This window comes from Roseateles puraquae, from assembly GCF_002205845.1.
Classification (GTDB): domain Bacteria; phylum Pseudomonadota; class Gammaproteobacteria; order Burkholderiales; family Burkholderiaceae_C; genus Pelomonas; species Pelomonas puraquae.
The window spans coordinates 556,862-610,160 of record NZ_NISI01000002.1; the positions used below are offsets into that span (position 1 = coordinate 556,862).

The 53,299-nt window shown below is 67.3% G+C and carries 56 protein-coding genes and 1 tRNA gene (2 of these 57 cut by a window edge); 20 read left to right on the forward strand and 37 right to left on the reverse strand.

The genetic code is table 11. The features are described from left to right. On the forward strand, positions 1-337 hold the 3' portion of the coding sequence (locus tag CDO81_RS09585) for a Csu type fimbrial protein (protein WP_241516932.1). Its footprint begins 158 nt before the window's first position; 337 of the gene's 495 nt are visible here — the last part of the coding sequence; its start codon lies beyond the left edge, outside the window; the stop codon is at positions 335-337. 5 nt (positions 338-342) lie between these two features. On the opposite strand, the gene lnt is transcribed toward CDO81_RS09585, so the two are convergent. From lnt to CDO81_RS09605, 4 genes are all read right to left on the reverse strand, one after another. Then, the gene (gene lnt / locus CDO81_RS09590) at positions 343-2,781 is read right to left on the reverse strand and encodes an apolipoprotein N-acyltransferase (RefSeq protein WP_241516934.1); all 2,439 of its coding nucleotides are present in this window, start codon (positions 2,779-2,781) and stop codon (positions 343-345) included. Next, positions 2,778-3,434 carry a hypothetical protein gene (locus CDO81_RS09595; RefSeq protein WP_088482949.1) on the reverse strand — a complete coding sequence of 219 codons (657 nt, stop codon included), beginning with the start codon at positions 3,432-3,434 and terminating at the stop codon, positions 2,778-2,780. The genes lnt and CDO81_RS09595 overlap by 4 nt, the downstream gene beginning before the upstream one ends. Before the next feature lie 12 nt (positions 3,435-3,446). Then, the gene (locus CDO81_RS09600; protein ID WP_088482950.1) at positions 3,447-4,550 is read right to left on the reverse strand and encodes an SGNH/GDSL hydrolase family protein; all 1,104 of its coding nucleotides are present in this window, start codon (positions 4,548-4,550) and stop codon (positions 3,447-3,449) included. Positions 4,551-4,713: 163 nt separating this feature from the next. Further along, positions 4,714-6,342, reverse strand: coding sequence for a TonB family protein (locus CDO81_RS09605; RefSeq protein WP_088482951.1), 1,629 nt, complete (start codon positions 6,340-6,342; stop codon positions 4,714-4,716). 183 nt (positions 6,343-6,525) lie between these two features. Here CDO81_RS09605 and CDO81_RS09610 point away from each other — a divergent pair, with 183 nt between their 5' ends. Continuing rightward, on the forward strand, positions 6,526-6,801 hold the full coding sequence (locus CDO81_RS09610) for a hypothetical protein (RefSeq protein WP_088482952.1): 276 nt from the start codon (positions 6,526-6,528) through the stop codon (positions 6,799-6,801). Between the two features lie 24 nt (positions 6,802-6,825). On the opposite strand, the gene CDO81_RS09615 is transcribed toward CDO81_RS09610, so the two are convergent. Beyond that, the gene (locus CDO81_RS09615; RefSeq protein WP_088482953.1) at positions 6,826-7,758 is read right to left on the reverse strand and encodes an NAD(P)-dependent oxidoreductase; all 933 of its coding nucleotides are present in this window, start codon (positions 7,756-7,758) and stop codon (positions 6,826-6,828) included. Positions 7,759-7,858: 100 nt separating this feature from the next. Between CDO81_RS09615 and CDO81_RS09620 the strand changes: the two genes are divergently transcribed. Continuing rightward, positions 7,859-9,925, forward strand: coding sequence for a M13 family metallopeptidase (locus tag CDO81_RS09620; protein WP_088482954.1), 2,067 nt, complete (start codon positions 7,859-7,861; stop codon positions 9,923-9,925). A gap of 66 nt (positions 9,926-9,991) precedes the next feature. Here CDO81_RS09620 and CDO81_RS09625 read toward each other — a convergent pair whose 3' ends face one another. From CDO81_RS09625 to CDO81_RS09640, 4 genes are all read right to left on the reverse strand, one after another. Beyond that, on the reverse strand, positions 9,992-10,273 hold the full coding sequence (locus CDO81_RS09625; protein ID WP_088482955.1) for a helix-turn-helix domain-containing protein: 282 nt from the start codon (positions 10,271-10,273) through the stop codon (positions 9,992-9,994). Next, positions 10,270-10,599 carry a type II toxin-antitoxin system RelE/ParE family toxin gene (locus tag CDO81_RS09630; RefSeq protein ID WP_088482956.1) on the reverse strand — a complete coding sequence of 110 codons (330 nt, stop codon included), beginning with the start codon at positions 10,597-10,599 and terminating at the stop codon, positions 10,270-10,272. Before CDO81_RS09630 ends, CDO81_RS09625 begins: the two co-directional genes overlap by 4 nt. Positions 10,600-10,750: 151 nt before the next feature. Further along, positions 10,751-11,914: a GGDEF domain-containing protein gene (locus CDO81_RS09635; protein WP_088482957.1), complete on the reverse strand. Its 1,164-nt coding sequence runs from the start codon at positions 11,912-11,914 to the stop codon at positions 10,751-10,753. Next, complete coding sequence (locus CDO81_RS09640) at positions 11,911-13,101, reverse strand: GGDEF domain-containing protein (protein WP_088482958.1); 1,191 nt, start codon at positions 13,099-13,101, stop codon at positions 11,911-11,913. The genes CDO81_RS09635 and CDO81_RS09640 overlap by 4 nt, the downstream gene beginning before the upstream one ends. 42 nt (positions 13,102-13,143) lie before the next feature. Here CDO81_RS09640 and CDO81_RS09645 point away from each other — a divergent pair, with 42 nt between their 5' ends. Continuing rightward, the gene (locus CDO81_RS09645) at positions 13,144-13,884 is read left to right on the forward strand and encodes an SDR family oxidoreductase (protein ID WP_088482959.1); all 741 of its coding nucleotides are present in this window, start codon (positions 13,144-13,146) and stop codon (positions 13,882-13,884) included. A 10-nt stretch (positions 13,885-13,894) separates the two neighbouring features. Here CDO81_RS09645 and CDO81_RS09650 read toward each other — a convergent pair whose 3' ends face one another. Continuing rightward, complete coding sequence (locus tag CDO81_RS09650) at positions 13,895-14,764, reverse strand: septal ring lytic transglycosylase RlpA family protein (protein ID WP_241516935.1); 870 nt, start codon at positions 14,762-14,764, stop codon at positions 13,895-13,897. 49 nt (positions 14,765-14,813) lie between these two features. Between CDO81_RS09650 and CDO81_RS09655 the strand changes: the two genes are divergently transcribed. After that, on the forward strand, positions 14,814-15,512 hold the full coding sequence (locus CDO81_RS09655) for a fumarylacetoacetate hydrolase family protein (RefSeq protein WP_088482961.1): 699 nt from the start codon (positions 14,814-14,816) through the stop codon (positions 15,510-15,512). Further along, positions 15,512-16,381 carry a carboxylating nicotinate-nucleotide diphosphorylase gene (nadC, locus tag CDO81_RS09660; protein WP_088482962.1) on the forward strand — a complete coding sequence of 290 codons (870 nt, stop codon included), beginning with the start codon at positions 15,512-15,514 and terminating at the stop codon, positions 16,379-16,381. Before CDO81_RS09655 ends, nadC begins: the two co-directional genes overlap by 1 nt. A gap of 10 nt (positions 16,382-16,391) precedes the next feature. Here the strand turns inward: nadC and CDO81_RS09665 are convergent, their stop codons facing one another. From CDO81_RS09665 to CDO81_RS09675, 3 genes are all read right to left on the reverse strand, one after another. After that, on the reverse strand, positions 16,392-17,273 hold the full coding sequence (locus CDO81_RS09665) for an alpha/beta fold hydrolase (RefSeq protein WP_088482963.1): 882 nt from the start codon (positions 17,271-17,273) through the stop codon (positions 16,392-16,394). 247 nt (positions 17,274-17,520) lie between these two features. Then, on the reverse strand, positions 17,521-18,264 hold the full coding sequence (locus CDO81_RS09670; RefSeq protein ID WP_088482964.1) for a proteasome-type protease: 744 nt from the start codon (positions 18,262-18,264) through the stop codon (positions 17,521-17,523). Continuing rightward, positions 18,261-19,292, reverse strand: a complete 1,032-nt coding sequence (locus tag CDO81_RS09675) for an NAD-dependent epimerase/dehydratase family protein (protein WP_088483052.1) — start codon at positions 19,290-19,292, stop codon at positions 18,261-18,263. Before CDO81_RS09675 ends, CDO81_RS09670 begins: the two co-directional genes overlap by 4 nt. A 95-nt stretch (positions 19,293-19,387) precedes the next feature. Between CDO81_RS09675 and CDO81_RS09680 the strand changes: the two genes are divergently transcribed. Beyond that, entirely contained in the window at positions 19,388-20,281 is an 894-nt protein-coding gene (locus CDO81_RS09680; protein WP_088482965.1) for a LysR family transcriptional regulator, read from the forward strand. A gap of 51 nt (positions 20,282-20,332) precedes the next feature. On the opposite strand, the gene CDO81_RS09685 is transcribed toward CDO81_RS09680, so the two are convergent. Both CDO81_RS09685 and CDO81_RS09690 read right to left on the reverse strand, forming a co-directional pair. After that, entirely contained in the window at positions 20,333-22,066 is a 1,734-nt protein-coding gene (locus CDO81_RS09685; RefSeq protein WP_158218220.1) for an autotransporter outer membrane beta-barrel domain-containing protein, read from the reverse strand. A 276-nt stretch (positions 22,067-22,342) separates the two neighbouring features. Then, positions 22,343-22,418, reverse strand: a tRNA-Arg gene (locus tag CDO81_RS09690). A 165-nt stretch (positions 22,419-22,583) separates the two neighbouring features. On the opposite strand from CDO81_RS09690, the gene CDO81_RS09695 reads away from it, so the two are divergent. Continuing rightward, entirely contained in the window at positions 22,584-23,123 is a 540-nt protein-coding gene (locus CDO81_RS09695; protein ID WP_088482967.1) for a c-type cytochrome, read from the forward strand. Positions 23,124-23,192: 69 nt separating this feature from the next. Here the strand turns inward: CDO81_RS09695 and CDO81_RS09700 are convergent, their stop codons facing one another. The 7 genes from CDO81_RS09700 to CDO81_RS09730 form a co-directional block, all read right to left on the reverse strand. Continuing rightward, positions 23,193-24,377, reverse strand: coding sequence for a hypothetical protein (locus tag CDO81_RS09700; RefSeq protein WP_088482968.1), 1,185 nt, complete (start codon positions 24,375-24,377; stop codon positions 23,193-23,195). Continuing rightward, on the reverse strand, positions 24,347-26,059 hold the full coding sequence (locus CDO81_RS09705) for a choice-of-anchor X domain-containing protein (RefSeq protein WP_088482969.1): 1,713 nt from the start codon (positions 26,057-26,059) through the stop codon (positions 24,347-24,349). The genes CDO81_RS09700 and CDO81_RS09705 overlap by 31 nt, the downstream gene beginning before the upstream one ends. A gap of 8 nt (positions 26,060-26,067) precedes the next feature. Next, positions 26,068-27,594 (reverse strand): esterase/lipase family protein, encoded by a 1,527-nt coding sequence (locus CDO81_RS09710; protein WP_088482970.1) that lies wholly within the window; start codon positions 27,592-27,594, stop codon positions 26,068-26,070. A 50-nt stretch (positions 27,595-27,644) separates the two neighbouring features. Beyond that, positions 27,645-28,535: a PEP-CTERM sorting domain-containing protein gene (locus CDO81_RS09715; RefSeq protein WP_088482971.1), complete on the reverse strand. Its 891-nt coding sequence runs from the start codon at positions 28,533-28,535 to the stop codon at positions 27,645-27,647. 184 nt (positions 28,536-28,719) lie between these two features. Then, complete coding sequence (locus CDO81_RS09720) at positions 28,720-29,244, reverse strand: DUF2946 family protein (protein ID WP_088482972.1); 525 nt, start codon at positions 29,242-29,244, stop codon at positions 28,720-28,722. Continuing rightward, entirely contained in the window at positions 29,244-30,209 is a 966-nt protein-coding gene (locus tag CDO81_RS09725) for a YheT family hydrolase (protein WP_088482973.1), read from the reverse strand. The genes CDO81_RS09720 and CDO81_RS09725 overlap by 1 nt, the downstream gene beginning before the upstream one ends. Before the next feature lie 14 nt (positions 30,210-30,223). Next, positions 30,224-30,679 carry a YybH family protein gene (locus CDO81_RS09730; protein ID WP_088482974.1) on the reverse strand — a complete coding sequence of 152 codons (456 nt, stop codon included), beginning with the start codon at positions 30,677-30,679 and terminating at the stop codon, positions 30,224-30,226. 94 nt (positions 30,680-30,773) lie between these two features. Here CDO81_RS09730 and CDO81_RS09735 point away from each other — a divergent pair, with 94 nt between their 5' ends. Next, a complete protein-coding gene (locus CDO81_RS09735; RefSeq protein ID WP_088482975.1) occupies positions 30,774-32,738 on the forward strand; it encodes a PKD domain-containing protein in 1,965 nt (654 codons plus the stop codon). 37 nt (positions 32,739-32,775) lie between these two features. Here the strand turns inward: CDO81_RS09735 and CDO81_RS09740 are convergent, their stop codons facing one another. The 7 genes from CDO81_RS09740 to CDO81_RS28025 all read right to left on the reverse strand — a co-directional run bounded on the left by CDO81_RS09740 (position 32,776) and on the right by CDO81_RS28025 (position 37,520). Further along, complete coding sequence (locus tag CDO81_RS09740) at positions 32,776-32,991, reverse strand: zinc-finger domain-containing protein (RefSeq protein ID WP_088482976.1); 216 nt, start codon at positions 32,989-32,991, stop codon at positions 32,776-32,778. Positions 32,992-33,001: 10 nt separating this feature from the next. Further along, positions 33,002-33,934: a branched-chain amino acid transaminase gene (locus CDO81_RS09745; RefSeq protein WP_088482977.1), complete on the reverse strand. Its 933-nt coding sequence runs from the start codon at positions 33,932-33,934 to the stop codon at positions 33,002-33,004. A gap of 36 nt (positions 33,935-33,970) precedes the next feature. Further along, complete coding sequence (locus CDO81_RS09750; protein WP_088482978.1) at positions 33,971-34,357, reverse strand: hypothetical protein; 387 nt, start codon at positions 34,355-34,357, stop codon at positions 33,971-33,973. Between the two features lie 149 nt (positions 34,358-34,506). Further along, complete coding sequence (locus tag CDO81_RS09755) at positions 34,507-34,917, reverse strand: VOC family protein (protein ID WP_088482979.1); 411 nt, start codon at positions 34,915-34,917, stop codon at positions 34,507-34,509. A gap of 1 nt (position 34,918) precedes the next feature. After that, positions 34,919-35,350: a hypothetical protein gene (locus tag CDO81_RS09760; protein WP_088482980.1), complete on the reverse strand. Its 432-nt coding sequence runs from the start codon at positions 35,348-35,350 to the stop codon at positions 34,919-34,921. An 87-nt stretch (positions 35,351-35,437) separates the two neighbouring features. Continuing rightward, positions 35,438-36,802: a DNA repair protein RadA gene (gene radA, locus CDO81_RS09765; protein ID WP_088482981.1), complete on the reverse strand. Its 1,365-nt coding sequence runs from the start codon at positions 36,800-36,802 to the stop codon at positions 35,438-35,440. Between the two features lie 13 nt (positions 36,803-36,815). After that, entirely contained in the window at positions 36,816-37,520 is a 705-nt protein-coding gene (locus tag CDO81_RS28025; protein WP_158218221.1) for a hypothetical protein, read from the reverse strand. A gap of 98 nt (positions 37,521-37,618) precedes the next feature. Here CDO81_RS28025 and CDO81_RS09775 point away from each other — a divergent pair, with 98 nt between their 5' ends. The 7 genes from CDO81_RS09775 to CDO81_RS29265 all read left to right on the forward strand — a co-directional run bounded on the left by CDO81_RS09775 (position 37,619) and on the right by CDO81_RS29265 (position 44,908). Beyond that, positions 37,619-38,248 carry a LysE family transporter gene (locus CDO81_RS09775; RefSeq protein ID WP_088482982.1) on the forward strand — a complete coding sequence of 210 codons (630 nt, stop codon included), beginning with the start codon at positions 37,619-37,621 and terminating at the stop codon, positions 38,246-38,248. Beyond that, positions 38,248-38,532, forward strand: a complete 285-nt coding sequence (locus CDO81_RS09780; protein ID WP_088482983.1) for a DMT family transporter — start codon at positions 38,248-38,250, stop codon at positions 38,530-38,532. The genes CDO81_RS09775 and CDO81_RS09780 overlap by 1 nt, the downstream gene beginning before the upstream one ends. Positions 38,533-38,646: 114 nt before the next feature. Then, positions 38,647-39,909 (forward strand): site-specific integrase, encoded by a 1,263-nt coding sequence (locus CDO81_RS09785; protein WP_144397183.1) that lies wholly within the window; start codon positions 38,647-38,649, stop codon positions 39,907-39,909. Next, on the forward strand, positions 39,899-41,569 hold the full coding sequence (locus CDO81_RS27545; RefSeq protein WP_144397184.1) for a site-specific integrase: 1,671 nt from the start codon (positions 39,899-39,901) through the stop codon (positions 41,567-41,569). The genes CDO81_RS09785 and CDO81_RS27545 overlap by 11 nt, the downstream gene beginning before the upstream one ends. Next, positions 41,533-43,617: a hypothetical protein gene (locus tag CDO81_RS27550; protein WP_158218222.1), complete on the forward strand. Its 2,085-nt coding sequence runs from the start codon at positions 41,533-41,535 to the stop codon at positions 43,615-43,617. The genes CDO81_RS27545 and CDO81_RS27550 overlap by 37 nt, the downstream gene beginning before the upstream one ends. After that, a complete protein-coding gene (locus CDO81_RS28030; RefSeq protein WP_158218223.1) occupies positions 43,601-44,032 on the forward strand; it encodes a hypothetical protein in 432 nt (143 codons plus the stop codon). The genes CDO81_RS27550 and CDO81_RS28030 overlap by 17 nt, the downstream gene beginning before the upstream one ends. Positions 44,033-44,500: 468 nt before the next feature. Next, positions 44,501-44,908 carry an ATP-binding protein gene (locus CDO81_RS29265; RefSeq protein ID WP_088483053.1) on the forward strand — a complete coding sequence of 136 codons (408 nt, stop codon included), beginning with the start codon at positions 44,501-44,503 and terminating at the stop codon, positions 44,906-44,908. 78 nt (positions 44,909-44,986) lie between these two features. On the opposite strand, the gene CDO81_RS27555 is transcribed toward CDO81_RS29265, so the two are convergent. From CDO81_RS27555 to CDO81_RS09805, 3 genes are read right to left on the reverse strand one after another with little or no spacing between them, the layout of a single operon-like run. Continuing rightward, a complete protein-coding gene (locus CDO81_RS27555; protein WP_144397186.1) occupies positions 44,987-45,370 on the reverse strand; it encodes a hypothetical protein in 384 nt (127 codons plus the stop codon). Positions 45,371-45,375: 5 nt separating this feature from the next. Further along, positions 45,376-45,780 (reverse strand): hypothetical protein, encoded by a 405-nt coding sequence (locus CDO81_RS09800; RefSeq protein WP_144397187.1) that lies wholly within the window; start codon positions 45,778-45,780, stop codon positions 45,376-45,378. Then, entirely contained in the window at positions 45,777-46,286 is a 510-nt protein-coding gene (locus CDO81_RS09805) for a hypothetical protein (protein ID WP_088482987.1), read from the reverse strand. Before CDO81_RS09805 ends, CDO81_RS09800 begins: the two co-directional genes overlap by 4 nt. A gap of 135 nt (positions 46,287-46,421) precedes the next feature. On the opposite strand from CDO81_RS09805, the gene CDO81_RS09810 reads away from it, so the two are divergent. Beyond that, complete coding sequence (locus tag CDO81_RS09810) at positions 46,422-46,799, forward strand: helix-turn-helix domain-containing protein (protein ID WP_088482988.1); 378 nt, start codon at positions 46,422-46,424, stop codon at positions 46,797-46,799. A gap of 7 nt (positions 46,800-46,806) precedes the next feature. Then, complete coding sequence (locus CDO81_RS09815) at positions 46,807-47,106, forward strand: BPSL0761 family protein (RefSeq protein WP_088482989.1); 300 nt, start codon at positions 46,807-46,809, stop codon at positions 47,104-47,106. A gap of 18 nt (positions 47,107-47,124) precedes the next feature. Here the strand turns inward: CDO81_RS09815 and CDO81_RS09820 are convergent, their stop codons facing one another. Further along, positions 47,125-47,418 (reverse strand): helix-turn-helix domain-containing protein, encoded by a 294-nt coding sequence (locus CDO81_RS09820; RefSeq protein WP_088482990.1) that lies wholly within the window; start codon positions 47,416-47,418, stop codon positions 47,125-47,127. Positions 47,419-47,656: 238 nt separating this feature from the next. Then, positions 47,657-48,349, reverse strand: a complete 693-nt coding sequence (locus tag CDO81_RS09825; protein WP_144397188.1) for a hypothetical protein — start codon at positions 48,347-48,349, stop codon at positions 47,657-47,659. Between the two features lie 714 nt (positions 48,350-49,063). On the opposite strand from CDO81_RS09825, the gene CDO81_RS29105 reads away from it, so the two are divergent. Further along, entirely contained in the window at positions 49,064-50,620 is a 1,557-nt protein-coding gene (locus CDO81_RS29105) for a methyl-accepting chemotaxis protein (protein WP_088482992.1), read from the forward strand. Positions 50,621-51,079: 459 nt separating this feature from the next. Here CDO81_RS29105 and CDO81_RS09835 read toward each other — a convergent pair whose 3' ends face one another. Next, the gene (locus CDO81_RS09835) at positions 51,080-51,313 is read right to left on the reverse strand and encodes a hypothetical protein (protein WP_088482993.1); all 234 of its coding nucleotides are present in this window, start codon (positions 51,311-51,313) and stop codon (positions 51,080-51,082) included. 138 nt (positions 51,314-51,451) lie between these two features. Then, positions 51,452-51,580, reverse strand: coding sequence for a hypothetical protein (locus CDO81_RS29110; RefSeq protein ID WP_277596089.1), 129 nt, complete (start codon positions 51,578-51,580; stop codon positions 51,452-51,454). Positions 51,581-52,296: 716 nt separating this feature from the next. Between CDO81_RS29110 and CDO81_RS09845 the strand changes: the two genes are divergently transcribed. Continuing rightward, positions 52,297-53,022, forward strand: coding sequence for an SOS response-associated peptidase (locus tag CDO81_RS09845; RefSeq protein WP_088482995.1), 726 nt, complete (start codon positions 52,297-52,299; stop codon positions 53,020-53,022). A gap of 256 nt (positions 53,023-53,278) precedes the next feature. Here the strand turns inward: CDO81_RS09845 and CDO81_RS09850 are convergent, their stop codons facing one another. Next, a protein-coding gene (locus CDO81_RS09850) for a nickel/cobalt efflux protein RcnA (protein ID WP_088482996.1) crosses the window boundary here: on the reverse strand, positions 53,279-53,299 show its end. Its footprint extends 1,068 nt past the window's final position; only the last 21 of its 1,089 coding nucleotides appear in the window; the start codon falls outside the window, past its right edge; the stop codon is at positions 53,279-53,281.

Consider the following 53,299-nt stretch of genomic DNA (forward strand, 5'->3'; position numbering starts at 1 on the left):
CGGCAGCGTGAAAGTGAGCTGCGGCGGCGTGGCCGGGCTGCTCATCCCGTTCAACATCGCCCTGAGTGCCGGCAGCAGCGCCAGCTATGCCGGCCGGCGCCTGCGCAGCGGTGGCAACTCACTCGCGTACAACCTCTATACCGATGCGTCCTACGCCACGCTGTGGGGCGATGGCAGCAGCGCAACCCAGGTCGTGAGCTCAAGCGTGACCCTCGACGTCCTGGGGCTCTCTCCGGCGCAGAGTTTTGTCGTCTATGGCCGCATTCCGGGCCGGCAGACCGCGGCGGTGCCCGGCAGCTACAGCGACACCATCAGCGTCACGCTCACCTATTACTGAGCGACTCAACCCCAGGCGCGCCAGGCCAGCCAGGCGGGCAGGCCCAGGTAGAGCAGCGCATGCGCCGTGGTGTCGAGCGCCGGGCGCAGCGAGGCGGTGGCGGCCGGGCTGATGCAGGCCGTGGCCAGGGCGGCGGCTTCCACGGCCAGGCGCAGCACCACGGCGCACACCGCGACGCCCGCAATCCACGCGGCCCACCACAGGCCAAAGGCCCGCAGATAGGCCGCAAGGCCAAAGCTGTAGAACTCGCCCAGCGGGCTGCCGTAGGCGATGTTCTGGTGCAGCAGGAAGGCCGGCAGGGCCAGCAGCAGCGGCAGCAACAGACCCTGCACGGCGGGGTGGTCCCGCCAGGACCGGGGGCGCCGGGCCAGGCTGTGCAGGTAGGCCCAGAGACGGGTCGGGCCCGTGTCGACCGGCACCTGCAGTGCGCTGGCCAGCGCCCACGGGTCGTGCAGCATCAGGCCCTGGGGCCAGGCCTTGCCGTCTTGCAGCTGCAGCGTGGCGCCCGTGCCCGGCAGGGGCAGCCGCCAGGGGCGCAGGCTGGCGATGTCGGCCGCGGCGATCTGCAGCTGGTGGGGCCCGCGGCGCAGGGTCAGCTGCCCGTTCTGCAGCTGCACCTCCGCCCGGCTGGCCAGCAGCAGCCAGGCCGCAGCGGCCTCGGGCAGCAGGCACAGCGCGGCGAAGGCGCGCAGCAGCGCCAGGGTGTTGCCGGTCAGGCTGCCGCCGCCCCAGAGCCAGTCGGCGGCCAGCACCAGGGCGCCCGCGCGTGACAGCAGGCGCAGTCCGGCGGTGACGGCGCGGACGGTAGGCGTCGTCACCAGCACCCGGGTCGGCAGTGGCAGGGCTGTTGCAGGGCTGGCGCGGCGCACGCGGCCCACCAGCGCGACCACGACCCAGCCGCTGAGCAGCAGCGCCGCCGCACGGCCGACCCAGTCGCCCCAGCGCACCATCAGCGTCGGTGCCGGATCGCGTGCGGGCAGCTCGCCGATCACCAGGGTGCGCTCGCCCATGCGCGAGGTGGCCAGCAACGCGCCGCGTGCGTCGATCACCGCGCTCAGCCCGTTGGTCGTGACGCGGAATTGCGGCAGGCCCGTCTCGATGCTGCGAAAGGCCGCGACCGCCTGGTGCAGCGCTGCGCCCTGCGGGTGGGCGGTGAACCATTCGTCGTTGGACATCGTCAGGATGAGCTGCGCACCGAGCCGTGCGCCGTCGATGGCCAGGCGCGGGTCGGTGTCGTCCAGGCAGATCAGCGGCAGCACCGGCACCTCGCGGCCACCGCGCAGGCGCAGTGCCAGCACCCGGGCGCCATCGCCCGCGCGCCAGTGGCCCGCGCCGGGCAGGGCGGCCCGCACGGCCGGGGTGTCCAGCCAGGCGGGCAAGGCCTCGGTGAAGGGGAATAGCCGCGTCTTGCGGTAGCGAGCCACGCGGGGCTCGCCGGGCTGCACGAGGGCCGCGGCGTTGTATTCGCCGTCACCGTCGCGGTCGTAGGTGCCGAAGATGAAGGGCACGCCGGCCGCGTCGACGATGGTGCGGATCTCGGCATCCAGCGCTGCGCCGGCCTCGCTCTTGGGATGGCCGAAGGTGGTGGGGTAGACCGTCTCCGACCACAGCACCGCATCGGCGCCGCGGCGCTCGATGGCGTCGTAGCTCATCGCGAAGTGGGTGTCCAACACCTCGCGCACCACGGCAGCCGCGCCGTCCTCGCGGCGGCGGCGCTCGTAGTCGGTGATGTTGGCCTGCACCAGGCCCAGGCGGACCGGGGTGGCGCCGTCGAGATCGGGCGGCGTGTGCAGACGCCAGGCGCCGTAGGCGGCCGTCAGCAACGGGAGCAGGGCCGCCACGGCCAGGGCGGGCAGCCGTGCGCGCGCGCCTTGCGGGCGACGCGAGAGGGCCTGGCTCAGCGCTTCGTTGGCGAGCAGCAGCAGCGCGGTCAGGCCGGTCGCGCCGACGAGCTCCGCGGCCTGGCGCAGCCAGGGCGCGGGGTACAGGCCGTGGCCCAGGGTGTCGCCCAGGCCGTGCGGCGCCAGCCATTCAGTCGCCACCCAGGCGGCCGTGGCGAGCAGGGCCGACAGGGCCGGTCCATGCGCGCGCCGCGCGAGGTGGCGCACCAGCGCGAAGCTGAGGAACTGTGGCTGCAGCAAGGGCGCTGCCAGCAGCAGCCCGGCGAGGCCCAGCCCCGTGCCGATCTGCGTGTACTGGCCGAGCGCCGCGCCGAACCAGTAGAAGACCGCCAGCGTGAACCCGACCGACATCGCCCAGGCCGCCAGCAGCGCCCGGCCGAGGCTGCCCGCGCTGTCGAGCCCGCGCAGCCACGGCACCAGGGCCACCAAGCCCAGCCACCAGCCCGGCCCGCCTTGGGCATACAGGCCGCACAGCGCGGCGCTGGCCATGACACCGAGCCACCGGCTGTGCGCCAGCCGGGTCAGCAGAGCGCGGGGGCTCAACGCGGGCCGTCCACCGGGGCCGGCACCACGATGCGGCGCACCGTGAGGCCGGCGGGCGCCAACTCGGGCGTCACGATGCGGTCGGCCGGCACCGCCACGCGGCGGCCGTTGACCACGATCGTCTGCACATCCGGCGAGAACATCAGCATCGGCTCGATGCGCTGGCCGTCGTCGGTGGCCTGGTAGTGGCGCACATAGCCCGCCGGCAGCGGGAAGTCCTCCGGCACGGCCAGCCCGACCATCGGCGGGCGGGTGCCGGGTGGCTGGAAGGCGCCCAGGCCGGTGCGCACGCCAGCGGCGTGCAGGCGTTGGATCACTTCAGACATGGTCGGGCGCTCACCGGGGTTCACGTAATCGGCGAGATCAGGCGTGAGGTCGCCGTTCGGGTCACGCAGCCGGGGGATCTGCCGCGGCGCCGAAGCGGCCGAGGCCGGGGCAGCCGCAGTCTCGGCCTTGGTGGGTGAAACCGCGGGTGCCGCCTCGGGCAGCGGCAGTGCCGCCACGGGTGTCGCGATGGCGGCGACGGCGGGCGCCGGCTCGGCCGCTGGCCACCACCAGGCCAGGCCCGCGGCCACGCCGGCCAGCACGAGGGCCAGCGTCCAGGGCGAGGGGCCCCAGTGCGTGCTCCGGTGCGAGTCCAGGCGTGGCTTCATGCGGCGCTTGCCTCAGGGTGCCGCCGGGTTGGACGTGGAGATCGCCCAGCCCATGCGCTCATGCCCGTACTGATTCCAGATCGGGCTCTTGCCGTTCGTGAACGAGGTGTAGCGCGCCGCGCCCGAGCCGGTGGTGCCGCCGAACAGGCCGGCCGACACCGTGCCGCCGCTGTAGGTGGGGTGGGTGTCGTCGGACTGGATGTAGTCGTAGCTGCTGCTGGCCGACACGAACTTGGCGTTGGCGTCCCGGATGGTGCTCTTGAGCGTGCCGGTGATGCGCGCCACGTAGCTGGCCTCGCTCTCGCCGGCTACGAAGCGCAGGCCGTCGGAGTCGATGACGCCGTCACCGTTGCTGTCGTAGTCAGCCCCCATGTACTGGGCAAAGTTGTCGGCACAGACAAAGCCCTTCTGGCGCGCGTATTCGCACATCCAGTAGTTCATCTGCGCGAGCTTGGGCAGGAAGCGGTCCCGCAGGTTGACCGTGGCGCCGGTGGTGGCGTCCTTGCAGCTGCTCTGCACGTTGTCGGCGTTGTAGCCGGGGTAATGCAGGTTGGAGATCACCTTCAGCTTCACGCCCGAGTAGGCATTGGCGTTGATGAAGTCCATGGCCGAGGCGACATAGGTCTTGCAGCTGGCCACGGCGGCGTCCATGCCGGCGTAGTTGCAGGTGCCGGTCTGGCTCTTGAAGGCCGAGCGGGCCTGCAGGCCGTCGTTGCCGCACATCTCGAAGGTCACCACGCGGGTGGAGGCCGCCTGCATGTAGGACTTCTCGGCCACGATCTTGTTGTTGTAGACGTCCGAGGCCACCGCCCCTGACTTGGCGCGGCGCACGCTTTCGATGCTGGCGTTCCACTTGGCGGCCAGGTATTCGGCATCCACCGTCGGGGCCGAGTACTTGGCGGCACTCGTGACCGAGCCGTTGTAGCCGGCGTAGATGGAATCGCCATAGGCCACGATGCGGTACTTGGCGGTGGTGCCGGCGCGGTCGATGGTCCAGGACACGTTCTGGGTGAGCGTGCTGGCCGCGGCCGGCCCGGCCAGGCACAGGGCGGCGAGCAAGGGCAGGCCAAGGCGGCCGCAGACCCGGCTGAGCGCCGAGCGGTGGAACGTTCTCATCGATGTCTCCTTGTGGGGTCTTCTTGGCGGGGAACGATCAGTGCGCCTGACATGGCCGGCAGGGCGGCCGCTCCCAGACGCAGCCAGTCACGCTAGCACCCGCTTTGCGGGGTGCCTTGCGGAAATTCCCTCTGTGTGCGCTGCAGCATGTTGCTGCGCGCCATCAGTACAGCCGCAGACCCGAGTCGAAGTGCCAGGTGCGGCGGATCTCGATCACGTCGTATTCGCGCGCGAGGGCCGGCGGGAAGGCCGGGTAGTTGGCCTGGGCTTCGATGAGGCGGCGGATGGCATCGTCCACCGCCGGCACGCCGCTGGAGCGCACCACCGTGATCGACTCCACCGTGCCGTCGGCCCGGATGGCCACGGTCACCAGCGCGTCGCTGTGCGGCTGGCGCACCACGTCGCGGATCAGCTCGAAGGCGTTGCCCAGCTGCAGCTTGCGCGCCCAGGCCTCCGCATAGAGCACCATCTCGGCATTCGCATCGGCGCGGCCGAACAGCCGCCCGCGGCGCAGCGTGCTCCAGGACGACGGCAGGTTGGACTGCGCCTGGCGTGCGGCATCGCGCCGGGCGGCCTCTTCATTGAGCTGCTGGCCGATGGCGCGCAGGCGCGCTTCACGCTGCTCTTCGGCAGCCTTGGCCTCCGCCAGCCGGGCGGCTTGCGCACGGGCAGCCTCCTCCCGGAGCGCGGCCTGACGTGCGGCTTCCTGGCGCAGCGCCTCTTGTCGGGCGAACTCTTGCCGGGCGGCTTCCTGTCGCGCCGCCTCCTGCCGCAGCGCCTGCTGGCGGGCCGCCTCGGCCTGGGCGGCCTCCCGGCGTGCGGCCTCCTGCTGGGCTTGTTGGGCTTGTTGGGCGGCCTCCCGCCGCGCTGCCTCCTGGCGCTCGGTCTCCTGGCGGGCGGCGGCCTGACGGGCCTGGGCCAGGCGTTCAGCCTCCAGCCGCTGGGCTTCCTGGCGGGTCGCCTCCTGCCGGGCGGCCTCCGCGCGCGCTGCCGCCTGCTGTTCAGCTGCCAGCCGCTCGGCGGCCTGCTGGGCCGCGAGCTTTTGCTCAGCCAGCTTCTGCTCGGCCAGCCGTTGTTCAGCGGCCTTCTGCTCCGCCGCCAGGCGCGTGGCTTCCTGCCGCTCGGCCTCGGCCTGGGCGCGGGCCGTCACCAGACGCTGGGCCTGCTGCCGCTGTTCCTGCGCCAGTTGCTCGGCCTCGCCGCGGGCGCGGTCGAGCTGGGCGAGGTCGGCCGTGCGACTGGCCGGGTCACGCGGCGCGAGGGGCTCGCGCACCGCGCGCAGCCGGGTCAGCTCGCCGGTGGCGCTGGACGCGGCCTCGAAGGCGGCCACCACCGGTGCCGAGGCAGGCAGCGCGGCAGGCACCGTCCAGCGCGGGTCGGCCGCCTTGGCCACGGCGATCAGGTCGGGCGCCGAGACGGTCTCGGGTGCGGCAAGCGTCGGCGGCGCGGGGGTGTCGGCTGGGTCGTTCGTGGCGGGCCCGGTCGGCGCGGGGGCGGGGATGTCGGCCGTGGTGGTCGGGGGCGTGGGGGCGGGGTCAGCGGGCGGCTGGGCCGGCATGTCGGTCGGCATGGCAGTCGGCTCCTCGGGCGCCACCAGCACCACCCGCAGGTCGGGCACCTCGGCGCGGCGCGCCTGCCAGGGCAGGGTCAGGCCGGGCAGGCCCAGGCGTTCACCGCCGAAGGTCAGGCTCAGCAGCAGCCCGTGCAGGGCCAGCGAGACCAGCAGCGCCCGCGTCGGGCCGGGCGACTGGCGCCGGGCCCGGGCGACCGGGGCGGTCGACCAGCGGCTCAAGCCGGCTCCACGCCGGGCCGCCCGCGCACCGGGGAGGGCTGAAGCGGGGCGGGCAGGGATTGAGGGCGCATGTCGCCATTGTCGTCACCCGGCGCCCCCTCAAATGCGGGTGGCCCGCAAGCAGGGTGTCGCTTTCCGGGGCCGGATGTCGTCTATTCAGACAAGCCCGTCACGGAGGCCCTCATGAAGTCGATGAACATCTCCCGCCGCCTGCCCTCCCTCCAAGCGTTCCTGGCCCGCCGCCCTTCGCGCGAGCGCCACGACCCGAGCCTGGACACCTGCATGCCGGACGATGCCGAGCTGGCCGACCTGCAGCGCCTGGCCCAGTCGCTGCGCCAACCCCGGTCGTCGGCGCATCCGAGGCCGCTGAGCCGGCAGGACATCGAGCTCGCGCTGGACGCCGGCACCCGGCGCTACTTCCCGCCGCGTGGTGAGACGGAGGTGCTGGAGCGCCACTGACCCGGGCACGGCCGGGCTGCCGGCTCAGACCGGCGTCAGCAGGGCATCGCCCCGCGCCAGCGCGTCGACGTTGGCGATGAAGTTCACCACCGTCGCCCGGATGGCCTGGGGCGACCAGCCGGCCACGTGCGGTGTCAGGATGACGTTGTCCAGGCCGAGCAGGGCCTGGGGCGGCGAAGGCTCGCCTTCATAGACATCGAGCGCCGCGCCGGCAATCGCGCCCGCGCGCAGGGCCGCAGCCAGCGCCTCGGTATCCACACAGCTGCCGCGGGCGATGTTGACCACATGCCCGCCCGGCCCCAGAGCCTGCAGGACAGCCGCATTCACGAGGTGCTTCGTGCCCGCACCGCCCGGCGTGGCGACGACGAGGTCGTCGGCCCAGGCGGCCAGCGACAGCGGGCTGTCGAACCACGTGGCCGTGCCGGCGTCGTCGCGCGGGCGGCGGTTGTGATAACCGATGACCATGCCGAAGGCCTCGGCACGGCGCGCGATCTTGCGGCCGATACCGCCCAGGCCCACGATGCCCAGGCGCCGCCCGCCGAACTGCGGGTACAGCGGCAGTGCGTCCCGCCACAGGCCAGCGCGCACCGCCGCGCCTTGCTGCGGCAGCGCACGCACGCTGGCCAGCAACAGGGCCAGCGTGTGGTCGGCCACGCAGTCGTCGTTGGTGCCGGCGCCATTGCACACCGGGATGCCGCGCGCGCGGGCGGCGGCCACGTCCAGGTTCTCGTAGCCGGCGCCCTGGGCCGCCAGCAGCTTCAGGCGGGGCAGGGCTGCGATCTCGTCGGCCCGAAAGCCGGTCGCGCCGTTGGTCAGCACCAGTTCGATCTCGTCGGCATGGGCCGCGATGGCGGCCGCGCGGCGGGGCGCGTCGGGGGCGTCGATGACGCGAAAGCGTTCGTGCAGCAGGGCCTTGTGGTCTTCGGCAATCGACACGAGCAGCAGCAGGGTGGTCATGGTCAGGCAGGTCGGTTCAGCAAGCCCGACATCATGGCCGAAGGCACTGCCTCTCCGCGGCTCGCACCACAATGTCACCACTGCATTGCCTTCAACACCCATGAAACGACTGCTGCTCCCTGCGCTGCTGGCCGCCACCCTGGCCCACGCGTCCGGCCCCTCACCCCAGGACACGCCGCTCCAGACCCTGCCCTACACCCCCACGCTGGACGTGACGGTCATGGACCGTACGGTCGACCCGTGCGAGGACCTCTACCGCTTCGCGTGCGGGGCCTGGTCCAAGACCAACCCCATCCCGGCGGACGAGTCGCGCTGGTCGGTCTACGCCAAGATGGCCCGCGACAACCAGCGCTACCTGTGGGGCGTGCTGAACACGCTGGCCGCACCGGCACCCGCGGCGGGCGAGCGTTCGGTCAACCAGGCCAAGCTCGGCGACTACTTCGCCAGCTGCATGGACGAGACCGCGGTGCAGGCCGCCGGCCTCAAGCCGCTGCAGCCACTGCTGGCGCGCATCGACGGCCTGAAGGACCGTCGCGAGCTGCCCGCCCTGCTGGCCGAGCTGCACCTGGCCGCCGGCAATGAGCGTCTGTTCTTCGGCTTCAGCGCCGGGCAGGACTTTGCCGACGCCACACGCCAGATCGCCTTCGCCTACGCGGGCGGCCTGGGCCTGCCCGACCGCGACTACTACCTCAAGCGCGACGCCAAGACCCTGCAGATCCGCACCGCCTACGAGGCGCATGTGGCGCGTACCTTCGAGCTGCTGGGCGAGACGCCCGCCGCCGCCAAGGCCGCCGCACGCAGCGTGCTGGCCACCGAGACGGTGCTGGCGCGGGCGTCGCTGTCCAAGGTCGACAAGCGTGACCCCTACAAGACCTTCCATGTGGTGGATGCCCGCGGCCTGCAGGCGCTGATGCCCGGCTTCGACTGGGCCGCCTACCAGACCGCGCTGGGCACCCCGCCCGGCCAGGCGCGCTACAACGTGACCGAGCCGGCCTTCTTCAAGGCGTTGGGTGCCCGGCTGCAGCGGCTGCCGCTCGCCGAGCTCAAGACCTATCTGCGCTGGCAACTCACCAGCAGCCTGAGCCCCGCGCTGGACAACGGCTTCGTGCAGGCCAACTTCGACTTCTACGGCCAGGCCCTGACCGGCACGCCGCAGCTCAAGGCGCGATGGAAGCGCTGCGTGGAGCTGGTGGACGTGCAGCTCGGCGAGGCCCTTGGCCAGGAGTTCGTGGCGCGCAACTTCACGCCCGACCTGAAGGCCGCCACCGTGCAGATGACCGACGAGATCGAGGCCGCCATGGCGCGCAGCATCGACAGCCTCGGCTGGATGAGCGCCGAAACCAAGGCGCGCGCCCAGGCCAAGCTCAAGGCCATCGTCAACAAGGTGGGCTACCCCGAGCGCTGGCGCGACTACGGCAGCTACGCGGTGCAGCGCGGCGACTTCCTCGGCAACGTGGTGCGTGGCAACGTGTTCGAAGCCCGGCGTCGCCTGGCCAAGATCGGCCAGCCCCTGGACCGCGGCGAATGGAACATGACCCCGCAGACGGTCAATGCCTACTACGACGCGCAGATGAACGACATCAACTTCCCGGCCGCCGTGCTGCTGCCGCCGCTGTACGACCCGCGCATGGACGAGGCGCCCAACTACGGCAATACCGGCGGCACCATCGGCCATGAGCTCACCCACGGCTTCGACGACGAAGGCCGGCAGTTCGATGCCCAGGGCAACCTCAAGAACTGGTGGACGAAGAAGGACGGCCAGCAGTTCGAAAAGCGCGCCGCCTGCGTGGCCGACCAGTACGCGACCTACACCGTGGTTGACGACATCAAGATCAATTCCAAGCTGACGCTGGGCGAAGACCTGGCTGACCTGGGCGGCCTGGTGCTGGCCTGGGAAGCCTGGAAGTCGCACATGAAGGGCCGAACGCTGGAGAACCGTGACGGCATGACGCCTGAGCAGCGCTTCTTCGTGGGCTTTGCGCAGTGGGACTGCGGCGAGGCCCGCCCCGAGGCCCTGCGCGTGAAGGCCCGCATCGACCCGCACTCGCCGTCGCAATGGCGCATCAACGGCGTGGTGGTCAACATGCCGGAGTTCGAGCAGGCCTTCGCGTGCAAGCCGGGCGCCAAGCTCGTGAAGAAGCCGGGCGAGCACTGCAAGGTGTGGTGAGGCGGCGCGCAGACGCACGGCTGCGGCATGCCGCTGACACCTGGGGAGTCAGCCGGCGGCCGCGCGTCACGTCGGCTCGGTCACCAGTACCTCGACATGCAGCCCGGCATCCACAGCCATGTTGACCAGGGCATCCAGGCTGAACTGGTTGATCTTGCCGCGCAGCAGGTCGGAGATGCGGGGCTGAGACACGCCGAGTCGACGTGCGGCCTCGATCTGCGTCCAGCCGCGCGCCTTGATCTGCGTTTCCAGCGCGATCATGAGCGAGGACCGCAGCTTCATGTTCTCGGCCTCGGCCGGCGACTCGGAAAGAGCATCCCAGACGTTGGTGAAGGTCTTGTCGGTCATGGCCTCAACTCCTGCATGAGTTCACGGTAACGCTTCTGCGCCAGCGCCAAGTCGGCCCGGCTGGTCGCCTGCGTCTTCTTCTGGAAACAGTGAAGCACGTAAACGCCGGCGCTGAACTTGGCGACATAGACCACCCGGAATGCGCCGGCCTGATCTTGAATCCGAATCTCCATCACGCCGGCCCCGACCGTGCTCATCGGCTTCCAATCATGCGGCTCCTCGCCGAGCTGGATGCGATTGAGCTGGTAGCCCGCTTCGCGCATCGCCGAACCAGGAAACGCTTTCAGGTCCGCCAGTGAACTGCCTTTGAAGGTGAGTGGCTTCATCGCGCGCTTGCAGCATATCGGTTTTTGTATATTGCCTCAAGCTGGGCTTTGTCGCTGCTCCTCCCGTTGTTTGCGTGCCGCTTGCCAGGCGCCAGGTCTGGAGCAGAAGTGATTCGCTTCGGGGCGTTGGCGCCGGCCCGCGGATGCCGTGTCAGGCCTGCACGAGGTTGCGCCCCTGGCTCTTCGCGCGGTAGAGCGCCGCATCGGCCCGGGCCAGCACGGCGCGGGCGTCGGCGTCCCCAGGCTCGGCCTCGGCAATGCCGAAGCTCGCGCTCAGGGGCCAGTCCTGCGCCGCCCAGCGCAGCGGGGCCTCTTCCACCAGCATGCGCATGCGCTCGGCCACCAGGGCGGCGCCGGTGAGGTCGGTGTCGGTCAGCAGCAGGCAGAACTCCTCGCCGCCCAGGCGGCCGAAGCGGTCCACCTCGCGGATGCAGGGGCGCAGTTCCTCCACCATCTGGCGCAGCGCGGCGTCGCCTGCTGCATGACCCAGGGTGTCGTTGAGGTGCTTGAAACGGTCCATGTCGATCATGACCAGGGCGTAGCCGCGACCGCGCAGGAAGCCCGCATGGGCCTGCTCCAGCGCGGCATCGAAGGCGCGGCGGTTGAGGGTGCCGGTGAGCGGGTCGCGCTCCAGCAGGCGCTCGATGCGCAGGATGAGCCGCATCATCACCATGAAGGCCGCGGTCGCGTTCTGCAGCAGGGTCAGCACCAGCGAGCCCCACAGGAAGACGAGGTTGAACCCGGTCGGCACCCGCATGTCCGGCGTGTGGCCGGGGTTGATGAAGGTCTCCACCGCGCGGGCGCCCATCAGCACCGCGATCAGGAACAGGGGGAGCGTCAGCGGCGCGGGCGACAGCCGGCCGTCCGTGCGGTGGCCCAGTGAGCGGCGGGCCCGCAGGCCTGCCATCAGCGCCAGGCTGGCACCCGCCACGCTGACGATGCGGGACTGCCATCGCAGGTCGCCTTCATAGGGCAATTGCAGCAGCGCAAGGGCGGCGATCAGCACGACGGCGGCGCTCGCCCGCCAGGCCAGTCGTCGTGTGGTGATGTCTGATACGGCCGCCCCCAGCAGCGCGAACGACGTGATGATCAGCAGGTCGCTTGGCCAGTAGGTGAAGGTATCGGGCAACTGGCCGCGCAGCGCGTGCAGCGTCAGCGAGCCGGCCGCGGCGGCATTGCTGCAGGCCAGGGCGAGCGAGGCCCGCGGTGCCACCCGCGCGACCAGGGCCATGGCCAGCCAGACGATGGTGGCGGTGGCGGCGATCAGGATGACGCCGGCCAGCAGCGTCAGGGTCTGGGCGGACGTCACCGTCATGCAGGCCCCGGCGTCGGTTGATCGGCCACGCAGACCCGGTTGCGGCCCTCGGCCTTGGCGCGGTAGAGCTCGGCGTCGGCACGTGCCAGCACCCCTTCGCCCCGGGCATCGCCCACCCCCGGCAGTGCGACCCCGAAGCTGGCGGTGAGGGGCAGGTCTTGCGACTGCCACCGCAGCGGGCTGGCTTCCAACCGGGCGCGCAGCCGCTCGGCAATCATCGCGGCAGCGGCCTGGTCGCGCGGCGAGGACAGCGGCAGCAGCACGCAGAACTCCTCGCCGCCCAGCCGCCCGAGGCGGTCCAGCTCACGCAGGCTGGCCTGCCACAGCGCCACGCAATGCAGCAGGGCGGCGTCGCCCGCCGCATGGCCATGGGCATCGTTGACGCGCTTGAAGTGGTCGATGTCGATCATGATCAACGCGAAGCCCCGGCCGCGGGCCAGCTGCGCCTGGGCCTCCGCCAGGGCCTGCTCGAAGGCGCGCCGGTTGAGTGCGCCGGTCAGCGGGTCGCGGTGCGTCAGGTGCTGGATGCGCATGATCAGCCGCCAGATCATCAGTGCGATCAGGCTGAGGCTGATGCCCACGGTCAGCATCAGGCCCAGCGCCGCCCGCCAGGGGCCGGGCAGCGGGTTGGCCAGCAGCCGCTCGCCCCAGCCGGGCACCAGGATGAGCAGGCTGGCCTGCAGCAGGCTCAGCACGAACAGTGCCGCGAAGGGCAGGGCGGTGCAGACGGTGATGCCGGTCGAGAGCCGATCACCCACGCCGCGCCAGATCTCGCGCACGGCCAGCGCGGCCAGCACCGCCACGGTCAGCAGGTTGACGCCTTGCGGCGCGATGGCGGAGCCGCTGGCCATGCCCGCCACGATGCCCACGGCCCCGGCGCCGCTGATCCAGGCGATGTGGCGCGGCCGCACCCGGCTGCCCAGCATGCGGCGCAGGGCCAGCAGCAACAGCACGATGCTGGCCAGCAGCAGCAGTTCGGTGAGGCCAAGTCGCACGGCGGCCGGCCAGCCCACCATGCAGTCGCCGCAACTCAGGTGCGGGACGCGGGCGAGATGGCTGGCCACCATTAGCCAGCTGGCGCGCGGCGCGATGCGAAAGGCCTTGGCCAGCACGAGCCAGGCCAGCGCCGCCATCAGGTTGAAGGCCGTGCTGATCTGCAGCAGGGTCGGGACGTCGAGGAATTTCATGAACAGCCTCACATCATCTCCGACAACCTGACAATGCCACGCATGTCGAACTGGATCTTGATCACCGGCGGCTCCCGCGGCATTGGCGCAGCCACCGCGCTGCGTTGTGCCCAAGCCGGCTGGGATGTGGCCATCAACTACGCCCGCGACGCCGCCGCCGCCGAGGCGGTGGCCGCGAAGGTGCGAGCCCTGGGCCGGCAAGCCCTGTCGCTGCGGGCGGATGTGGCCGACGAGGCGCAAGTGCAGGCGTTGTTCAGCCAGCTGGATGCCGCAGGCGGCCGGCTGGCGGGCTTGGTGAACAACGCCGGCATCGTCGCCCCGGCGGCCCGGCTGGAGGCCATGACACCGGCGCGCTGGCGGCGCCTGTTCGACGTGAACGTCGTGGGCACGCTGCTGTGCTGCCAGCAGGCGGCGCAGCGCATGAGCACCGCCCGCATTGGCCAGGGGGGCGCGATCGTCAACCTCAGCTCACGGGCGGCGGAGTTCGGCTCCGCCGGCATCTATGTGGACTACGCCGCCACCAAGGGCGCGGTGGACACGCTGACCAAGGGCCTGGCGCGTGAGCTCATCACCGAGGGCATTCGCGTCAACGGGGTGCGCCCAGGCGTCATCGAGACGGAGATCCATGCCGACAGCGGCCTGGACCCGCAGAGCGTGGCGGCCACCATCCCCATCCAGCGCCTGGGCCGGCCCGAAGAGATCGCCGAGGCCATCGTGTGGCTGCTGGGTGATGGGGCGAGCTACACCGTGGGCGCCATCCTGGACGTGGCCGGGGGGCGTTAGTGCCCCAGGCTTAGCGTTTCTCTACCAGCGTGGTGTCCAGCCCCCGCGTCTCGCGCAGGCGAGTGGCGGTGCTGCGAGCCTCGTCAGCCGTGGGGAAGGGGCCGGCGCGCAGGCGGTGCAGGCCGGCTTCTCGCACGATGGTGAGCAGTGGCAGCAGCGTGAGATCGGCCTCGGCCACGTACTGGCGCAGGGCTTCGGCGCCGTCGAGCTTGCCGAAGGCGCCGAACTGCAGCCAGTACGTGACCGCCGCGCCCGGCGTGGTCTCGCGCACGGGGCCGCCCGGAGGCGTGTCAGGCACATAGACCGGCGCCGGCTCGTTGGCGGGCAGCTGCCAGTTGCCCGCGCGGATCTCGGCGTAGGTGATGCGCTTCACCTCCACCGGGGCCACGCCGCGCAGCAGGTCGAGCTTGAGGGCGGCGGTGTAGCTCAGGTCGATGATGCGGCCCTTGTGAAAGGGCCCGCGGTCGTTGATGCGCACGATGATTTCGCGGCCGTTGGCCGGGTTGCGCACGCGGGCGTAGCTCGGGATGGGCAACGTCGCGTGCGCGGCCGTCATCGCGTACATGTTGTAGACCTCGCCGCTGGCGGTGGGCCGGCCGTGGAACTTGCGGCCGTACCAGGAGGCCAGGCCTCGGTCGGCGTAGGGCGCGTCTGTCGCGATGGGTTCGTAGCGCTCGCCGAGCACCTCGTAGGGCTTGTTGGGCCCCCCGATGCGGATGGGCTCCAGCCGCGGCACGGCGTCAGGCACGCGGCTCAGGTCGGCGGGCGGGTTGGGTAGCGGGCCGTCGCGGTCGGTGGGTGCGCTGCTCGATGGTGCGCTTGCCGGCGCCGGCGACCGCGTGGCGCAGCCGGTCATCAGCGCCAGCAGCGTCAGGGCCATCGCCAGCCCAGTATGCTGCGCGCTGTCTTTGCATCGTCCAAGCCATGCCATGAGCAATTTCGTCTTCCCTCCGGCCGAGATTCCCAGCGCCGCCGTCCGTGGCACGGACGCGCGCTACGCGGTGCGCCGCATCTTCTGCGTCGGCCGCAACTATGCCGATCATGCCCGCGAGATGGGCGCCGACCCGACGCGCGAGCCGCCCTTCTATTTCACCAAACCCGCCCATGCGCTGACGCCCTCCGGCGCCACCGTGCCGTATCCGACGGAAACTAAGAACTACCACTACGAGATGGAGCTGGTGCTCGCCCTGGGTGCGCCGGTGTTCAAGGTCACGCCGGAGGCGGCGGTGGCCGCCATCTGGGGCTATGCCGCGGGCCTGGACATGACCCGGCGCGACCTGCAGGCCGCCGCCAAGGCCGCCGGCAAGCCCTGGGACACTGCCAAGGGCTTCGACCAATCCGCCATCCTGGGCGACATCGTGCGCGTGAGCGACGTGGGCCGCCTGGACAAGGGCGCCATCACGCTGTCGGTCAACGGCGTGGAGAAGCAGCATGGCGACCTGGCCGACATGATCTGGAACGCCGCCGAGATCGTCTCCAACCTGAGCCACCTCTATCACCTGCACCCGGGCGACCTGATCTACACCGGCACGCCCGCCGGCGTGGGCGCGGTGGTGCCGGGCGATGTGCTGGTGGGCCGTATCGAGGGCCTGGGCGACATCACGCTGACCGTGGGGCAGCCCGAGTGATGTTTGCCGAGGAGACCCTGGCCGAGGCGCGTGCGCGCAACATCCAGGATGCGCTGGCCGAGGACATCGGCCGCTGCGACTGGACGGCGCAGCTGGTGCCCGCCGGCCGTCGCGTGGCGGCGCAAGTGAAGGTGCGCGAGGCCGCGGTGCTGTGCGGCCGTGACTGGTTCGACGGCGTGTTCGCCGCGCTGGACGCCACCACCCGCATCGAGTGGCTGTACGACGAAGGCGCTGCGATGACGCCGGACAGCCTGGTCTGCCGCATCCAGGCCGATGGCCGCGCGCTGCTGAGTGCGGAGCGCCCGGCGCTGAACTTTCTGCAGCTGCTCTCCGGCACCGCCACGATCACCCGCGCCCATGTGGACGCGGTAGCCGGCGCCAGTCCCAACCCGCGCGGCTGCGCCATCCTGGACACCCGCAAGACCCTGCCCGGCCTGCGCCTGGCGCAGAAGTACGCGGTGCGTGTGGGCGGTGGGCAGAACCAGCGCCTGGCGCTGTATGCCGGCATCCTGATCAAGGAGAACCACATCGCGGCGGCGGGTGGCGTGGGTGCGGCTCTGCGTGCGGCCCAGGCGCTGAACGCAGGCGTGGACATCCAGGTCGAGGTGGAGACCATCGAGCAATTGCGCGAGGCGCTGGACGCCGGTGCGGTGAGCGTGCTGCTGGACAACTTCACCGAGCCGCAGATGCGCGAAGCCGTCGCCGTGAACGCCGGGCGTGCGCTGCTGGAGGTGTCGGGCGGCGTGGCGCTGGACCAGTTGCGCTGGATTGCGGCGACTGGGGTGGACCGCATCTCCATCGGCCGCCTGACCAAGGACGTGCGCGCGGTGGACTACTCCATGCGCGTGCTCGGGCCGATCGCGGGCTGAGCCGGCCCGATCAGCCCATCAGGTGCGCCCTCACGCGCGCCGCTGCGTCGGCCGGGTCCTGCTGCATGAAGCAGTGCCCACCGGCCGTCACCTGCACGTGCACCTGCGACGGGTTGTGCCGCTGCGCGCGGGCACAGCCCACGGCCACGAAGGGCATCGTCTCGCGGCCATGCAGCAGCAGGGTCGGCACGGGGATGCGGCGCATGCGGGACCAGAGTTGTGACGGCATGGTGCTGAAAATCGTCGCCTCCAGCTCGGGGGCGCACTTGAGCTCGACGCTGCCGGTGGGCGTGTCGCGCAGCGCGTGCGTGGTGAAGGCTTCGAGCGCAGGCTCCGTCCAGCCGCGGTAGGTGCCGCGGCCCCGCAGGCGGTCGCGGGCTTCGTCACGGCTGGGCCATTCGCGGCGGCGCTTGCGGGAGGCTCGGGCCAAGGGGTTGGCGAAGCCGGCGCCGAGCCGACCGATGACCTGGGCGGTCAGCAGCATGGGCGGCGGAAAGAGCACCGGGTCCAGCAGCACGGCACGCCGGAAGGGCTGGCCGGGTTCGGCCAGCAGCAGCCCCGTCTGCACGCCGCCGAAACTGTGGCCCAGCGCCAAGCAGGGCACGTCGCCATAGGCGCCGCGCCCGGTCTGGAACGCCTCCAGCGCCGCGTCGGCGCAGGTGTTCCAGCCGGGAAAGCGCGGCGCGGGTTCGCTGTCGCCATGCCCCGGGGCATCGGTCAGCCACAGGTCGAAATCGGCCGCCAGCAAGGCCAGCATCGGCTCATACACCCGCCCGCAGAAGCCATTGCCGTGCAGGAAATGCAGCAGCGGCTTGCCGCTGGGCGCGCTGCGCCAGCCGCGCAGCACGGTGCCGGTGACGGGAGAGGCGTGGGCCCAGCATTCCAGGTTCATGTCGAGAGGTTGAGTCGAGTTCTTCGGGCCAAGCGCCGGGCCGCCCCAAGCCGGCCCGGCGGGCGACGTGCGCGCGGCTCAATGCCGCACGCGTCGCCGTCCCCCCGGGGGCTGAGGCCGGACGCGGTGAGCCCAGTGGGCTCACCGGGCCTGCCGAAGAGCAGCAGGCTAGCCTGCTGCGCGGTCTGCAAGACCGACCAGCCGCGCGGGCGTGCAGCCCCGCGAGGCTGGGCGAGGGGCACCCGGTTCACGCGTCGAACCACGGTTCGTTGGGCAGGTCGTCAAAGACTTTGCGCAGGCCCGCGCTCCAGCCGTCGCGCAGCGCCAGGAAGTAGGGGTCGTCGCGCTCGATGCGGTGCGGCGGCTTCATGGCCTGCTCGAACTGGTTGGCGCGCAGCATCAGGATGTCGATGGGCAGGCCGACCGACAGGTTGGAGCGGATGGTGGAGTCAAAGCTCACCAGGGTGCACTTGGCGGCTTCGTCCAGCGGCGTGGTGTCGTAGCGCACCACGCGGTCGATGATGGGTTTGCCGTACTTGCTCTCGCCGATCTGGAAGTAGGGCGTGTCTTCCGTCGCCTCGATGAAGTTGCCCTGCGGGTAGATGTGGAAGAGCCGCGGGCCCTCGCCCTGGATCTGGCCGCCGAGCAGGAAGTTGGCGCCGAAGTCCACGCCCTGGCGCTGGCTGCCGCCTTCCGCGTCGCGGGCCACCACCTCCTTGAGCGTGCGCCCGAGCAGCACGGCGGCGTCGTAGAGGCTCGGCACGTTGAGCAGATGCTCGCCTTCGCCCTGCAGCCGAGCGTTCAGCAGCGAGAGGACCGACTGCGTCGTCGCCAGGTTCCCGGCTGTCAGGATGACGATCTCACGCTGGTGCGGGATCTGGAACTGGTACATCTTGCGGAAGCTCGCGATGTGGTCGATGCCCGCGTTGGTGCGGGTGTCGGACGCGAACAGCAGGCCTGAGCGCAGGCGCATCGCAACGCAATAAGTCATGGGAATGTGGCAGGCAGATGACGCGCCGGATTATCGCGACCGGCTTGGCCACTGATCGCGGGCAGGCAGCCCAGGCCGTGCAGCGCCGCTGCCACGGCGTCGTCCAGCGGCGTGTGCGGTTCCCGACCCAGCACCCGGGCCAACCCCGTGCCGGCCAGTCGCACCGGGCGTTGCCAGAGGTAGCGCATTTCGCGCATTTCATGGAAGGTCTTGACGAAGGGCGAAGCGAGCGTGAGCAGCCACCACGGGAAGCGGGCGATGCGTGGCACTTGACTGGTCTCGCGGGCCACCACGCGTTGGATGGCCTCTGCCATCTCTCGGCCGGTCGCGTCCCAGTGACCGTTCATGTGGAAGTTGTTGAACGGCGGCAGCGTGTCGCGCCGCTCGATCAGCTCGACCATGGCCTGCGCCACGTCCGGCAGATACGCCCACTGGTGGCCGACACCCGGCGCAGGCGGATTGGCGATGGACTTCACCGGCCGCCCCACCTTGACCATGCCCTGCGAGAACCAGCTGTTGCGCGCCTGGGGCCCGAAGAAGTCGCCTGCCCGCACGATGATGACGCGCAGCCCCGCGCCACTGGCCGCTCGCAGCCGCCCCTCCATCTCGGCGCGGATGGCGCCCTTGCGCGTGACCGGATGCTGCGGGCTGTCCTCGGCCAGTGTGGGGAAGGCATCAGGCCCGTAGTTGTAGACCGTGCCGGGCAGGACCACGGTGGCGCCTTCGGCATGCGCGGCGGCCACCGTGTGGTCGAGCATGGGCAGCACGACACGGTCCCAGTCGCGGTAGCCAGGCGGGTTCACGGCATGCACGATGACGCTGCAGCCGCGGGCGGCCTGGCGCACGTCGGTCGCGTTCAGCGCGTCGCCGCGCAGCCAGTGCAGGCCTTCGCGGAGCTCGTGAGCAGAGGCAAGGCCTCGCCTGAGGGCCTTCACCGTCCACCCTGCATCGCGCAGCCGCCGCGCCACTTCGCCACCAATGCCGCCACTCGCACCCAGCACCAGGGCCGTCTTCGTCTTGCCTTGCATCATCGCGCTCCAGTCGTTGTCGATGGCACGGATTCTGGAAAGCGGCGGCCTGGTTTGGAATTGCTGAGCATGATGGTTCGGCTATACATTTGTGTATGGCCTCCACGCTGCCTTGGGAACTGCTGCGCACCTTTCTCGGGGTGCTCCGCGAGGGCTCGTTGTCGGGCGCCGCGCGCACCCTGGGCCTGACCCAGCCGACCGTCGGCCGCCATGTCGCCGCGCTGGAGCAAGCACTCGGCCAGCCGCTGTTCACCCGTTCGTCCACGGGCCTGCTGCCGACCGAGGCGGCGCGGGGTCTGCGCGGCTATGCCGAGCAGATGGAAACTGCCGCGGCGGCCTTGCAACGCGCGGCCACCGCGCGCGACGAAGGTGTCCACGGCACCGTGCGCGTGACGGCGAGCGAAGTCGTGGGCGTGGAGGTGCTGGCGCCGGTCTTTGCCGATCTCCGCAAGCGCCATCCCGGTGTCGTGCTGGAACTGGCCCTGAGCAATCAACTGCAGGACCTGCTGCGTCGCGAGGCCGACATCGCGGTGCGCATGACGGCGCCTGAACAGGGGCAGCTCATCGCGCGGCGCGTCGGCGATATCGAACTGGGCTTCTTCGCCCGGCCCGACTACCTGGACCGCCAAGGCCGGCCCGCCACGCTGGCCGAGTTGCGTGGCCATACCCTGATCGGCTTCGACACCGTCACGCCCTTCATTCGGGCCGGTGCCAAGCGCCTGGGTGGCATCACCCGGGAGACGTTTTCGGTGCGCTGCGATTCCGACCTCGCCCAGCTGGCGTTGCTGCGCGCGGGGGCCGGCATCGGCGTGTGCCAGGTGCCACTGGCGGCCCGCGAGCCGGCCCTGGAGCGCCTGCTGGCCGACCAGTTCAGCTGGCCGCTGCAGACCTGGGTCGCCATGCATGAGGACCTGCGCCAGAACGCCGCCTGCCGCGTGGTGTTCGACGCGCTCGTCGAGGCGCTGTCGCGCCACGTGGCGGCGGCTTGATTCGCGGCGGTTCAGCGCCACCGCCGCGCGGCCACGGTGCCGGCCTTGCCTTCAGGGCCGATGGCGCCGCGCACGGGTCCACGCCGCTGCCGTGAGCGCGGCCAGCACCAGCAGCCCCGCGGCCGGTTCCGGCACGCCGTGGGCATCCAGGGCCATCAGGCTGAGGCGAACGGCGTCAGCGTCGATGGTCAGGACATAGCGGAAGAAGGGGTCGAGGTTCTCGATGGAGAACAGTGATTCGTTCAGGCCGTCGAGCGAGCCCGCGAGGATCAGGTCAAACGCCAACCCATCCATGAAGTCGAAGTCGCGATCGAAAGCCACGGTGACGTACTGCAGGCCGTCGAATGCGGCCCGGCCGGTGACATCAAACGCGCCGTAGTCCGACGGCGTGCCGATCAGGAAACGGAGGTGATCGGTGCTGACCGCCAGTTGTTGGCTCTTCACTTGATGCGCCACCTGGATGGCATCGGGGGCTGTCAGTGCCAGCGCGCCGTCAACGTCCATCGTCGAGTCGATGGTGAGACGGGTGCCCGCTGACAGTGAAGCGTGGCTGCTGGTGCTGACGGGGCCGACGACCGAGAGCGTGGCGCCCCCTGCGGCTGTGACGACGCCCTCGAAGGTGGTCGCGCCGAGGGTCAGCCCCACGCCGGCGGAGAGGTCCGTGCCGCGCCCCGCCCGGATCGTGCCGGACAGGTGAAGATCGTTCCCCGCGACGGCGCTGAAGTTCTGCGTGGCGTTGAGAGGCCCGCTGAAGCTCAGGTCGGTGCCCGCGGTCATGCCGATGCTCGTTCCTGCCGCCATGGAGGAATTGGTGATGTGGATGCCTTCAGCCGCCTGGAAGTTGATGGCCTGGCCTGCGCTGACGACGCTGCCGCTGAGCGCCAAGGACCTGTCTGCGAAAGCGCCGAGGTGGGTGCCGGCCGTGATGGAGGCACGGCTGCCGGTCACGTCGGTGCCGGCGGCGATGGTCAGCGTGTTGCCGACATTCAGGCTTGAGTTGATCGCCAGGCTGGTGCCGGCCGACAGCGATGCCTGGCCGCTCGCGGTGACCGGGCCGATGACGGCCATCGTTGTGCCCGCCGTTGCGGCGACGCCGCCCTGAAAGGTGGCGGCGTCCAGTGTCAGCGACAAGCCGGCCGTGAGCGTGGTGCCGCGGCCGGTCTGGATGCTGCCGGACAGCCGCAGGTCGTGGGCGGCCGTGGCACTGAAGACTTGAGCGGCGTCGACTTGCCCATCGAAGGTCAGGTTCGTGCCGGCCGTCATGCCGATGCTGGTCCCGGCCGTGAAGGCCGAGCCCGTGAGGCTCATGCTGTTGCCCGCGTCGAGCGAGATCGACCGGGCGGCCGTGGTGATGCTCTCACTCAATTCGAGCGCGCCGCCCGCGACGTAGCTCGCGCTGGTGCCGGCGGTGACCATCGCGCGATGGCCGTTCAGGGCGGTGCCCGCGGAGAGCGCCAAGCCCGTGCCGGCCGAGAGCGCGCCACCCATCTGCAGCATGTCGCCCGCGCTCAGCACCGTGCTCGCGCCCGATACCAGCGACCGCGACACCAACAGATTCTGGCCCGCCGTGACGGTGAGGTTGTTGTAGATGGTGAGATCGCCGACAGCGACGTTGCGACCGGCCGTCAGCGCGCCGTTGCCTGTCGCGACATTCACACCTGAGGTGCCCAGGTCGCGCCCGGCTTCAGCCGTCAGGTGTCCGCTGACATGGACCGACGACAGCAGCAGATCGACCGGCGAGGTGTAGACCACGTCGGCCTGCGCTGCCGGGAGCAGGGCCCACACGGCCAAGAGTGATGCCATCCGGCGCAGGAGGACCAACGGGCAGGGTACGGCCTTGTAAGAGTTGCAGTGAGCGCTCATCGGCAGAGTCTCGCGACCCCGATGCCGTGCGTCATCGCCTGGATGGCGAGGGTCATGCCCCCGGGTGTGTGGGGGAGGGGCATGTCCGGTTTTCAGGCCAGACGGTGCCGTTGCGGCACGGCCAAAGAAAAAGCACCTGGCCGCGAGGCGAGGTGCTTGATGCAGCAGTTGGCCGCGAGGCTAAGTGCTTGATGCGTCTGGCGCGCCCGGCTGGGATCGAACCAGCAACCCCTGCCTTCGGAGGGCAGTACTCTATCCATTGAGCTACGGGCGCAGAGCGGCGCATTCTAGCAGTCGGGGTCTGCCCCGGGCGGAGGTGTGTGGGGGCCTGCCTATAATTCGGCGGTTTTTTGTGCCGCACCCGGGTGCTGGCGCAGAGCCCAAGTCCCGACCGATCCAGCCCGTCCATCCAGCCCTGCTGGGGAGCCAAGAGGAATCCATGAGCGCCAGCCAAGATCACGACCACGACGACGCCCACACCGGCCCGATCAAGACCCCCAAGCAACTCGCGTGGGCGGTGCTGTTTGCCTTCGTGGTGCCGGTGGTGGTCATCATCCTGCTGGCCAATTACGTGAGCACGGCCGCCAAGCCGGCGGCCGGCACCGAGGCCTTCGAGGCCCAGGCCGTGGCGGCGCGCATCGCGCCGGTGGGTCATGTTGAGGTCAAGGACGCCAACGACGCCGCCTCGATGAAGACCGGCGAGCAGGTGTTCCAGGCCCAGTGCGCGGCCTGCCACGCCAGCGGTGCCGCCGGCGCGCCCAAGTTCGGTGATGCGGGCGCCTGGGGCCCGCGCATCAAGACGGGCCTGGAGACGCTCGTGAACTCGGCCCTGAAGGGCAAGGGCAACATGGGCCCGCAAGGCGGTGGCGACTTCAGCGATTTCGAGATCGCCCGTGCCGTGGTCTACATGGCCAACAACGGTGGTGCCAAGTTTGACGAGCCGAAGATGCCCGCACCGGCCGCTTCTGCCGCGCAGTAAGCACACCTTCCCGCCTCGACAAGGGCTGCCTCGGCAGCCCTTTTTCATGCCCGTTCGCGGGCGCCCGCCTCAGGGGCAGGGTGGCTGGCCCGGCATCTGCTGCAGCAAGTCGATGCGGGGCCCCGCAGCGAGTACCTTCAGGTCGGGCGTGAAGCGCAGCAGCCGGCTGCTGTCGATCTGGCGCAGCGGCCAGCCGAGGGTGCGCAGCGCCTGGGCGGTCAGCCGCCCGCGGGCGACGCCCGTGCTGCCACTGAAGTTCACGGCCATGCTGACTTGCTGGCCGCCCTGCTGACCGCTGACCTGGGCATTGACCACATGGCTGCTGCCGGGGGCGGGCGGTTTGTCGAGCTGCACTTCGAAGCTGAGTGCCACGGCCTGTACGCAGTTCGCGCCCATCTCCGGGGTCATGCCGATGAAGCGAAGTTGCGCCTCGGCGCTGGCCACGTCGACCGACTGGGTCAGCACCAGTGGTGCGCGGTCGGGCTGAGGCTGCCACTGCACCTCGATGCGATGCATGCCGGTCTGCGCGGGTTGCCACTGGGCGAAGAAGACGCCGGGCTCGATGACGGCCTGGGGGCCGGACGGCGTGGGCAGCCGCGCATCTGCGGTGGTGTCGATGACGGCCTGGCCGCGGGCGTCCAGCACCCGCACCGCAAGCGTCGGGCGCTGGGTGATTGTGTCGCCCATGTCGTAGGCGCGCAGCGTCAGCAGCTGCGGCTGACCCACGCCCGGCGCGGCGGGTTGGGTCCAGAGGGCGAGTGAGAAGCGAGGATTGACCCGGTAGGTGAACAGCAGCCGGGCCGCGCGTGCATCCGTGGCCGTGCGTTCCAGCACCAGTTGCCAACGGCCCGCGGCAGGGTTGAGCACCGGGGGCAGTTGATAGGCGTCGCCCAGCTCGGGCTGCTTGATCTCGGCGGCCGGCTGGCGGTTCAGTTGCTGCGGTGTGCGGCGCCAGACGGTGCGGCCACCGGGGTCGATCAGCGACAGCGCCGCCAGGCTGGCGGTGGTGCGGAGTTCGCTGAAGCCGAGGTAGCCATCCACCCGGGCGGGCACCTCCAGCGGGATGACGTGTCGCGCCTGCGTCGGCAGCGCCTGCTGCACGAGGATGGCGGGTGGCGAGGGCGGCACGAGCGTGGGCAGGCCGGGCGGAGAGGTCTGTGCCGCCGCCCAAGTCACTGCGCCACCCATCAGGCTGAGGAGGGCGACGCGGCGCAGGCGGAGGGTCAGTTCTTGGGGCAGGCGCCGGCTGAACATTGGCGGTTCACAATCTCGCGGGCATCGAGCAGGTCGATTTTGCCGTCGCCGTTGATGTCTCGGCGGTCGCCCGGGATGCGCGGCACCTGGCCGCGTGACTGCAGCACGATGTCGCGGTCAGCGGCCCCGACGGCGCCGTCGCCGTTGAGGTCGCTGGTGATGGTCGGGAAGAACTGCCAGCGCGAGAAGTCGCTCGCGGTCACCGGCACGCGCGAGGCCTGGGCGCTGCGGCCCCCGCTGACCACCAGCACGGAGTCGATCGTGAACGGGCCGTCGCTGCTTTGCAGCCGGTTCGCCAGCACGCTGGCCGAGACGTTGTTGCTGCCCACGGCGAGGTTCGGGCTGAGACCGAACTGCCCCACTTCCACCCCCTTGTTGTCGATGACCTTGAACGACACCTGGTAGGCGCCCGCGGTGGTCACGCGGATGGGCAGTGTGAAGTCGAGCTGGCCGATGAACTTGCCCCGCAGTGGCGCGGCCACGGTGGCGCTGGCGTTGATCTCGATCGGGTCGGCGCACAGCTGGCTAAGCGCAATGCTCGGGAAGCTGTACGCACTGGCCTTGCGCAGTTCCAGCCAGGGCTGGCCGCTGATGAAGTTGAGCACGTCCAGCGGGTCGACCGTGAACACGCCACCCTCGGCCAGCTGGGTGCGGATCTCGGCCGCCGTGAAGCGGGTGCTGGTGTTCAACGCGCCAGGCGCCGTGAGCGTGGCGCCGGTGCGCTTGACGACGGTCTTGCCGCTGGGGCTGCGCAGCGTGGCCACCGTGGCGTAGTCGCCCGCGAGGCTGGCGCTGCCGGCGGTGTTCACGTCCAGCGAGGCCACGCAGTTGGCGGTGCCGCGGTTGATGACGCCGCTGATGCTGCCGAAGGTGTAGTTGGCCGGCACGATGTCGATGCTGGCCTGCGCGGAGCGCCGCGCCAGTTGGCCACCCGGCAGCAGGATGCTCGCCTCGCCCAGCACCTGGTAGTTGCCGGGTTCGGTGAAGGTCGTGCCCTTGCTGTAGATGCCGTCGCCGGCCTTGCCGTCGAAGTCGGTCGCCTGGCCGGAGTCCACGGCCTGCAGCACGGTGGTGGGCGAGCCGGGCTTGCTGATGGTGAGCGTGGGTGACAGGCCGCCGATCGGCTGACCGTTGTTGACTGCCAGCAGACCCAGCGGCACCGGCTGGCCGACGCGGAAGACCTGGCCCGTCAGGGCCAGGCCGACCTGCACCGGGGTGCGGCTCAGCACGGTCACGACGGCTGCTGTGGCGTGGGGCGAGGCCGGGAAGTCGAAGCGCAGCGTCCAGTCGCCATCGGCCGGGTTGGTGATCTCGGGGGTCAGGAACTGCCGGCCCGGCAGCGGCGGGCTGAGCGTGCTCCCCTCCAGCAGCGCGACGCCGGCATCACCCGGCAGCAGCCGCGGCGTACCGCTGGGGTCGATGAGGGTCAGCGTCACGTCCGGCACCGGCACCGTGGCCTGCAGCCGGAAACCGTCCAGCGCCGAGACCGGCAGCGTGAACTGCACCGAGGTCTGGCCGCTGACGATGGTGGCGCCCAGCGTGACCGGGGCGCCGACGTTGATCTGGGCGCTCTTGCCCGTCTGCGCCAGCGCCGGTGTGGCGTGGAAGGCCAGCGGGAGGCAGGAGAGGGCCACCGCGACCGCGATGCGGCCACGGGACAGTGGCTTGCTTTGCTTGCTCATGGCGGGCCTCAGCGCAGGGAAATGGTCTTGTCCAGGATCTTGCGAACGTTGTCGGCGTTCTTGACCGTGGTGTGGTTGGTGTTGGCGTTGTTGCCCAGCGGCGTGCCCCAGCCGGGGTTGGCGCTGGTGATGCCGACGACCACGTCATTCGGGTTGGGCCCCGGCGCGGCGGTCACGGCATAGGTCAGGACCGTGATGAAGGGGCGGTTGGGGTCGAAGGTCTGGATCATTTCCAGTTGCACCTGCGTGGCCGAGGCATACGTGCAGATCGACTGGTAGGCCATGCGCAGGCGGTTGTAGACGTAGCCGCCCAGCAGGGGCACGGACGACGCCGGGTTCATCGGGTCGATCTGCGCATCGGTGGGTGGGCCGCTGCACTGCGGGCCGGCGTCGGCGCCGAAGGTGAAGGTGTTGTTGACGTTGCCGCGCAGCCCCGCGTTGCGAGCGTCGATGGCAGCCCAGGAGGTCAGGTCGTTCAGGCCCGGAGGCTGCGGCCCACCGGCGCCGGTGTTGCTGAACAGGCCCGCCACCGTGCTGCTGACGAACTGCTGGGCGAAGTCGTTGGAGGCGCCGCCCTGGCGGGTGTAGATGTCAGCCACCTGGCGCTGCAGCAGCGTCAGGTCAGCGACCACCGAGCCCCAGTGCGGCGTGGACAGCGTGCCCAGCGACAGCACCTCGAAGGGGGGCGCCGCGGCCGCGAGGGCCTGGCTGTCCAGGCCGCCCTTGCTGTGCGCGATGAGGTTGACCTTCTTGGCCTTGTAGGGCGACAGATAGGCCTGGATCTGGCCGCGCAGGTTGGCCGCGTTGGTGCCTACGGCGCCGTTGGGGTTGGCGGTGGAGAAGCGCTCGTACACCACGCCCGCCTCGTCCAGGGTCTTGAGCACGCCGGGCGAATCCTTGTCGAGCCAGGTGTCGCGGTTGGAGGCAATGCCGTGGGCCAGCACGTAGGGGAAGGCGGCGTCGAACTCGATGCCCACCCAGTCGATGCTCATGCACCAGACCTCGTCGCTGTTGGCGGTGTCGATGTCGACCCGGAACTCATTGACCGCATCGACCGCCTTCTCGCGCCCAGCGAACTTCACCTTGGCGATGTCGATCTCGAAGCTGTCGTTCACCCACGTGTTGTTGAAGCCGGACAGCGTCTTGATGAAGTCGCCGTTCCAGGACAGGCGGTCGATCTCGGGCTCGTAGGTGCCGTCGGTCACCGCCTTGTCGTCGATGTCGTACACCGGGAAGGAGATCTTGGCGCGTGCGCCCACCACCTTGTCGGCGATCAGCTTGCCCAGCTTGTCTTGCAGGATGTAGCCGTTGCCGTCGAGCATGGTGTCGTTGACCGGAGCCGGCACCTTGAACTGCACGATGAGCGGGCCGCCGCCGCGGTAGGTGCAGCCGGTGTCCAGGCCGCCGCCGCTGTTCTTCACGTACTTGCCCATGTCCTCGCTCGGGGGCGGGAAGGGCGACGAGGTCTGGGCATGGCTTGCGCACACGCAAGCTCCCAGCAGCCAGGCGGCGAGCGCCTGCAGGCTAGGCTTCATGGAGGATCTCCGGTGAAGGAAAAGGGTGGCCTGATGTCTTCAGGCCGGGGTCAGGTGGCGGAGAAGGTCGGGGCGTTGACCTTGATGACGTCGCCCTTGGGCACCGCTTCGCCGCGCAGGCGCTGGCCGACCTTGTCGGGCGTCAGTGCCGGGCCTACGCTGACCCAGAACTCGCGGCCATCTTCCGCCCGCACCTTGGCACGGGTGCCGGCCACCTCCACCACGCGCACGTCGATGGGTGTGGGTTGGGCGGGCGTGTCGGCCTTGGTCTGGGCCTGGCTGGCCAGCGGTGCGGCCAGGGCCAGGCTCAGCGCCAGCGCTGCACGGCGTTGGCGGCCGCTGCGACGGCGCGCCCAGCCGGCCCCGGCAAGGGCCGCCAGGGCCAGCGCGGGAGCGCCGGGTTCGGGCACCGTGTTCTCGCCACCGCCACCTTGCGGGTCGATGATGAGCAGGGCCCGGGCGCTGCCGAAATCCATCGTGATCGGCCGCCCGTTGGCGTCGGAGAACGTGAGCAGCGGGTCTGCGAGATCGATGGCCAGCGCCGTGCCGCTGCTGGCCTGCAGGGCCACGAAGCTCAAGGTCAGGAAGTCGAAGCCGTCCGGCTGCTGCGCGTCGAGCACGGCGGCCGAGTTGCCGCTCAGGCCGAAGGCGTCGACGATGCCACCCGCCGCCGCGGCATCCCCGAAGAAGCCGAGGCTGCCCACCTCGGGCAGGTCCAGCGCATTGGCGCCTGTGGCGGCGTCCAGGAAGCCGAAGCTCTGGAAGCTCAGCAGACTGTTGTCGTACTGCAGGTCGAGGTCGAAGCCCGCCAGCGAGCCGACGCCTCCCTGATGCAGCCCCGACACCGCGAAGGTCAGCGTGACCACCTGCCCGACCGACACGCGGTTGCTGGAACTGGACACGTTCACCGTGGCCGCCGACACCACGCCAACCCAGCACATCACTGCGCAGGCAGCGATGCGACGAAGACCCTTCAGCCGCATGAGTTCCTCCCGTCGTGCCGCATCGGATGGGCAGCACGCGAGTCCATCTTCCTGGCGGCGCATGAGCCGCAGCCATCCCTAGATCACCGCCCGCCCCCGAGTCGCGGGGGGCGCCTCGCGCAGAAGGGAGGAGAGGCCGCGGTCAGCGTTGCGGCGGTTGCGGACGGGTCACGAAACCGTAACGCTGCGGTAGGTCGGCCGCGGCCACTTCAGCGGGCGCCCAGCGTCCCTGCTCCACGGCGTCGGCGGCGAGCGCCATGTCGGCGGTATGCACCAGGCCCAGGCCGAGGTCGGTGGCGAGATACAGCCGCCCAGCTTCGTCCAGCAGGCTGGCCTGCACCTGCGCGGCCATGCCGGTGTGGCTGAGCACCCGGCCGTCGGGCTGCAGGCGCCAGACCCAGGGCGTGGCTTCGAGTTCCACATAGACGCGCTGCGGCCCGTTCTGGAAAAACCAGCAGCCGGCGTCGTCATGCGCGTAGTTGCGGCCGATGAAGGCCAGCAGCTTGTCGTGCTCGATGCGGCTGCCCTTGACCTGCGGGAAGGGCCCGGCGTGCTGGATGCGCTCGTCACGCATGTACCAGTCGCCGCGGGCGTCGAGCGCCAGCCAGCCGTAGCAGTGCGGCACGTTGGGCCACTTCTTGAGGGCGGCGGCGACGAGGGCGTCCATCAGGCGTGCCTGCCGAGCCAGTCGCAGACCTGCTCGGGCATGGTCAGCAGATGCCCCGGCAAGGTTCCTGCCGGGAAGCCCACATGGCCGCCATGCCCCGGCTGCCACAGCGTGACATGGGTGCCCACCTCGGCCGCATGCGGCAGGCTGTGGCCGGGCACGAAGGGGTCGTTGCGTGCGTTCAGCACCAGCGCCGGGATGCGGATGCGGTGCAGGTGCGGCTTGGCGGCGGCGCGGGTCCAGTAGTCCTCGGTGTTCTTGAAACCGTGCAGCGGTGCGGTGAAGAGGTTGTCGAACTCGTAGATGGTGTTCACGCGCTTCAGGCGCTCTCCGTCGAACAGGCCCGGATGCTGCTGCAGCTTGCGCAGTGCCTTGGGGATCATGGTGCGCAGGAAGCGCCGGGCGTAGACCGCCTTGTTGAAGCCGCGGTCGATGGCCGCACCGGCGGCGGCCAGGTCGATGGGCGAGCAGATGGAACACACCGCATGCGCCACGGCCGACGCGCTGTGCCCGGCTTCTTCCGCCCAGCGCAGCAGGGCATTGCCGCCGAGCGACACGCCCGCCACGCGCAGCGGCGCGCCATGGCGCTCGCGCAGGCGCTGCAGGATCCAGCCGACCTCTTCATAGTCGCCCGAGTGGTAGGCCCGCGGCGCGCGGTTGAGCTCGCCCGAGCAGCCGCGAAAGTGCGGCAGCGCCATCGCCCAGCCGCGCGCCCGGGCGGCGCTGGCGAAGGCCACGCTGGAGTGGCTCGTGCGGTCGCCCTCCAGGCCATGGAAGAGCACCAGCAGCGGCGCGCCAGCCGGTGCATCCGCCAGGAAGTCGACGTCGATGAAGTCGCCGTCGGGCGTGTCCCAGCGTTCGCGCGTCCAGCGCGGCGGCGGGCCGTCGTGCTGGCGGCTGAACAACGCGGGCCAGATGGTCTGGGCATGGCCGCCGGGCAGCCAGCGAGGGGCGCGGTACTGCATGCGCTGGGGTGCGGCTAGTGAAGGATGCCGGCGTCGGCCACCAGTTCCTGCACGTCACCCGCATTGCCGGGGCTGGCGTGGTGCAGCACCAGGCGCCAGCCCAGGGTGGTCTTGAGGTAGACGTTGGTGGCAATCACCCAGGCGGTCGGCGGGTGGGCGGTGTCTTCCGTGGGCAACTGCACCCGCTCCAGCACGTGGTGGATGGCGCAGTCGCCGCTTTGCAGGCGCCGCACGCGCTCGGGGTGCACATGCACCGCGCCGCGCTGGAAGACGGCCTCGAAGGCGGCGCGAATGGCCGCCACGCCCACCAGGCGCGGGCCGCCGGGGTGCACGCAGGCCACCTCTTCATCGTCAGCCCACAGGGCCATGAGGTGATCGAGGTCGGCGTGCTGCAGCGCCTCGTAGAACTGGGCCTCGGTGTCGTCGGGGGAGGCGAGCAGGGCGGCGGTCTTGGCGGCGGATGGCGGCATGAGGGGGATTGTAGGAAGTCGGTCGACCGCTGGCATTGGCTACATTGCGCCCCTGAGTTGGTCCGTCAGTCTTCCCCCTTGCCGCTACCTGCCCATGACCCGATTCAAGCCTGTTGCCCTGCTGCTCCTTGCCCTGCTGCTGTCTGCCTGCGGTGGCGGTGGGGGCGGCGGTGACGGCGGCTCGGCGCCCGGCGGAGGCGGGGTGCCGCCGCTGTCGACCCAGTGCCAGACCGGCTCGGTAGCGCAGCTGGCCTTGCCGAGCGGCGCGGTGGCTGGCCGCAACCAGGAAGTGGCGCTGCTGGCCTGCCCGGGTGCGCAGATCGCCAGCGTCCAGTGGCGCCAGGTCGACGGCCCGACCCTGCCGCTGCAGTCGGCGCGCTCGCAGGTCCTGAGCATCACACCACCGACCGCCGGCCGGTATGCCTTCAACGTGGAGTTCACCGACGCGAGCGGCCGCAGCGCCAGTGGCCAGGCGGAGTTCACCGCGGGCGCGCCCGCAGCCTCGGCGCTGGTCATCCGCGGTGAGCCGTCGGTCTGGGTGGGCGGGCAGACCTCGCTTCGCGCCTGGGTCGAGGGCCTGCCTGTGGCCGACTACGCCACGGCTCGCGTGACCTGGCGCCGCATCGACGGCCCCGCCATCACGCTCGACGACGCCTCGCAGTGGCGTCTCATCTTCACCGCCCCGAACGTCATGCAGGACAGCATGCTGCGCCTGCGCGCCGACGTGACCCTGGCCGACGGCCGCAGCCTCAGCCAGGACTTCAACCTGCTGGTGCAGCCGCCGCCCGGCGCCGTGGTCAACTTGCTGTTCGGCAGCGGCAACCGCTCGTCGCGCGTCTACCCCTATGTGGCCAGCAGCCCTCACGCCGCCGCGCTGCGTGACTGCATCTACACGCCCGCGCTGACCTCGGACACGCTCTGCACCCTGGGCCGCCTGCCACTGCTCGGGGCCGAAACCCGCGGCGATCTGCCCACGGTGGAGCAGGTGATGGCGCGGGTGCTGGTGTCCAACGACTGGATGGGCCAGCGCTTCGAGGCTTTCCTGCGCGAGCAGGACGCCCATGGCGATTTCCGCCGCCTGCTCAACGCCACCACGGCCATCGTCATCGGCGGCCGGGTGCGGCCGGCCTTCTACTGGAGTGCCACCGGGGCCATCTACCTGGATGCGGACTATCTCTGGCAGACGGCCGCCGAGCGCGACACGGTCAGCGAGGCGCCCGACCCGCGCAGCGACTACGGCAACGACCTGGCCTACGCCACGCTGTGGCGCTATGTGCAGGCCAACCAGTCGGCAGGCGGTCGCCCGCCGGTGCTGGAGCGGGCCTCACGCACCACGGCTGAGCTGATCCCGGCGTTGGGGCGGCTGCTGTATCACGAGCTGACGCATGCCAACGACTTCCTGCCGCCGCGCAGCCATCTGCTGCTGAACTCGTCGCTGCGGGTCTACCAGGCGGTGCCGACCGGCACGGCGTCGGAGCAGTTGCAGGCGCAGCTGCCCTTCTTCTCGCAGGAGATGGTCGACCTGGGCCGGGTGCAGTTCTTTGGCGTGGCCTCCACGGCCGCGCAGCGGGCCTACCAGCCGGCCGACATCGTGCGCTTCTTCAGCACCGACCGCGTGACTGACGACTACAGCTATTCGCTTCCCACGGGCCAGACCGTGCCGCGGGAAGACGCCGCCATGCTGGCCGAGGAGGCGTTGATGCAACTGCGCCACGGCGTGCTGCGCGACGTGGCCATCACGCCGCAGTTCCTGAGCGGGTCGAGCGCTGACGCGGTGGTGACCTGGGGCCAGCGCGGCCGTGTGGGCGATGCAGCCATCAAGCCCCGTGTGGCGCTGGTGCTGGCGCAGACCATGCCGTGGCTGCCGGCCGGATTTGTCGACGGCCTGGCGGCGCCGCAGCCGCTGCGCGCCGGGCTGACCTGGGGCCAGAACCTCAACCAGGCGGCACTGGCTGCCGGCCGCGTGCAGTCGATGTCAGCCACCGAGCGGGCGCTGGAAGTCGACCTGGAGCAACAGCGCCGTGGCGGCCGGCAGCGGGCAGCGGCGCTGATGCGTTGAGCGACGTGAGGCCGGGGCCGCGCGGCCCCGCGCCGCCTCAGTGGTGGCCGCCGACGACCTCGCCCGCCTTCAACTTGTAGACCGTGCCGCAGTAGGGGCACTGGCCCTGGCCGTTGTGGCTCAGGTCGATGAAGACGCGCGGATGGTTGCTCCACAGCGCCATCTTGGGGTTGGGGCAGAAGACGGTGCCGTTGTGCTGGCAGTCCTTGGCGGTGACTTCAACGGTGGCGGCGGAGGCTTGCGTGGTGCTCATGGTCTTGTTCTCAAACTGCGGTAAGCCATTCGGCGTATTTGGGGTTGCGGCCGTTGACGATGTCGAAGAAGGCCGACTGGATCTTCTCGGTGATCGGGCCGCGTGAGCCGCTGCCGATCTCGACGCGGTCCAGCTCGCGGATCGGCGTGACTTCAGCGGCCGTGCCGGTGAAGAAGGCCTCGTCGGCGATGTAGACCTCGTCGCGGGTGATGCGCTTCTCAACCAGCTTCAGGCCCAGGTCCTGGCAGATCGCGAAGATGGTGTTGCGGGTGATGCCGTTGAGCGCGCCAGCCGACAGGTCGGGCGTGTACACCACACCGTTCTTGATGACGAAGAGGTTCTCGCCCGCGCCTTCCGACACGAAGCCCGAGGCGTCCAGCAGCAGGGCCTCGTCGTAGCCGTCGTCGGTGGCTTCCATGTTGGCCAGGATGGAGTTGGTGTAGTTGGACACCGTCTTGGCCTGCGTCATGGTGATGTTGACGTGGTGGCGGGTGTAGGAGCTGGTCTTGACGCGGATGCCGCGCTTCAGGCCTTCTTCGCCCAGGTAGGCGCCCCAGTGCCAGGCGGCCACCATCAGGTGCACGGTGTTGCCCTTGGGGCTCACGCCGAGCTTCTCGGAGCCGATCCAGATCAGCGGGCGGATGTAGGCGCTCTTGAGGTTGTTGGCCTTCACCACGGCGCGCTGGGCCTCGTTCACCTGCTCGATGGAGAAGGGGATCTTCATGCGCAGGATCTTGCCGCTGTTGAACAGGCGCTGCGTGTGCTCCTGCAGGCGGAAGATGGCGGTGCCGTTGACCGTGTCGTAGGCGCGCACGCCCTCGAAGGCGCCGCAGCCGTAATGCAGGGTGTGGGTCAGCACGTGGATCTTGGCGTCGCGCCAGTCGACGAGCTCGCCATCCATCCAGATCTTGCCGTCGCGGTCGTGCAGGGGGGCGGGAACCATCGTTGCTCCAGGGGCGGGTGAAGAAAGCCCGCGATTTTACGGAGTGGCCGGCGCCCCGTCTGCGCGTACCAGACGCCATTCGGCGAGCTTGCCTTTGCGCAGCACCACCTCCACCGCGTCGCCGCCGGCGTCACGCCACACGAAAGTCTCTTCGCCCGCCTTGACGCCCAGGCTGCCGGTGAGCTTGATCAGGTCCACGAGCTTCATGCCGGCGTGCAGCTTGCTGCTGAGCATGACGGCGTTCACCACCGAGCCCATGGGCGCCGCGCCCGCCACCCGCATGAGGCGCATCAGGCGCGACATCTGCAGCAGCAGCCAGAACACGATGCCGGTCACGGCGAAGATCACGCCGTACACGCCCAGCAGCGCGCCACCCAGGAACAGCGCCAGCAGCGCCAGGCCGATGCCAATCCAGGGGTTCATGGCATGCGCTCCGCATGCGACGCGGGGTGCGGGCCGCCAGGTGCGGCGCAGCGGGTCGGCAGGCCGAAGGCGGCCGGCGGTCGGGGCAACAGGATCATGGGTTCAACCAGGGCGGGCGGTGCGTGGGGCGGCGCGCATCCTGCCATGGTTCAGAGCCGGGTGATCTCCACGCTCTCGGCCGAGCGGCGGGTGGGGCCGTGGTAGACGGCCTCGATGTTGTTGCCGTCGGGGTCGAGCACGAAGGCGCCGTAGTAGCCCGCGTGGTAGTGCCGTGGGCCCGGGGCGCCGTTGTCGCGGCCGCCGGCGGCCAGGGTCAGGGCATGGAAGCGCTGGACTTCGTCTGGGCTGCCGGCCTGGAAGGCGAGGTGCACCCGCGACACCGGGGCGCCCGGGTCGGCGGCGTCCACGTAGAGCTCGTCGGCGAAGAAGCAGCCGGGCGCCTCGCCCAGGGCATCAAGGCGCCCCAGGGCCTCAAGCGCAGCGCGGTAGAAGCGCCGGCTGGCCGCCAGGTCGCGCACGCGCAGGTGCACATGGTCGAGCAGGCGCCCGACGTGGTCCATGTCAGCCAGGCACCTTCAGCAGCACGCAGCGCACCCAGTGGCCGTTCTCCAGCTCCATCTGGTGCCCCTTGAGGAACTGCTCGGCGGTGGAATTGCGCGCCGTGAAGCACATGCCATGCAGGATGCCCATGCGCGGCACCGGGCGCGACCATTTGCGCTCCACGACGCCGTTGAACCAGGACACCTGCTCCTCCTCGTCATCGACGTCGGAGCGGCCGAGCAGCAGCACGACTTCGTACTTGGCTTCGGTCAGGGGCTCGTTGGCGCTGGTCAGCACCTGCAGGCCGCCGTCGCTCATGTTCAGCACCAGGCCGGCGGGGCCATGGCTGAACTGCACCGGCTTGAACACCCAGCCGGGCAAGGAGTCGGCGTCATGCTGGGCGGCAAGAAAGTCGATGCGTTTGTGCTGCCTGAGGTCTTCCGGGTTGGCCATGGGTGCTCCTCCTGAATGGGTGACATCCTAAGCAGAGTTTCGCTGCAGAGGCATGAGATATCCCTGATGTGCCGATTCAGCGCAGCGTCAGCTCAGGCCGCGCAGCACCTCGATGGCCTGCTCCACCCGCTCGATGGCATGGATGGTCAGCCCCTCGATCGGCTTCTTGGGCGCATTGGCCTTGGGCACCACGGCCACGCTGAACCCCAGCTTGGCGGCTTCCTTCAGCCGCTCCTGTCCGCGGGGTGCCGGGCGCACCTCGCCGGCCAGGCCGATTTCGCCAAAGGCGATGAAGCCCTTGGGCAGGGCCCGGCCGCGCAGCGAGCTCTGGATGGCCAGCAGCACGGCCAGGTCGGCTGCCGGCTCGGTGATGCGCACGCCGCCCACGGCGTTGACGAACACGTCCTGGTCGCCCGTGGCCACCCCGGCATGGCGGTGCAGCACGGCCAGCAGCATGGCCAGGCGGTCGCGGTCCAGGCCGACCGACAGCCGCCGCGGGCTGACGCCGCCGCTGTCGACCAGCGCCTGCAGCTCCACCAGCAGCGGCCGCGTGCCCTCCAGCGTGACCAGCACGCAGCTGCCCGGCACCGGCTCGGTGTGGGTGCTCAGGAAGATGGCGCTCGGGTTGGCCACGCCCTTCAGGCCCTTCTCGGTCATGGCGAACACGCCGATCTCGTTGACCGCCCCAAAGCGGTTCTTGATGGCCCGCACCAGGCGGAAACTGCTGTGCGTGTCGCCCTCGAAGTACAGCACCGTGTCGACGATGTGCTCCAGCACCCGCGGCCCGGCCAGCGCGCCTTCCTTGGTGACGTGGCCCACCAGCACCATCGCGCAGCCACGCGCCTTGGCGGTGCGGGTGAGCTGCGCCGCGCATTCGCGCACCTGCGCGACCGAGCCCGGGGCCGAGGTCAGCTGCTCCGAGTAGAGCGTCTGGATGGAGTCGATGACGCAGAAGTCGGGCTGCTCGGCCTCGATGGTGGCCAGGATCTTCTCCAGCCCGATCTCGGCCAGCACCCGCACCTTGTCCCCCGCCAGGCCCAGCCGGCGCGAGCGCATGGCGACCTGGGCGCCGCTTTCCTCGCCGGTCACATACAGCACCTTGACGGTTTGCGACAGCGACTCCACCGCCTGCAGCAGCAGGGTGGACTTGCCGATGCCCGGGTCGCCGCCGATCAGCACCACGCCGCCGGCCACGATGCCGCCGCCCAGCACGCGGTCCAGCTCTTCCTGGCCGGTGGGGGTGCGGTCGTAGTCACTGGCCTCGATCTCGCTGAGGGTGGCCACCGGCTGGCTCTTGGCCAGGGCCTGGTAGCGGTTCTTGCCACCGCCCGCGGGTTCGGCGGCGGTTTCGGTCAGGGTGTTCCAGGCGCCGCAGTGCGGGCATTTGCCCAGCCATTTGGCGTTGGTGCCGCCGCACTCGGTGCAGGTGTAGATGCTTTTGCTTGTGGCCATGCGGCCATTGTCGTCAGTGCGCGCGCCACAGCCGCACCGCATGCGGCAGCGACTCGGCCTGCGGCACCCAGCGGTCCAGCGCGGCGCCCAGGCCCACGCCCAGCGCGATCATCAGCAGCGCGCCGACCCAGGTGTGCTGCAGCGCGCAGCGCAGCCAGCCGTCGCGCGCGAACTGCCGTTGGTGCCGCCACGCGATGCCGCCGGCCAGCGCCGCCAGCGCGACCTCCACCGACACCGCCAGCAGCACCTCCACCCCGAACAGCAGCGTCAGGCCCAGGCCGAGCACCGCCGCCAGCGCCAGCACCACGGCCACCACCGCGGCGATCGGCAGCAGCACCACGGCGCCTTCGTCCGCGCCCGCGGCCAGGTCCACTACATCCAATGCATGGCCACCGGCCCGTGCGCCCGTGCTCGCGATGTCCAGCCCCAGGTCCACCACGTCCACCACATCGGCCGCATCGCCCTCGCTGCGGCTCAACAGATAGGCGGCCCACAGCCGCAGCAGGCCCAGGTAGAGCAAGTAGGTCACCCCCAGGCTCAGCCCGAAGCGCAGCGCCAGCGACTCCGCGCCCGCCACCCGCAGCAGCGCGCCGCTGAGCCACAGGCAGCCGAGGCAGCACAGCGCGATGAGCGTCACATGCAGCCGCAGCCAGCGGTGGCGCTTGAGCCACTCGCGCGTGCGCAGGCCTTCACGGTAGAGGGAGGGGGTGGCGCTCATGCCCACGATTCTGGCCCGGCCACCGGCATGACGACCGGCGCCCCGCAGGCGCCTCGGGCACACTGGCGAGCTTTGCTGTAAACGCTCCGGAGCCCCGCATGGAATTCGCCACCTGGTTGACCCTCTTCGCTGCCTGCTGGGCGATCAGCCTGTCGCCGGGCGCGGGCGCGGTGGCCGCCATGAGCGCCGGCCTGAGCCATGGCTTCAAGCGCGGTTACTTCATGACCTTCGGCCTGATCCTGGGCATCCTGACCCAGGTGCTGTTCGTGAGTGCCGGGCTGGGGGCGCTGATTGCCGCGTCCGAGACCGCCTTTGCCGTCATCAAGTGGGCGGGCGTGGCCTACCTGATCTGGCTGGGTATTCAGCAGTGGCGCGCGCCTGCCAAGCCGCTGGCTGCGGCGGGCGATGCCGGTGTGCCGGTCACACGGCAGCAACTGGTGTTGCGCGGCTGGGGCATCAATGCGGTCAACCCCAAGGGCACGGTCTTCCTGCTGGCCGTGGTGCCGCAGTTCCTGAACCTGCAAGCCCCGCTGGCACCGCAATACCTCGTCATCGGCGCCACGCTGGCCTTCACCGACCTCGTCGTGATGGGCGGCTACACCGCGCTCGCCGCACGTGTGCTGGCGGCACTGAAGAGCGAGAGCCACATCAAGACGCTCAATCGCGTGTTCGGCTCGCTGTTCGTGACGGCCGGCGTGCTGCTGGCCAGCTTCAAGCGCGCCGCCTGATGCCAGGCGACAAGACGACCCGTCGCATCCCCACCTGGCTGCTCTTCCTGGCCCCGGTGGCGATCTGGGCGAGCACCTGGCACGTCATCCTTTACCAACTGGCCTCGCCGGTGCCGGCGCTCACCTCCGTGGGCTGGCGCTTCCTGATCTCGGCTGCGCTGCTGGCCGCCTTCGCGCGCTGGCAGGGCCAGTCGCTGAAGCTGCCGCTCCAGGCGCACGGCTTTGCGATGGCCACCGGCGTCATCCAGTACGCCGGCAACTACTGGTCCATTACCTGCGAATAAACCCTCATGGACGCACACTTCCATTAACACAACCATGGACATGGAAGTGTGAGGCTGCTGCTCTCGTCTTGACTGTGTTTAAGCCACACGCGCCTCTTTCCATGGGAGGGTGTCTTGGCTCGCTTAGACCTTTGCTTATTCGAACCCTGGCAATTTGCAGCAGCTGACTCTGGTCCGTCTGAATGGACTCGAGCCGTCCAAAGGAAGTCCATACCACGCCTTCCGCAGATATTTTGGAACGGCGGCAGGGGCTGGGCCGAGCCGAATCTGTGGGCGCTGGACGAGTTCGTTAAGCCTCGTGCCGTCGAACAGACGATCCTTACCAAGATGCGGCACGTACTTTCGTACGCCAATTTTCTCGAAGAGAACGAACTGGATTGGCGTCAATTTCCTATGCGTGTTGACGAGCGCGCACTGATCAAGTTTCGTGGCTGTCTATTGCGGAAGGTTGAAATGGGCGAGCTCGCAATAACTACTGCCACTGCCCGAATGTCTGCCGTGATTCTCTTCTACAGATTCGCGCAGTCGAAAAATTTGGTGTCTACACAGGTGCCGATGTGGGAAGAGCGACGAGTCGTTGTTCGATACGTCGACTCGGTTGGATTTGGTCGGAGTATGGCGCGCGCGTCCACGGATCTTCATATTCCGATGCGGAGGCGCGTTGGTAATTCTCTTGAGGACGGGCTTTATCCTCTGTCCGCGACAGATGTCAGGGCGCTCTTTGCCTACCTAAAGAGTAATCAGACGACTGAGCTCGCTTTGATGTTGCTCATTGGCCTGTATACAGGCGCTCGGATTGGAACGATAACGACACTTGGAAAAAGAAACCTTCGCGCTGCTAGGCCAGATCCGCAGCTTAAAGACATACACCTAATTCGGATAGGACCCGGAACAAGTGTGAAAACGAAGTTCGATGTCAGTGGCGATCTAATGGTCCCAACAGAATTGTTGCTCCGGCTTGTGGCCTACAGCGAGAGTACGGAAAGACTCAAGAGAGAAGCGCGAGCGGATGACAAAGATAAGAATATATTGTTTTTGACGCGGCGAGCGAAACGATATTCAGTTAACACGGTTGATCGGCTGGTCGAAAAAATGCGCGCCGAGGCCATTCGGCAAGGTCTGCAATTTATGGATTCCTTCAGATTCCACCAAACGCGGGCGACTTTCGGTACTCAGCTCATGAGAATGTTACTCGGTGTAATGAGTGCCACGAATGCGCTTGATTTTGTTCGCAGTGCAATGCTCCATAAATCCGAAGCGACCACGATGCGCTATATCAAATTCATTGAAAACTCGAAGGCTAAGCAAGAACTCTCTAGCGAATACAGCAGGCTCTTTACCGGGGTCGAGGAAAAGTGGGGCGGACGTGAACCGTGAAGGCCCCTCCGGCTTGATCCCTGACTTGACCTTTCCGGGGGTGGAGTTTGCTGCGATGGCCACGCCGTGGGACTTGACCGGGATGCTATACCGTGGGAATAGTGGTTTGGGGGTCCGTGAAGCCGCTGCACAAATTGCGGCGCGCTCCGCTGGCCCACCAATCATGTCTAGGCTTCCGGTAGTGCAGGCGTTTCATCGCTTCTTCCTCGGGCAGATCGCGAGCGGGATTTCAAAGACCTCGGTGGGTATTGCAATATCTCGAGCTCGCAACTTTGTGGCGTACGTGGATAGGGTTGGTCTGCCTTTCGACATGCAATCCGTGGAAAAGACATTTTTGCACTGGGCCGATTGCCTAGTCCATCGACATCAAGTTGTCAAAGACCTCTCCCCGGATTCGGCATATCAGTTTGCGGCATCTATCTCCAAGATCTTGGATCAAGTGCTTGAGCGCTCATCTCCGCTAGTCACCGCAACACGATTGAAGCCCAAAAGGTTGCATCGCACCGCAGTTGGAGTGAAGGCTGAGAAGCAATCGCTGACTGAAACATTCGAATTTGGGCATTTCTTGGCTGATATTTGCGGCGCACTGACCGTGGATAGTATTATGAATAGGGGCCTCCCAGTACAAATTGACCTGCGATCTGGAGGGGTATGGCTGCATTGGTGTGGATGGCATGAGAAGCATTTTCAACGGACGTTTGAAATCTATGAGGCTGACAAAAGTCTGAGAATTCGATATCCGCTGGTAAATCTCCGGATAGAGGCAGAGCTTCTCATGTTTATTGGTCAAACAGGGATAAACTGCACACAGGCGCTGCGCATGCGATTGTCGCGGTTTCAATATGCATCGCACATCGATGGCTATCTGGTTCGAGAATACAAGCCGCGTCGGAAAGGCCCTGTGCTATTTGAGATCTTCAAGGAATATCGTCCGCATTTTGAGCGATATCTCAAATGGCGCGATGAGCTTTTTCCAGATTCTCAAATGCTCTTTCCATTTGTGCGAACTGGGGGCGGGCTTGAATCTGATAGGCCAACTTGGCGTATCAAGAAGAAGTGTCCCTCCCTTGGCTTGACGTTCGTTTCGCCTAGGGAACTCCGTAACACGCGCGTGAATTGGCTGCTTCGGAGGAGCTCGGACCCCGACTTGACGGCAGAGATGGCCCAGCACACGCGCGAGACATTGCTGGAGGTCTACGACCGTCCAAGTCAGCAACGTGCAGGTGTTGAGGTTCTCCGCTTTTGGTCCAAGCATGACCCTGCGCTCAGCATGACCACCCCGATAGCACCCGGGAAGTGCGATGGTCAACCCGAGCCGGTCAAAGGCATTCCAATATCGGCGCCACAGCCTGACTGCATTCGCCCTTCCGGCTGTCTATGGTGTTCGCACCACAGAGACGTTGACGACTTCGATTACGTGTGGGCGCTCGTGTGCTTCGGGCTGCTCAAAGAGTACGAGATGAACCGCCGTCACCCATCCCAAGGTGGCCAGCCAACCGCAGCCGAGCTTTCCATGGGCCGCATTCGAGCCAAGCTCAAATGGTTCGCTGAGTCCAATCCAGCACGCCTTGCCTGGGTAGAAGAAGCCCATGTGCGCGTCGAAGAAGGCAATTACCACCCTTCATGGAAACGTTTGATTCACCAATTCAACTCGCGATGAAGATGCTGCAGGAGCTGAGCTTGGCTTGGGCCGTACCGGGCGTTGGGCCGGATTGTGTGAGCTATCGACCGCCAAAATGGCCACCGCCGGTTGACTGGCCTGTCAGTTTAGATTCCACGCTGACTCCCGTTTCTTTTTACGGCGAAGACATTTGGGATTTTACTTATTGGGTTGGCTCGCCGTATAAGCTTAACTTCACCGGGGGGCAAAAGGGATCTAGAGCCGCGATTATCGATAAAGGTAACGCCGAGTTGCTAAAGCTCGTAATGGCGTGGTTTATTTGGGGTAAGTTTGCGGCAAACAAACCGTCGACTTTGACCTACTACTTCACAACGATCCGTCCGTTGTTTGTTGTGGCTTCCCGGAACGGAATATTGGCAACCGACTTGATGCGCTTTCCCAAGGTCCTTGATGCGCTCAAGAAGGTGCAAAAGGATAGCAGTTTGGAGAGTTTGCCGCTATTGCTTCATAGGCTATGGGATAGTCGGGAAGATTTGGGCATCGTTTTACTCGATTCTTCGAGAATTCAAACTCTGGCTGAAATAGCTTGCAGCCACGATAGAAAGCAGACGCCGTACATTCCGCCAAGAATCTGGTCCTATCAAGTTGGGCGCTTGAAGGAGTGTCTGGATGATTACATGTCGCATAGGGCGGCGATCGAGGCTTGCTTTAACTATTGTGTTGATGCGTACGCACAAATCCACGGCTCGCTTGAGCGGGCCATGATCTTGACGGGCAATAAATCCCCGAGTAAGAAGCCATTTTCAAACCAGCCGCAGTCAGCGCATGCAAATAATCTGACGCTGTGTTGTGGAAAATTTGTCGACGTGGCAAGCCGCTATGGCCTACGAGAGTTGTTGGAAAAGTGGGTGGCGCGAATTGGGAATGAGACGAAGCTGACAGTATCAGACTTCAGTCAATATTTGACTCTTTGCCAGAGAGTCAGTTACGCATACATTTTGAATTTTACGGTTCAACGGAAAGGCGAAGCAGCATCACTTCGTACAAGCTGCTTGCTGTGGGAGGACGATCCGCTCGGCAGGATCCCCATGATCTGCGGTGAGACTACTAAGACCACCACGGACAGCGATGCGCGGTGGCCGACTAGCCCCAGTGCCGTGGTAGCTATTGAAGTCGGAACGAGTATTGCTCAACTGAGGATGAGATGCGCAGCCGCTCATCCGGAGGTCAACGTGACTGATGCTGACCGTGCAGATCCGTATCTCTTTCATCGCGTCTTCGAGCCTTTTGGCAACGCAACTGATCGTTCTGTACGTTATTCGATTCTGCCCCAAACTTCTGGCTATTTAAGAACGCTCGAATACTTTCCTCGGCTATTTGATCCTGAACAATTGCGGATAACTCAAGAAGATAGGCGCATTGCATTAATGTTCACGCCTTGGCTCGATGAAGATGATGATTTCTCAGTGGGGAAGGTGTGGCCTCTTGGTTGGCATCAATTGCGTCGAACTTCAGCCGTCAACATGTTTGCATCAGAGCTCTTGAGTGACAGTAGCGTTCAATTTCTCATGAAACATTCTGCTGCAAGCATGAGCCGGTACTACGGGCGCGGCAGGGGCAGGCTCCGGATCAATGAAGTGGCCACGAAAGTTGTGATTACCTCTATGTACGAAGTGAGGGCGGAAGAGGCGAAGGGGTTGCAATCAGACAGGTACGTGTCCCCACTTGGATTCGAGCGAATAAGGGAAGATGTCGTCGACTTGATTGCCAAGAAGGATGCGAAGGCACTCGCGAAGGCTGGCGGGAATGGCCAGGTGTTCTTTCGCCTAATTCGGCTCGGCGCGTGCACTTCTCAGAGTGACTGTCAGTACGGAGGCATCGAATCCGTTGCGCACTGCGGAGGTGGAGAGACCGGGAAGCCCTGCTCTGAAGTGCTTTTCGATCGCGAAAAGGAAGTTTCAATCACCGAGGAGTTGCAGGAGTTAGAACTCGAGATTTCTACGCTGCCTCCGGGCACACCCAGGCACAAGGCGCTTGCCCATGAACGCACCGCACTCGAGAACTATCTGAATGTCATCGCAGAATAAGAATAGCGCCGAGGGCCGCTTCACTGAAGCGTTTGAGCGCTTAAAGGCTGGGAAGCCAACGCTTCTGCCGGTTGGGTCAAAAGTCAGCCAAAACAATATTGCAAAAGAGGCGGGGCTCGACCCTTCGGCTCTTAAAAAGTCGCGATTTCCGAGTCTGATTCAAAAGATTCAGGAGTACATCAAGGCAGCTGCCGAGGCAGACGGACCATCGGGACGCCAGTTAAAGGCCCAGGCAAAGTCTGAGAGATTGACAGCGGATCGGGATAGGAAGGTCTTGAGGGCTGAAAGGGACGACGCGCAATCGCAGTTGCTGAGCGCCCAGCGGGCCGTGCTAGAACTACTCCAAGAGAACAGTGACCTTCGAACGAGACTCGCGAAGTTCTCGGGGGAGGTGAAAGAGTTTCCGCCGACCTAGCGGTCAGACGGGAAAACGAGCATGGCGGGCCAGGTCGCTCGACGACGTACGGGCTCGCCGCGTCGTTCAATATAGTCCGCAGCCATCCCGAGCCGGCTGAAGCGCTTGCGCCAGGCATAGATCGTGGACTGGCTGACTCTTTGCGTCTGGTCGCCTTTGCCACCTGCGCCAAGGGACACGCCTTGCATGACCAGCTCAGGTCGTTGGCCCCGGCCTTCGCGATCTCCGTCCAGGCTGCTGCTGTCAGCACTGCCGCCGTTGCTCAGGACGCGTCAGACCAACTCACCTTGAACTCCGTGTGCACGAGGTCGTTCTCGACGTGCGGCAGACCAGCTGATCACAGCGCGGCGCGAACAGCTGCCCGCGCAAAAGAAAAAACGCTGGCATCGCCACGGGGCATCAACCGGCAGAACCTGCCTGGGCGCGTGCAGCAGCATTCAGGATCTGCCCTTCGAGGACAGGTTTTCCATGCTCGTCGACGCCGAAATCTCTCGGCGCGAGAGCGGCCGCATGGCCCGGCTGCTCAAGTTGTCGCGGCTTAAGGTGTCGGCCACTCCAGAGGATGTCGACTTCCGAGCAGAGCGTGGGCTGAACAAGAGGAAGTTCAGCAATCGGCTCAACTGTGACTGGATCGGTAAGCAGCACCTCGTCGTTACAGGCCCTACGGCTGTGGGGAAGACCTGGTTGACCTGTGCCCTTGGGCATCAGGCCATTCGCAAAGGCATGCCAGTGCTGTACCGACGCTTCAGCAAGCTGCATGAGGAGTTTGAAGTATGTCGCGCCGATGGAAGCCTGCCAAAGCTCAGGGGGGCAGTTGGCAAAGGCGCGGATGCTGAAGGGCGAATCCATGCGCAAGCAGTCCAAACGTTAGGGTAGGCATCGCAGTTGAGCCTTCGTCGTCCAGATGAGTGCGAGGGCAATTGTCTCACTGCCTTGAGGTTGAACGTGGCAGCGTCAGCGATGCCGCCGTGGGCGACGTTGGCGTGAACGCTCATAGAGCTGCTTCACAGCTGCCCTCAGCTCCAGTTGCCGGCGAAACGATAAGCGCTGGGTCGCCGGGCGCCAAAACTGCTCATCGCCAACCGCGGGCATACCGTCCCACGCCAGGTCTTCCAGCCGCTGCTCGATCGCATCGACCCATGCGTTGATGGGTCCTAGTCGGACCGCGCACGCGGTTCCGACGTGTTCGAGCAGCGCACCGAGCAGTGCCAGGCGTTGCTCTTCATCAAGGCAGAGTTTGCCTCCTGACATCTCGATGCACCCTGGCAGGCCGTCATGTCGCGACATCTCCTCTGCTGTCCAGCTTCTGTCCCACAAGCGAATATCCAGGTCCTTCATCGCGCTCAACCTCGGCTGTTGCCTTCGCCGCCTCCGCTGGCTTCGTGCATCTGCGCCCAGAGCTGTGCGCTGATGTCGATGCCAGCCGCCAGACCAAGCTGGGCCGCGCCGTTGCGAATCGCCATGCACTCCAGGGAGCGGCTTTCGGGAGGCCCCATGAGCAAATAGCGGCGGCCCGATGCCGTCGTGACCGCTCTAGCAGCCATGTCGAACGCAGCCAGGGCCGACGTAAGGCGCACGACGGCACGACCGCGCTTGGGGTCTCTGAGCGTGCCGAGGTGAAGCTCGCCGGACGGTGCCTTGATCAGGCGCCAGGAATAGACCTCCATGCTCGGCTCGTCTTGAGCCGCCGGCGCGTCTCGAACGTTGACGAAAGTGATGCCTGTGCTGCCCGGATCTGCCTCGTTCACGCGCTGACCTTCCGGGCTTTGGCGCGCCGCGTGCGCCGGCTGGGGATGGTGCGATGGCGCTGCCGTTGCTTTGTCGGCTCAATGCGCAAAACGAGGTCTCGCTCGATCGGCTGCTCATGGTCCGACACCATGCCACCGTCGAACCTTTCACCGGCCGTGTCCACCAGCGCGATGCTGTGGCCGGTGGCCGACCTGCAGCGCCATACCTCGCTGATCTCTCGCGATGTCCATTGTCCCGTTGCCGACTGCCACGCCGGCATCATGCAGACGATGCCTTTCACCCGGTTTGGTTCCATCGTGCTGACCAGTTCAGCCAGGTCGGTATCCCAGGCAATGCAAAGCGTACGAGTGATGCGGCAGTCCGGGTGTTCGCCGTCGGCGATTTCCACCGACAGGAGGAACCAGGGTGCATGCAGGGTCAGTTCGACGACGCGCCAATGCTGGCTGCCTGGATGGGTCAGTCCGGGAGGAAACGGAAACTCGAATTCCGGCTGGGAAACGAACATGTCGTTGTTGCCGTGAACAGTGCTGGGCTCACGGGCTCGATTGTTGAACTCAAACGAATTGTTCTGACAGCTTCGTCATATCCAAATTCTTGATATGGCGACGGGTCAGCTACGGTGCGAAGCTGAGAGATCCCCATGTTCAAAAGTCTGCACAGCCGCCACAACAAGATCTACCTGGACAAGCTCCGCCAGCTGCGGGAGTCCCGCCAGCTCCGTCAGGCCGACCTCGGCAAGCTGCTGGGCCGCAGCCAGGGATGGGTGAGCTACGTCGAATGCGGTGAGACCACCCTCGACATCATCGAACTTCGCCAGTGGCTCGACGCGCTGGACTACAAGTTCCTGCGCTTCGTGCGGGAACTCGATGCTGAGCTTCGCGAGCTGGAGAAGCTGCGCCTGCGCGTCAAGCCAGGTGAGCGGCGCCCCCGCGGCGCCTTGCAACAACTCCTTCAAGCCATTCCGAGAGAGAAGGCTGCCGTCGTGCCGGCTCGCATCCGCAAGGAGCCCAAGGGCTGACCCCGAGATGACGACACCGGAAGAGCGACAGCGCAACTTGATCTGGGGACGCGAGACTCTGACCGAGCTCGCGCAAGACGAAGCCTTGCCCCCGGCCTGGCGAAGCGAGGCGACGAGCTTGCTCAATGACTACCCGCCGTTGGTTCGCCTACAGCAGACCGATGCCGACGGCCTTGCAGCTCTCCAGGACGAGTTCGTCAGAGTCCTATCGGAGGCCCGATGGTTCTTCATGCGCGTGCGCAGCCACCCGTCCAGCACCGATCAGCGCAGGTACAGCCTGACCGTCGTGCTCAGGCACTTCGCTTGAGAGGGCACCGCCGCCCGGTCAATGGTTGTCTTCGACGTCGTCAGGCCGCAACAGGCCTGGAAGCTGGTTGCTACGGATGCGCTTGTCCAGGCGCTTCACGAATCTCTCGAGGGTCGTCCCGCAGGCTTGGCACCACAGTGCCAGTTCGAACACGTCTAGGCGCCGCTTCCCCGACTCGGCGCGGCTGACTAGGTCCTGGCCAATGCCGAGTTCGGCCGCCAACGCGCGCTGATTCCAGCCTTTGCGCTTCCTCAGTTCCTGGAGCTCTTCCAGCAGGAAAGCGTATTTCTCGTTGTGAAGCGGGCTTCTCATCCTGCGCGGTTGCCTATGCAACCGCGCAGGATCAGAGAGATTTCGAAATATGGGAAAACGCCATCAAGCTGGTCGCCTTGGCGGGGACCAGCTACCGAGTGTCGGCTGGAGTGCCGTGACGTTAGGACGCGCCGGCCGTCTCGCGACTACCAACCCTAGCGGTTTTCCGCCGTGAGTGCGTGGCGCGGCGTCGAAACCGGATGCTGGAGCCCGAGCTCGCGGTAGATGAGATGCCTGGCTACTTGGGCTGAGGCGCTGGCGCCGATGGCGGCGGCGGCGCGGGCCGAATTGGGGCGCTGGGCACGATGCCTGGCGACGGTAGGCCGCGACGATCGGGAACAGTGTTGGAAGGTTGCGCAAGATTCTTCACTTCATGGGCCCTTTGCAGGTTGATCGCGACAAACAAGGTGGTCAACGAGACGCCAGCGATGAAGCTGGCGCCGGAGGCGCGGTTCATCCAGATCACAAACTGGTCCCAAGGATTGGGTTTGTCGTGAGCCTCTCCGCGTCGGTAGTGGCCCTCGGCAATAGCCTGTTGGAACTCCTGCGCCCGCATGCTGGCCAGAAAGGACAACATGGTGATCACCGTGGCGGCCGTCAGGAGCCCCCACGAGGCATAGAGCATCCACGCACCCATCGCCTGCCCGATGGGGATGAAATCCTTCAAGAATGCCAGTGAGACGGCGAGGCCGCTCGTGGACAGGGTGAGGACCGACTTGTCGAAGTTCTCGGAGGCGGAAACCTGGCGTTTGCGCACCTCTGCCGTGAAGTCGGCCAACAGTTTCTCGCTCTGGTCGCCCGGAACAAAGGGGGCCTTGCCACACTCTGCCGTATCGACAGCCGGGACAGGAGCCGTCGCTGGCATCGTGGACAGTTTGATCCGCTCCCGAGTGAACTTCAGACGCTGCCGCGCCGAATCGAGATGACCCACGCTCACTTTGGCGCTGGTGCGGGGGGCGGCGGCGGGGGCGAGCGCGGAATGATCGCCGGCGACGTCACGCCTCCGTTGGGCTTAGGCGTGAACGTCTGCGGGCGATTGCCTGAAGGCGGAATGGACGGACGTTGTACCAAGGGCTGCCCCTCTGGATGTATCACACGCCAAATTCTAGGTGTGCTCGGCCAACCTCAGCAGCGTGTCGCCGGTCCCACCGTCCGCCATTCAGCCGCTGGTCGCCGCGGTGAAAGCGAGGCTCCGCGTCTATCGCAATCCAGTCCGCTTTCGGTGCATCCTCAAATCGGCGATCAGCTTTGATTGGAGGGCGCGGGACCGCGTGCCCTCAATATCGCCATCTGCCCATCTGTAGCTGCTGGCCCAGGCCCAAAGAGATCCTGATCAGCAGCCGTGCGCACTGGCCATCCAGTCGGTCGCCGCCTTGGACTCCTTGCCCAGCAGGAAGATCGAGTTTAAGTGGCCGCCTGCGAAGTTGAGGTGGACCGCCCTCGGACGGAAAACGAGCGATCCAGAGGCCATCTGATTAGACGGTTAGCTTGCGCGTGCCTGTCGTCAGCTGTTCGCCCGTGCAAGATTTCCTCAATCGAATGACCGCCTTCGGTGGAAGTGTTGAACTGATATCGCCTACTCGGTAACGTGGCAAATCTAGCAATTTGCGGGGCGGTTCGTCGCGCAGCAACCTTAAGGCGCCACATGTTCATCAACCTCAAGATCGGGTCCCGTCTAGCTCTTGGCTTCGGGCTTGTCCTGGCCATGCTCTGCGGCGTTGCGGGGGTCGGCGCGTATGAAACGTATCGCATCAACACGGAGGTCGTTGAGCTTGCGGACGACTGGCTGCCGAGCGTTCGCGAACTCGGCAACCTTCGCTCGGAAGCGAACACCGCTCGCCGCACCTCGCTCAGGCACCTGCTCGAAGAATCCAAGGCAGGTAAGGACCAGCAGGCGGCCCTGCACGCCGAGGTCGTGAACAAGGCGATTCCCGAAATCTTGGCGGGCTACGAAAAGCTCGTGTCCTCGCCTGCCGAAGCGGAGTTGCTTCAACAGATCAAGTCGCAATGGGCGGCGTACCTGGTCCAGGATCGAGCGCTCATGGATCTTTCGAGCAAGGGGGAAGAAAGCTTCCAAGATGCCCGGCATCTTGCGGCAGGGGAAGCCGCTAGCTCATTCGCAGCCGTGCTCCACACGATCGAGAAGGCCGTACAACTCAACGCTCAAGGGGCGGCTGCAAGTGGCAAGTCAGCTGCAGCCACGTACAGCTCCGTCATGATGGTCTACGCAGTGGTGGTTGCGATTTCACTGGTGGCTGGCATCTCATTTGCAGTCGGCATCACCCGCACGATCACGCGCCCGCTGCACCGCGCCGTCGAAGTAGCCTCAGCTGTCGCGGAGGGAGATCTCACCTCCAGCATTACTGTTCAAGGGCGCGACGAGACAGCGCAGCTGATGCGCGCACTGGGCAACATGAACGACAGCCTGACCCGAATCGTGAGCCAGGTTCGCAACAGCAGCGACAGCATCGCAACCGGCTCTTCACAGATTGCTACAGGCAACCAGGACCTCAGCCAGCGGACAGAAGCTCAAGCAAGCAACCTCCAAGAAACCGCGGCCTCCATGGAGGAGCTCGCCAGCACCGTTCGCAACAACGCGGATACGGCCAGGCAGGCAAATAGCTTGGCTCAGGAGGCGTCATCGGCGGCAGTCCAGGGGGGTGACGCTGTGGGCGCTGTTGTCACAACAATGCAGGAGATCTCCACCGCCTCGCAAAAGGTCGCCGACATCATCGGCGTCATTGACGGCATTGCCTTTCAGACAAACATCCTGGCGCTCAACGCTGCGGTCGAAGCAGCGCGTGCCGGCGAGCAGGGCCGCGGGTTTGCGGTGGTAGCCGGTGAAGTGCGCAGCCTGGCGCATCGGGCGGCGGACGCGGCCAAAGAGATCAAATCGCTGATCGGAACAAGCGTTGAGAAGGTCGAGGCCGGCATGCGGCAAGTTGACGAGGCTGGCACTTCGATGCAGGGCATCGTGACACGCGTGCGGCATGTCACGGACCTCATCTCGGAGATCGCGAACGCCACTGACGAGCAGTCGCGCGGCATCACTCAGGTGGGTCACGCGGTGACTCAACTTGATCAGGTGACGCAGCAGAATGCGGCGCTTGTGGAGGAGAGTGCAGCAGCGGCGGAAAGCCTACAGCAGCAGGCAAACAAGCTCGCGGATGCGGTGAGCGTATTTAAAGTGGCGCACGCCTAAGTCCGCGATGCACAGAAGCGGCTGAGTCCGGCCGGCAGCAATTGGTACGTACCTTGGATCACAAAACTGCCCAAACGACTATTGACGCTCTCCAAGATGTCGTTGATGCGCTCAATTGCCTCTGTAGCAGGCTTAGCTTGAACTCAGAGCCGATCGACCCGAAGCACTACGATCGTCTCGCTCAGCTGGTAGCTTCCATGCTGAGCGATGCTGAACGGCTTTGCAGTTCAGCTCGCTCGCTTGATTCCCGGTCAGTCGCGCATACCGAAAGAATTCCTGTGGCAACGTTTGTTCAACTCAGCGAAGCCCTGGAGCAAACCCGGTCCGCTGCGCGGCATCTGCTGGTGCGACGGCGGCCGTCCTCCCTGGATATGGCTGCTTTCGAGATTGCCCGTAAGCGTGCAGCAAAGTCAGGTTGACGTGCGGTGACGGCCAAGTCGATGGCTGTCGGCGGTTGGTCTATTTGGGTGGTCCGACGGCGCCGCTCTCTAGGTGGACAGCAACCGGCAGACCGATGAAGATCGCTGCATAGATCAGCAGTGCCACCGCCGCCGCAGCGATGAAGCCGTGCGCCATGGCCAGCCAATCCGGGATTACCGCGCCGCGCAGTCTCACGCCCAGCATCACAAGGCCGCCCAGGCCGGTCAGCGCCAGCACCAGCACCGCTGAGGTCACGATCGTCTGGGGATTCATGCCAGCCCTTTCTGCAGAAGCGGCCTCCTGCGCAAAGGCGCGCAGCGGGAAGACCGACGATGCAGCCAGAGCAAGGCGGATGCCCGGCTCAAACAAAAAGGCCGGCGCAAGCGCCGGCCTCCGTGAGGGCGTCAGGCTTTAGAAGCAGCAGAGCAGCTGCTGAAGACAGCAGGCGACATCGCCGCAGCAGGACTGCGCAGCAAAGACAGCAGCCGAGGCGCTGAGCATCAGCAGCGCGGCGGTGGATTTGACGATCGTGGATTTCATGAGAGGTCCTCTTAGGTTGAACGTAGGTGATGGAGCAGTCCCGCACCTAGTCTGGAGGGCGCCATGGAACCTCGGCAGCGCCGGGAGCGAAGTCGACACTCGCTATCAGCCAGGCCTTCGCAGCCAGCCTGATCTTGGGCGTAGTGCCGCCCATCGGGGCTGAGTGCGGTGCTGCGCAACTCTGGCAAGCGTCTGAGGCACAGTGAACCATGCCGTGGCATCCATGCACGCAGCAATCGCTGTATCGCGCCTTCGAATTCGCTGAGGACTGACCGACATAGGCCAGGCAGCCGACGAGCACGATGAGCAGAGCGAGCAGCTTGTTCACGGTCGAGATGATACCGAGCGCGAGTACCAGGCTGAAGCCGCACCGTCGCGTGCTCTGGCCGGACGGGCACGGTTCTCAGGTGGCCTCAAGCCCTTGGATCAGCGCTTCGATGGCTGACCTGCTGACAGGCTTGACCAGGTGCCCATCAAAGCCCGCCTGCTCGGAGGCCAGGCGATATTGCTCGCCTCCATAGCCGCTGACTGCGGCGATGGACGAGCGGGGATTCGGGCTGGCCGGGACCGAGGTCGTGCACGACGGCATCGGCGCTCGCACATGCCGCCAGGCTTGGTTCTGCCGACCTGTTGCTGGGTCTGAGGCCTCCAGGTATCGAGAGCCCGCCTGGGCGAGGGACTCCGCGCCAGGCTGCACTCGCGAATAGGATGAAGCGATGTGCAACCTGTACAACGTGTCGCCCAAGGGCGACGTGGCCACCTTCATCGCGCGCCATGCGGCACGCTGGATGGTTCCTGACTACGAGCTGCGCACGGTTGGACCTAACCAGAACGGCCTCTACTTCCGCGCGAGCGGTGCGGAGGTGGTCGGCCAGGTGGGGCAGTGGGGCCTGATCCGGCCAGGCCAGCCCGACCGGCTGGACTTCCTGCCCAACAAAGTCCCGGGCAAGCGCGGCCGGCCGCGCTCGACGAACAACGCGCGGATTGAAACCGTGTCCACGCGGCCGACGTTCCGCGACGCCTGGCGAGCTGGCCGGCGCTGCCTGGTGCCGGCCAGCTGGTACCAGGAACCGAACTGGGAGACGGGCAAGAACATCTGGTGGCAGCTCAAACGAGCCGACGGCGACCCGTGGATGCTCGCTGGGCTGTGGTCGGAGTGGACCGACCCCAAGACCGGTGAGATCGTGCCGAACTTCACCATGATCACGACCAACTGCGACAGCCACCCGCTGCTCAACCGTCTGCACAAGCCTGACCCGGAGCTGCCGGCCGACAAGCAGGACAAGCGGTCGCTCGTGAACGTCGCGCCGTTCAGCTGGGAGCAGTGGCTACGGGGCACGGTCGAAGAGGCACTGCAGCTCGTTGTGCCGCCGCCGGTCGGGGAGTTCGACCTGGCGGATGCAGTTCGGACGGACCATGCGCTGGCGGCCCTCAAGAAGTAGGGCTTGCAGGTCGGATTGAGCGGCCGTTCCATGCTTCGAGCAGCTGCTTTTCCCTCCCTCGGCAGACGGATCCGGCCGACGCCTCGATTAACGGAATGGGCCGGGAACCGGTCGTACGGCGCAACGCTTAGCGACCGGGGCCGCTGCAAATCCGGCAACTAGCGGTGCGACGGCCGCTTAAGGCTGATCTGAGTCGTTCGCCTGTCGATACCTGAGCGGCAGCAGTCACCAAAACCGGTCGTTGACGGGGCCCGGGTCAGACGAGTTGGCGGGCACC

Bases quoted from the DNA above. Each gene is read 5' to 3' on its own strand.
- CDO81_RS09600 (WP_088482950.1), bottom strand. From the start codon at position 4,550: ATGAGAACGTTCCACCGCTCGGCGCTCAGCCGGGTCTGCGGCCGCCTT.
- CDO81_RS29105 (WP_088482992.1), top strand. From the start codon at position 49,064: ATGTTCATCAACCTCAAGATCGGGTCCCGTCTAGCTCTTGGCTTCGGG.
- CDO81_RS09620 (WP_088482954.1), top strand. From the start codon at position 7,859: ATGAAACGACTGCTGCTCCCTGCGCTGCTGGCCGCCACCCTGGCCCAC.
- CDO81_RS09845 (WP_088482995.1), top strand. From the start codon at position 52,297: ATGTGCAACCTGTACAACGTGTCGCCCAAGGGCGACGTGGCCACCTTC.
- CDO81_RS09710 (WP_088482970.1), bottom strand. From the start codon at position 27,594: ATGAAGCCTAGCCTGCAGGCGCTCGCCGCCTGGCTGCTGGGAGCTTGC.
- CDO81_RS27550 (WP_158218222.1), top strand. From the start codon at position 41,533: ATGGAAACGTTTGATTCACCAATTCAACTCGCGATGAAGATGCTGCAG.
- CDO81_RS09625 (WP_088482955.1), bottom strand. From the start codon at position 10,273: ATGACCGACAAGACCTTCACCAACGTCTGGGATGCTCTTTCCGAGTCG.
- CDO81_RS29265 (WP_088483053.1), top strand. From the start codon at position 44,501: ATGCTCGTCGACGCCGAAATCTCTCGGCGCGAGAGCGGCCGCATGGCC.
- CDO81_RS09760 (WP_088482980.1), bottom strand. From the start codon at position 35,350: ATGGCCAACCCGGAAGACCTCAGGCAGCACAAACGCATCGACTTTCTT.
- CDO81_RS09715 (WP_088482971.1), bottom strand. From the start codon at position 28,535: ATGTGCTGGGTTGGCGTGGTGTCGGCGGCCACGGTGAACGTGTCCAGT.
- CDO81_RS09630 (WP_088482956.1), bottom strand. From the start codon at position 10,599: ATGAAGCCACTCACCTTCAAAGGCAGTTCACTGGCGGACCTGAAAGCG.
- CDO81_RS09675 (WP_088483052.1), bottom strand. From the start codon at position 19,292: ATGCAAGGCAAGACGAAGACGGCCCTGGTGCTGGGTGCGAGTGGCGGC.
- radA (WP_088482981.1), bottom strand. From the start codon at position 36,802: ATGGCCACAAGCAAAAGCATCTACACCTGCACCGAGTGCGGCGGCACC.
- CDO81_RS09700 (WP_088482968.1), bottom strand. From the start codon at position 24,377: ATGTTCAGCCGGCGCCTGCCCCAAGAACTGACCCTCCGCCTGCGCCGC.
- CDO81_RS09615 (WP_088482953.1), bottom strand. From the start codon at position 7,758: ATGACCACCCTGCTGCTGCTCGTGTCGATTGCCGAAGACCACAAGGCC.
- CDO81_RS09835 (WP_088482993.1), bottom strand. From the start codon at position 51,313: ATGAATCCCCAGACGATCGTGACCTCAGCGGTGCTGGTGCTGGCGCTG.
- CDO81_RS09720 (WP_088482972.1), bottom strand. From the start codon at position 29,244: ATGGACGCCCTCGTCGCCGCCGCCCTCAAGAAGTGGCCCAACGTGCCG.
- nadC (WP_088482962.1), top strand. From the start codon at position 15,512: ATGTTTGCCGAGGAGACCCTGGCCGAGGCGCGTGCGCGCAACATCCAG.
- CDO81_RS09750 (WP_088482978.1), bottom strand. From the start codon at position 34,357: ATGAACCCCTGGATTGGCATCGGCCTGGCGCTGCTGGCGCTGTTCCTG.
- CDO81_RS28030 (WP_158218223.1), top strand. From the start codon at position 43,601: ATGTCATCGCAGAATAAGAATAGCGCCGAGGGCCGCTTCACTGAAGCG.
- CDO81_RS09645 (WP_088482959.1), top strand. From the start codon at position 13,144: ATGTCGAACTGGATCTTGATCACCGGCGGCTCCCGCGGCATTGGCGCA.
- CDO81_RS27555 (WP_144397186.1), bottom strand. From the start codon at position 45,370: ATGAAGGACCTGGATATTCGCTTGTGGGACAGAAGCTGGACAGCAGAG.
- CDO81_RS09725 (WP_088482973.1), bottom strand. From the start codon at position 30,209: ATGCAGTACCGCGCCCCTCGCTGGCTGCCCGGCGGCCATGCCCAGACC.
- CDO81_RS09610 (WP_088482952.1), top strand. From the start codon at position 6,526: ATGAAGTCGATGAACATCTCCCGCCGCCTGCCCTCCCTCCAAGCGTTC.
- CDO81_RS09745 (WP_088482977.1), bottom strand. From the start codon at position 33,934: ATGGTTCCCGCCCCCCTGCACGACCGCGACGGCAAGATCTGGATGGAT.
- CDO81_RS09595 (WP_088482949.1), bottom strand. From the start codon at position 3,434: ATGAAGCCACGCCTGGACTCGCACCGGAGCACGCACTGGGGCCCCTCG.
- CDO81_RS09655 (WP_088482961.1), top strand. From the start codon at position 14,814: ATGAGCAATTTCGTCTTCCCTCCGGCCGAGATTCCCAGCGCCGCCGTC.
- CDO81_RS09640 (WP_088482958.1), bottom strand. From the start codon at position 13,101: ATGAAATTCCTCGACGTCCCGACCCTGCTGCAGATCAGCACGGCCTTC.
- CDO81_RS09670 (WP_088482964.1), bottom strand. From the start codon at position 18,264: ATGACTTATTGCGTTGCGATGCGCCTGCGCTCAGGCCTGCTGTTCGCG.
- CDO81_RS09780 (WP_088482983.1), top strand. From the start codon at position 38,248: ATGCCAGGCGACAAGACGACCCGTCGCATCCCCACCTGGCTGCTCTTC.
- CDO81_RS09820 (WP_088482990.1), bottom strand. From the start codon at position 47,418: ATGAGAAGCCCGCTTCACAACGAGAAATACGCTTTCCTGCTGGAAGAG.
- CDO81_RS28025 (WP_158218221.1), bottom strand. From the start codon at position 37,520: ATGAGCGCCACCCCCTCCCTCTACCGTGAAGGCCTGCGCACGCGCGAG.
- CDO81_RS09740 (WP_088482976.1), bottom strand. From the start codon at position 32,991: ATGAGCACCACGCAAGCCTCCGCCGCCACCGTTGAAGTCACCGCCAAG.
- CDO81_RS09665 (WP_088482963.1), bottom strand. From the start codon at position 17,273: ATGAACCTGGAATGCTGGGCCCACGCCTCTCCCGTCACCGGCACCGTG.
- CDO81_RS09705 (WP_088482969.1), bottom strand. From the start codon at position 26,059: ATGAGCAAGCAAAGCAAGCCACTGTCCCGTGGCCGCATCGCGGTCGCG.
- CDO81_RS09680 (WP_088482965.1), top strand. From the start codon at position 19,388: ATGGCCTCCACGCTGCCTTGGGAACTGCTGCGCACCTTTCTCGGGGTG.
- CDO81_RS09775 (WP_088482982.1), top strand. From the start codon at position 37,619: ATGGAATTCGCCACCTGGTTGACCCTCTTCGCTGCCTGCTGGGCGATC.
- CDO81_RS09650 (WP_241516935.1), bottom strand. From the start codon at position 14,764: ATGGCCCTGACGCTGCTGGCGCTGATGACCGGCTGCGCCACGCGGTCG.
- CDO81_RS09810 (WP_088482988.1), top strand. From the start codon at position 46,422: ATGTTCAAAAGTCTGCACAGCCGCCACAACAAGATCTACCTGGACAAG.
- CDO81_RS09735 (WP_088482975.1), top strand. From the start codon at position 30,774: ATGACCCGATTCAAGCCTGTTGCCCTGCTGCTCCTTGCCCTGCTGCTG.
- CDO81_RS09755 (WP_088482979.1), bottom strand. From the start codon at position 34,917: ATGGACCACGTCGGGCGCCTGCTCGACCATGTGCACCTGCGCGTGCGC.
- CDO81_RS09815 (WP_088482989.1), top strand. From the start codon at position 46,807: ATGACGACACCGGAAGAGCGACAGCGCAACTTGATCTGGGGACGCGAG.
- CDO81_RS09730 (WP_088482974.1), bottom strand. From the start codon at position 30,679: ATGCCGCCATCCGCCGCCAAGACCGCCGCCCTGCTCGCCTCCCCCGAC.
- CDO81_RS09695 (WP_088482967.1), top strand. From the start codon at position 22,584: ATGAGCGCCAGCCAAGATCACGACCACGACGACGCCCACACCGGCCCG.
- CDO81_RS09805 (WP_088482987.1), bottom strand. From the start codon at position 46,286: ATGTTCGTTTCCCAGCCGGAATTCGAGTTTCCGTTTCCTCCCGGACTG.
- CDO81_RS29110 (WP_277596089.1), bottom strand. From the start codon at position 51,580: ATGAAATCCACGATCGTCAAATCCACCGCCGCGCTGCTGATGCTCAGC.
- CDO81_RS09635 (WP_088482957.1), bottom strand. From the start codon at position 11,914: ATGACGGTGACGTCCGCCCAGACCCTGACGCTGCTGGCCGGCGTCATC.